This window comes from Caulobacter sp. FG7, from assembly GCF_057808875.1.
Genome location: NZ_JBMDIW010000013.1, coordinates 109,565 through 151,930, shown reverse-complemented (window position 1 = coordinate 151,930; position 42,366 = coordinate 109,565). Strand labels below are relative to the sequence as shown.

Genomic DNA, 42,366 nt, shown 5'->3' with positions numbered 1-42,366 from the left:
GCTGACTCTTAATCAGCGGGTCCAAGGTTCGAATCCTTGTACACCCACCATTCTCCTCAATACTTGATCCGATAAGAACTTCCCCTCGCGGGGAGGCGCTTTCGCGTATCTGCGTTTCGTCCGGGTGCGACGAATATATCCACACCTTCTTGTCTAAATTGGATTGCGCTCCCCGCGTCTTGGGGTATGTATCGCGCCTCGCCGTCGGGGACGCGCAAGCGACTTCGAAACGCGAACGGGTGTATAGCTCAGTTGGTAGAGCAGCTGACTCTTAATCAGCGGGTCCAAGGTTCGAATCCTTGTACACCCACCATTCTCTCTTCAAGTTGTTGATCTGAAGCCGGATGGCCGCGAAAGCGGCCGGCGCCGTTGCTTCGTGCAGCCGCACCAGATCTCAATCGACGATTGTCCGACTGTCGGGCGCCGTCATGGGCGGCCGCTTGCGGTGACGTTTCACGCCTAGCGTCGCTGATCCTTCGCAATGGATCCGCGCCATGACCGTCGCCAAACCGCCCTCGCCTCACCGCCTGCCCCTGCTCGTCCACGCCGGCTATGGCGCGGGCCAGATCGCCGGCCAGGTGTTCCGCGACGCGCCCTCACTACTGCTGCTGTTCTTCATGACCAATGCACTGGGCGTAGAACCCGCGCTGGCCGGGGCGGCGATCTTCTTTCCCAAGCTGTTCTGGGGCCTGATCTCGGACCTGACCGTGGGCCTGGTCTCCGACCGCTGGAAGGCGAAGATCCCGCGCCGCCTGTGGCTGCTGGCCGGGGCCGTCCTGGCCCCGGTCGCCCTGATCCTGCTCTTTCACGTGCCCGGCGGTTCGCCCACCGCAAGCGCCGCCTACGTGGCAGGCGCCTTCAGCCTCTACATGATCGTGTTCGGCGCCTTCTCGGTGCCGTACCTGGCCATCGGCACGGAGCTGTCGGACGATCCCAAGGAGCGGACGGTGGTCATGGCCTGGCGGATGGGCTTTTCGGCCATCGGCCTCCTGGTGGGCAACGCCCTGGCGCCGGTGCTGGTGCAGACCTGGGGCGGCGGACGCCCGGCCTATTCGCAGATGTCCCTGGTGCTGGCCGGCGTCTGCGCGGTCAGCCTGCTGATCGCCTTCCTGGCCTCGCCGCGCCCCGTCGTGCAGGCCGCCACCCAGCCTGCCCTGCGCCTGAAGGCGATTCTCAGCGCCCTGACCGACAAGGCCTTCCGCCCCCTGCTGGGCGCCTATCTGCTGCAACTGGTCGGCTCGGGCCTCGGCTACGCGGCGATGATCTACTTCCTCAGCTACAACATGGGCCGCAAGGACGCCCTGACCCAGATCGGCCTGATCGTGCTGGCGATGAGCGCCGTGGTCATCGCGGCCCAGCCGCTGTGGATCAAGCTGTCGGCGACCTTCGGCCGCAAGCGGATCTACATCGCCGCCGCCCTGGGCCACGCGCTGGTGCAGGCCCTGTGGGGCGTGATGGCCGGCGCGCCCCTTGGCGCGATCTACGCCGTCGTCGTGCTGTTCGCCCTGTTCAATTCGGGCTGGAGCCTGATGGGCTACAGCCTGCTGTCGGACGTCATCGCCCAGGACGAGGCCGAGCACGGCGAAAGCCGGGCCGGCGTGTTCTCGGCGCTGTGGACCGGGGCCGACAAGATCGGCTTTGCCCTGGGTGGCACCCTGCTGACGGGCCTTGTGCTGTCGGCCTTCGGCTTCTCCAGCGCCCTGGCGGTGACCGGCGCAGCCCAGCCGGGCTCGGCCCTGGTCGGCGTGGCCATGGCCTTCGCCTACGCCCCGGCGGCGTTCAACCTGGCGGCGGCGGCGCTGTACGCGAAGTTCGGGCGGGCCTGAGGCTGCTCCCAAAGCAAAGGGGCCGGCGCGATGCGCCGGCCCCAGGGTCCCGGATAGCCGCTGCGCGGCTTCCGGGATGACGAACGGGGTGGTTACTCGCCCACCTTCACCAGCGTCTTCCCGGTGTTGGCGCCCTTCATCAGGCGCTCGAACTGGGCCGGGGCCGACTCGATCCCCTCGCCCAGGTCCTCGACCTGCACGAGGCGGCCTTCCTTCAGCCAGGGCTCGGCGGTCTTCACCCACTCGTTCCAGCGCGGATAGAAGTCGTAGACCACCAGGCCCATGACGCTGGCGCGCTTGCCGACGATGGGGCCCAGGCCGAACTGGGGCGGCGGGCCGTCGGCGTGGTAGTGGGCCGACAGGCCGCAGATCACCACGCGGCCATAGGTCTTCAGCAGGCCGAACACCGGATTGAGGATCGGCAGGCCGACATTCTCGAAGTGGACGGTGGGGCCGCCGTCGGTCAGGGCCTTCAGCTCGTCGACCCAGCCTTCGTTGCGATAGTCGACCGCGGCGTCGAAGCCGTAGCGCTCGACCACTTGGGCCACCTTGTCGGCCCCGCCGGCGATGCCGACCGCCTTGGCGCCGAGGATCCTGGCGATCTGGCCGGCCGTACCGCCCACGCTGCCGGCGGCCGCATCCACCGTGAACACGTCGCCGGCGCCGACCTTGGCCAGTTGAGTCACCCCCGCCCAGGCGGTCAGGCCCGGCATGCCCAGCACGCCCAGGTGATTGGAGACGCCCAACGACGGATCGACCTTGCGGGCGTACTTGGCGTCCATCAGGCCCACCTGGGCCCAGCCGGCCTCGCCGATCACGTGGTCGCCCGGCGCGAAGTCCGGATGGCCCGAGGCGATGACCTCGGCCACGGCCGAGCCCGGCAGGGTCTCGCCCGGCGCCGGGCGCGGCTCGCCCATGTGCCGGCCGCGCAGGCGCGAGCCCAGATAGGGGTCGAGCGACAGATACAGCACCCGCACCAGCAGTTGGCCGGCAGGCGCCGTGGGCGGCGCGGCGCGCTCCACCACCTCGAAATCGGCGGCGACGGGCACGTCCTCGATCACGCGCTTGAGAACGACTTCCAGGGTTTTGCTCATTACGCAGCTCGCTTCGGCGGGGGCGCGGCGGGCGGCTACAGCAAGCCCACGGCCCCAGGGGTGGGACTCGCGGTCGACCCTAGTCAGCCAGCGCAGCACGCGGCCCTTCGATTTGGAACCATCCGCCAGCCGAACTTCGACACCGGACGGTGGGCGCCGGGCCAGAGAGCTGTAAAGCTAGGCCGCGCCAGCCTGGAGAGAGCCTTGGTCGTCCGCCTACTTGCCTTGTCGGCGCTTGTCGTCGTGCTCGCCGCCTGCACGCCGGGCCCCGCCGGAGACCTCTCGCCGCAGGTGGCCGAAGTCATCGCCCGCGCCGATGCGAACCGTTCGACCTATGCCGCCTACGGATGGAACGACCGTCTCTTCAGTAAGCTCGACGTGTCGCGATGGAACGCGCGATTCAGCCACGGCGCCCTGCGGCGCGACGAGACCGCCAGCTCGGTGCTGATCGCCGATTGCGACGCCGGCATGGGCTTTGGCCTGTTTGAGGGCGACGAGCAGATCATCAAGGGCAAGGGGATCGCACGCGCGCTGTGCGGCGTCGACGCGCCTGACGTCACGCTGGCCTCGATCCACGAAGGCGGGGTCCAATCAACCCAAGGCCACGCCGACAAGATCCGCCTCAGGAGCCGGTATTACGGCGACCTCGCCGAAAGCACCTATACCGTCGGCGCTGATGGCGTCGTGCTTAGCCGTTCGCTCACCATCGCCGCTAGGAAGCTCCGGATGGAGACGCGCGCCGTGGTGATGACGCCCGACCTGCCGCCCGGCGACCTGTTCGACACGTCGACCCTGAACCGTCGCTTTACGCCGGAGCGCTATCGCTACGCGTCCGCCCCCGAGACCTAGTGCGGCTCCTCGCCGCCCGAGACGTTCATGCTCTCGGCGGTGACGTACTTGGCCTCGTCCGAGCACAGGAAGGCCACCGCGTCGGCTGTGTCCTCGGGCCTGCCGGGGCGGCCCAGCGGGATGCGGGCGGCCATGGCGGCGAGGTAGGCCTCGACCGAAGCCGCGCCGGTGACCTTGGCGAAATACTCGTTCTGCCAGGCGCCCAGCCCCGTGGTCACGTGGTTGGGGCAGACGTTGTTGACGGTGATCTGGTGCGCGCCCAGCTCGATGGCGGCCGAGCGCGTGAGGCCGACAAGGCCGTGCTTGGAGGCGGTGTAGGCCTGGGCGTGCGGGAAGCCCGACTTGGCCGCCTGGCTGGCGATATTGACGATGCGGCCGCCCTTGCCTTGCGGGATCATCACTTCGGCCGCCGCCTTCAGGCCGTAGAAACAGCCCGTCAGGTTGACGTCGATGACCGCCGACCAGTCCTCCGGGCGAACCTCCATCAGCGGCTTCATGATGTAGCCGATGCCGGCGTTGTTGACCCAGATGTCGAGCGAGCCGTGGGTTTGCACGGCATGGTCGGCCAGCGCCCGGACCTCGTCCCAGCGACGAACGTCGCAGGGTCGGATGCTGGCCGACCCGCCGTACTGGCGCAGATCGGCGGCGATCGCCTCCATCTCCTCGGTCCCGCCGATCATGCCGGCAGGCATAGAAGGATCGACGGAGCGACCGATGTCGGAAACGACTACCGCCGCTCCCTCCTGCGCCAGGCGTCGAGCGATGGCCTCCCCCAGGCCTCCGCGCCGACCGGACCCGGTGACGACCGCCGTCTTGCCTTCAAACCGTCCCGCCATGCTCAACCCACCTTCTCGGTGACGATGAAGGTGGTGTCGGCCAGGGCCTGGAACTCGGCGGCGATCGCCTGCATCGTTTCCGTCGCGACGTCGGCGCCGAAGGCGTCCATGTCGGCGACGTCGATGATCTCCACATACTGATAGGGCGGCGGCGCGTCGGTCCCGAGCAGGGCGGCCGAGCGGAAGACCTCGAACTTGTCGATCGACTTCAGGCCGTTGACGGTCGGCAGGTCGCGCTCCTTGGCCCAGGCCTCGTAGTCGGCGACCAAGACGCCGGGCTTCAGGTTGAACAGGGCGACAATCCGCGTGACGGCCATCGGGCGCTCCCTCCGTTGCGGCTCCCATGCCGCCGTGAAGATTTGGAGGCCGCACGCTGGAGCGCCGCACCGAAAGGCGCGAGCGCCGCGAGCGAAGTGACCGCCTACTGGAGAAAGCCCCATGCCCGCACCTGACGACTTCCGCTGGCCGGACGGTTCGCGCCTTGCACTGTCGATCGTCGTCAATGTCGAGGAAGGCGCCGAGCACAACATCCGCGACGGCGACAAGGGGCCTGAGCCGGTCGACGAGCTGGGTGCGGTTCCCAAGAAGCCGATGCGGATGCACGGCAGCGAGAGCAACTATCTGTATGGGATCAAGGCCGGCGCGCCGCGCATCCTGCGGCTCCTCGACCAGCACGGGATCGAGGCCACCTGGACGGCCGCAGCCCTCGCGCTGGAGCGCGCGCCTGAGCTGGCCGCCGCCATCCGCGCCCGCGGCGACGAGGTGGCCGCCCACGGCTATCGCTGGACCCATCAGTTCTGGATGGACGAAGCCAAGGAGCGCGAGTTCATCACCAAGGCCGCCGACTCGATCGAGCGGACGATCGGCACGCGCCCGTCGGGCTGGCTGTCGCGCTACCTGCACACCGACAACACCCGCCGCCTGATCACCGAGGCGGGGTTCAGCTATCACATGGACGACTATTCCGACGATTTCCCGTTCTGGGACCGCGTCGAGACGGCGGACGGGCAATCGAAGCCGATGGTCATCCTGCCCTACGCCATGGACTCCAACGACATGAAGTTCTGGCTGGCCCCGTCGCTGACCGCCAAGGACTGGCTTGACTACGCCGTGGCCACCTTCGACGAGCTGCACGCCGAGAGCCAGGAGGTCGGGGCGCGGATGATGAGCCTGGGACTGCACCTGCGTATCATCGGTCGTCCGGGCCGCATCGGCGCCTTCCGCAAGTTCCTGGACCACGTGACCGCCAAGGAGGGCGTTTGGATCGCCTGTCGGAGAAAAATCGCCCAGGCGTTCGCTGAGGCCGTGCCGATAGGCGATTGACGCCTATGACCTTTCGCTCGCTGCTTTTCGTACCCGGGACGCGCCCGGATCGCTTCGGCAAGGCGCTGGACGCGCAGGCCGACGCCGTCTGCATCGACCTGGAGGACGCCGTGCCGCCGGCCGGCAAGGGCGAGGCGCGCGCCTCCGCCCTCGCCTTCCTCGGCGCACCGCGCACCGCCGTCGTCGGCCTACGGATCAACGGCGTGCGCACCCTGGAGGGCCTGAAGGACCTGGTCGCCCTGGCTGATAGCCAGGCGCGGCCCGACTTCCTGATGATCCCCAAGGTCGCCGCGCCGGAAGACCTGCTGACCGCCGGCGACGTGCTGCCGGGTCTGCCCCTTTGGCCGGTGGTCGAGTCGGCCGAGGGCCTGCGTCGGGCCTTCGAAATCTGCGCCGCCCCTGGCGTGGCCGGCGCCCTGTTCGGCGGCGCGGACCTGTCTGTCGACCTGGGCTCGACCATGGACTGGGACGCCCTGCTCTTGGGCCGCGGCACGCTGATCGCCGCCTGCGGTCGTGCAGGGATAGCCTCGCTGGACGTGCCGCACCTGAACATCGCCGATCCGGACGACCTGACCGCCTCGACCCTGCGGGCCAAGGCCCTGGGCTTCACCGGCCGGTCCTGCATCCACCCGGCCCAGGTGGCCGCGGTGAACGCCGCCTACACCCCCTCGCCCGCCGAGATCGAGCGCGCCCGGCGCGTGATCGAGGCCTTCGACGCCGCCGGCGGGGCCGCCGCCCTGCTGGACGGCAAGCTGATCGAACTGCCGGTCATCCGCGCCGCACGGCGCGTCCTCGACCGCGCTCAGAACTAGGAGACTCCCCCATGTCGCAGAACTGGAAAGAGGTCGGTCCTCAGCGCTATCGCGAGACCTTCGGCCGCTATTTCGAGGACTTCATCGTCGGCGACGTCTACGAGCACCGCCCCGGCAAGACGGTGACCGAGTACGACAACCACCTGTTCACGCTGCTGACGCTGAACACCCACCCGATGCACTTCGACGCCGAGTTCGCCAAGGCCTCGGAGTTCAAGAAGAACCTGGTGGTCAGCCCCTACACCCTGGCCCTGCTGATCGGCATGAGCGTGACCGACGTCTCGCAGAAGGCCATCGCCAACCTCGGCATGGACGAGGTCAAGTTCAGCGCCCCGGTGTTCGCCGGCGACACGATCTATGGCGAGAGCGAAGTGCTGGCCAAGCGCGAGAGCAAGTCGCGCCCCGGCCAGGGCATCGTCACGATCCTGACCACGGGCATCAACCAGGACGGCACGGTCGTCTGCACCTTCAAGCGCAACATGCTGATCCCGGCGCGCGGCCACGCCGTCGAGGACAAGGTCGGGAACTACTAGGATGAGCGAGATCTCGGAAGCCGACGAACGCGCCATCCTCGACGCCATCGACAAGTGGCTGGAGAAGAAGGTCGCCCCCGTGGCGATGCAGCTCGAGCACGACGACGAGTATCCCCATGCCCTGGTCGAGGACATGAAGGAACTGGGCCTGTTCGGGGCCCTGATCGACCCGGAATACGGCGGCCTGGGCCTGTCGGCCCTGACCTATTCGCGGATCGTCACCAAGATCAGCGCCGAGTGGATGAGCCTGACGGGCGTGTTCAACTCGCACCTGATGATGGCCATGGTCGTGCAGAAGTTCGGCACGCAGAAGCAGAAGGACTTCTGGCTGCCCCGTTTCGCCAGCGGCGAGATGCGCGGCTGTCTGGGCCTGACCGAGCCTGACGCCGGCACCGACCTGCAGGGCATCCGCACCGTCGCCAAGCGCGACGGCGGCGACTACGTCGTCAACGGGACCAAGACCTGGATCACCAACGCCATCGAGGGCCATGTCTCGGCCCTGCTGGTGAAGACCGATCCGGAAGCCCAGCCCCGCCACAAGGGGATGAGCATGCTCATCACCCCGAAGATCGATCCGCAGACCCGCGACCCGATCCCCGGCGTCAACAACGGCCGCAAGCTGGAGAAGCTGGGTTACAAGGGCATCGACAGCGGCGAGTTCATCTTCGAGGACTATCGCTGCGACGCCGAGCTGTGCCTGGTGGGCGGCGAGGAAGGCCAGGGCTTCGTGATGGCCACTGGCGGCCTGGAGATCGGCCGCATCAACGTGGCCGCCCGCTCGATCGGCATCGCCAAGCGCGCGCTGCTGGAAAGCGTCAAGTACGCCCAGGTCCGCAAGACCATGGGCAAGCCGATCGCCCAGCACCAGGCCATCCAGCTGAAGCTCGGCGAGATGGGTGCCAAGACACGCGCCTCCGAGCTGCTCGTGGAAGACGCCGCCAAGGCCTACGACCGCGGGGAACGCGTCGACATGGAAGCAGGCATGGCCAAATACTTCGCGTCGGAGACGGCGCTGGAAGTGGCCACCGAAGCCATGCGCATCCACGGCGCCTACGGCTATTCGAAGGAGTATCCGATCGAGCGGCTGTTCCGCGACGCCCCGCTGATGTGCATCGGCGAAGGCACCAACGAGATGCAGCGGATCATCATCGCCCGCCAGCTCGTGGCTCGGAACCCGGTCTGATGAGCGTGCGTCGCCCCCTGGAAGGGATCAAGGTGCTGGCCGTCGAGCAGTACGGCGCTGGCCCCTACGCCACCCAGCTGATGGCCGAGCTGGGCGCCGAGGTCGTCAAGATCGAGGCCCCGGCCATGGGCGGCGACGTCAGCCGCGCCACCGGCCCGTTCTTTCTGGGAACGGCCGACAGCCAGTTCTTCCAGACCTTCTCACGGTCGAAGAAGTCCATCGCCGTGGACATCAAGACGCCCGAGGGCCGAGCGGCCTTCGAGCGTCTGGTGGCGGCCGCCGACATGGTGGTCGACAACCTGCGCGGCGATCAGCCTGGAAAGATGCGGCTGACCTATGACGACCTGAAGGGGGTGAACCCCGCCATCGTCTGCGGCCATCTTTCCGCTTACGGGCGCGGCAACAGCCGGGCCGGCTGGCCGGGCTACGACTATCTGATGCAGGCCGAGGCCGGGCTGATGAGCCTGACCGGCGAACCCGATGCGCCACCGGCCCGGCTGGGCGTGTCGATGGTCGATTTCATGACCGGAACCATGCTGGCCTTCGGCGTGGTCAGCGCCCTGCTGTCGGCCCGGACGACGGGACAAGGCTGCGACGTCGACGTCTCGCTGTTCGACGTGGCTTTGCACCAGCTGTCCTATCCCGCCGTCTGGGCAATGAACGAGGGCTACAAGGTCCAGCGCCTGCCGCGCGGCGCCCACCCGTCGATCGCGCCGTCGCAGGCGGTGAAGACGGCCGACGGCTGGGGCCTGGTGATGTGCCAGACCCCGAAGTTCTGGGAGGCGCTGTGCGACCTGGCCGGCGCGGAACACCTGAAGTCGGATCCGAGGTTCATCGATATTCCAAGCCGCCACGCCAATCTGCCAGCTCTCAGCGAAGCGATGGACGCTCTTTTCGAGACCCGCACGACGGCTGAGTGGACCGCGCTGCTCGGCGGCAAGGCGCCCTTCGCGCCGATCCTGGAGATGATGGACGCCCTGGACAATCCGTTCGTGGCCGAGGTCGGCATGCGCGACGTCGTCGACCATCCTGACCGAGCGGAAGGCTTGGCGATGCTCGCCTGCCCCGTGAAGATCGACGGCGAGCGGATGCCCGGCGTCCGCGCGCCGAAACTCGGTGAACACACGCAAGACGTTCTGGGAGCCGTTTCGTGAAGCTGGAAGGCGTCCGCGTTCTCGACCTGTCGTTCTTCCTGCCGGGGCCGATGCTGACCCTGATGATGGCCGACCACGGCGCGGACGTGCTGAAGATCGAGCCGCCCGGCGAAGGCGATCCGGCCCGCGAGATCGGCTATCGCAAGAACGGGACAAGCGTCTGGTTCCGCAACACCAGCCGCGGCAAGCGCAGCCTGCAGGTGGACCTCAAGTCCGCCGAGGGCCGCGCATTGCTGCTCGACCTGGCCGCCGAGGCCGACGTGGTGGTCGAGGCCTTCCGGCCCGGCGTCATCCAGCGGCTGGGCTTCGACTACGAAGCGGTGAAGGCGCGCAATCCGGGGATCGTCTATGTGGCGATCTCGGCTTTCGGGCAAACTGGGCCCTATCGCAACAGGCCGGCCCACGACATCGCGGTGCAGGCCCTGGCCGGCATGGTGAGCCTGAGCGAAGGCTTCGACGGCAAGCCGACCCCGCCCAACATGCCGGTCGCCGACGCCCTGGCCTCGCTCACGGCGCTGTCGGGCGTGCTGATGGCCCTGCTGCGGCGGGAGAAGACCGGCCAGGGCGACTACCTGGATGTCGCCATGTACGACAGCGTGCTGGCCTGGACGCCCAACGTCACCGGCAAGATCTTCGCCACGGGCGAGGCGCACGTTCCCAAGGACGAGCGCTCGTGGGGCGGCAACGCCATGTACGGCCTCTATGAGTGCGCCGACGGCCAATGGATCTGCCTGGGCGGCTCGGAGGTGAAGTTCGCCCGCAACCTGCTGGCGGGCCTGGATCGCCTGGACTTGCTGGCCTATGCCGAACTGCAGCCCGGCCCAGGCCAGGAGCCGCTGCGCGCCTTCCTCCGCGAGGCCTTCATCACCAAGACCCGGGCCGAATGGGAAACCTGGTTCGAGGGGCGCGACGTCTGCTTCGCGCCGGTGCGCACCTTGAAAGAAGCCTTCGAGGATCCGGCCATGGCCGCGCGGGGCATGCTGTCGCGCGACGCCGACGGCAACGAGATCGTCGGCACGCCGATCCTGTTCAGCCGTGAACCGGCGGTCATCGACCCGGTCCCGCCTGTCCTCGGCGCAGGCCCAGCGGGGTGGCGGGCGCGGTAGGCGGGGAAAGCCGTCCAAGCCTTGCGTGGTCCTCGTCCTTCGACAAGCTCAGGATGAGGACCATTTACAGGCTCGGGCAGGAGAAAACCTCATACTGAGCTTGTCGAAGGACGAGGTTTTCGCCCCGGAAGCCCCCGGAAACCAAGTCTCCCCGCCAAAAGCTCGTCGTCCCAGCCAGAGCGCCGGGACGACAAGCAAGTTGGAAGAGGAAGACGTCAGGAATCCGTCCGCTCGCGCTCCATCTGGGCCAGCAACATTGGCCCAGCCTCCATCAGCAGGAACGCGCTGGTCAGCAACAACAGAACACGCATCAGCATGGCGGCTCTCCTGCATCGCGGACCGTCCCCCCGGAAGGTCCGCGAACGGAAGGCTGAACGCGTCTCGTCCCGCCGTGACGGGGATTTCGCGTTTGCTCGACTGGCGAACAGCGACGCCGTTGTCCGCTGTGCGCGCAAACCCGAAGGCCGAGACGAAGAGCGGCCGGCGCCGCTGCTAGCGTCCCCGCATGATCGCCGCGCAAGCCCTTGTCGACCACGCCCTTTCCCTGCGCTGGGACACCCTGCCAGGCGCCGTGCAGGCCGACGCCCGCCGGCTGTTGCACGATGCGGCGGCTGTGGGCGCGGCCGGCGCCGGGGCGGCCTATTCTGACGCCATTCTCGCGGCCGCGCGCGGCTGGGGTGGAGACGTCGGAACAGGCCTGGTGCTGGGACGTCCCGGCGTGCGCCTGCCGCCGGCCCAGGCCGCCTTCGTCAACGCCTTCCAACTGCACGGCCAGGAGTACGACTCCGTCCACGAGAAGGCCGTGCTGCACCCGCTGCCGACGATCGTGCCGGCCCTGATCGCCGAGCTGGACCGTTCGGGTCCCTATTCCGGCGAAGAGGTGCTGGCGGCCATGATCGCCGGGGTCGACGTCGCCATCGCGCTGGGGGTCGCTGCAACGACGCCCCTGCGCTTCTTCCGCCCGGCCACGGCGGGGGTGTTCGGCGCGACGGCGGCGCTTGCTCGCCTGAAGCGGCTGCCGCGCGTAACGGCGATGGACGCCATGGGCTATGCCCTGGCCTTCAGCAGCGGCACGATGCAGGCCCACACCGAGGGCAAGCCCGCCCTGCCCGTCCAGGTCGCCGCCGCCGCCCGCTCCGCCCTGCAGGCGATCGACGTCGCGCAGGCCGGCCTGCCGGGACCGCGCGACTGGCTGGAGGGACCGTTCGGCTACCTGCCGCTGTTCGAGGCTGGGTTCGATCTCGGGCCGGCGCTGGCGGACCTCAAGGACCGCCGCCGCATCGCCGAGGTCGCCTGCAAGCCCTTCCCCACGGGGCGCGCCTGCCACGGCGGGCTGGTGGCGGTGCGTAAACTCAAGACCGACCACGACGTGACGCCCGGCGATCTCGACAGCCTGACCTATTCGGCGCCGCCGCTGATCCACCACCTGGTGGGCCGCCTCGCCAAGCCGGAGATGGACACGGCCTACGCCCGCCTGTGCCTGCCCTATCTGGCCGCCGTCATGCTGACCCGCGGCTGCGTGGGCCTGAACGACTACACGCCCGAGCGCTTGAACGAGCCGAACGTGCTGGCCCTGGCCGCGCGCATCGTGGTCGAGAGCGACGGCAATCCCGATCCCGCCGCCTTCGTGCCGGCCCGCGCCGTGGCCCGCCTGAAGGACGGCCGCGAGATCGTGCTCGACGTCACCGCCCAGCTCGGCTCGCCCGACTTCCCGATGAGCCGCGACGAGCACCTGGAAAAGGCCCGCTCGTGCCTGGCCTTCGTCGGCATGGAAGCCGCCCACGGGCCGCTGACCGACCTCTTCGACCGCTTCGACACCCTGGCCGACGCCCGCGAGGCCTTCCTCCTCGCCAGCGGCGGCTGAGCTCCCCAAGGTTACCCATGTCCCACCAGACCTACTGGCAGTCGCTCGACTATCCCGCCATCGTCGCCGATCACCCGATCGGCGATGACTTCACGCGCTTCGCCACCCAGACCAGCCGCGACGCTCTGCGCGCCCAGCAGAACCGACTGTTCCTGCGCTGCGTGGACCGGGCCTGGAAGACGCCCTTCTACCAGCGCCTGTGGGGCGCCGCCGGCATCCAGCCCGGCGACATCCGCTCGCTCGACGACCTGCCGCGCCTGCCCAGCTTCGACAAGTCCGACATCATGGCCTCGCTGGAGCGCAATCCGCCCTTCGGCGACTTCGCCGGCTTCGAGGGCTATCCGGACGGCCAGCGGCCGCCGGTGATGCTGCACACTACCTCGGGCACCACCGGATCGCCCCAGGTGCTGCTGTTCGGCCCCAAGAGCCGCGAGGTGCAGAACCTGCTCTTGGCCCGCAACTATCAATTCCAAGGTTTGGCTCCAGACGACGTGGTCCACTCGGTCTACGGCCACGGCATGATCAACGGCGGCCACTATGTGCGCGAGGCCGTGACCCGCTGGACCAGCGCAACCTTCCTGTCGGCCGGCACCGGGGTCGAGACCCGCTCGGCCCAGCAGGTCGAGGTGATGAAGCGCTTCGGGGCCACCGTGCTGGTGGGCTTTGGCGACTATCTGAAGAAGCTGGCCGACACGGCGCTGGAGATGGGCATCGAGCCGGGACGCGACATCCCCGTGCGGCTGATCTCGGCGCATCTGGGCCGCGAGGACCGTGCGGCGATGGAGAAGGCCTGGGGCGGCGCCAAGTGCTTCGACTGGTACGGCGTGGGCGACACCGGCCTGATCGCCGGCGAAGGCCCCGACCGCGACGGCCTCTACGTCCACGAGGACGCCCACTACCTGGAGATCTGCGACATCGACACCGGCGCGGCCGTGGCCCCGGGCGAGCTGGGCGACATGGTGGTCACCTGCCTGTTCAAGGACGACCTTTACCCGCTGATCCGCTTCAACACCCACGACGTGACGCGCGCGATCCCAAAGCCCTCGTCGATCGACGTGGTGTTCCAGCGCATCGAGGGCTTCCTCGGGCGCTCGGACAACATGGTCAAGATCCGCGGGATCAACATCTTCCCGCAGGGCGTCGGCGCCATGCTGGAGCATGCGCCGGCCTTCGCGGGCGAGTTCATCTGCCGCGCGCGCCGCGACGCCACCGGCCGCGACAGCTTCGCCGTGACCGCCGAGACCACGGCGCCGACCGAGGAATGGCGCGACATCGCAAGCTTCTACGGCGAGGTGCTGAAGCGGAAGATCGGCATCGAGGTCGAGGTCGAGCTGGCGCCGAAGGGCGCGACGGCGGGCCTGACCCAGATCGACGTGCGCCAGAAACCGATCCGCCTGATCGACGAGCGCTACTGAGGTGAGCGGCTTTTCCGACCCCATCGTCGCGGCGGGCGTCGCGGGCCTGCCCGGGCTCTATGCGGCCGGAGCCAGCCCGATCGACGTGACCGAGGTCTACCTGGCTCGGATCGAACGGCTCAACCCGGCCATCAACGCCGTGGTCGAGCTCGATGCGGCCGGCGCCCGCGCCGAGGCCCGGGCCAGCGCCCGGCGCTGGGCGGCGGGCCAGCCGCTGTCGCCGATCGACGGCGCGCCGATCGCGGTGAAGGCCAACATAGCCGTCGAGGGCCTGGCGCATACCGCCGGCATCAAGGCCTACGCCCGCAACGTCGCCCCGGCCGACGCGGCCTGCGTGGCCCGGCTGCGAGCCGCCGGCGCGGTGATCCTGGGCGCGCTGAACATGCACGAGGCCGCGCTGGGCGCGACCAACGACAACGCCTTCCTCGGTCGCTGCGAAAACCCGCATCGCGCCGGCTTCACGCCCGGCGGCTCGTCGGGCGGCTCGGCGGCGGCCGTGGCGGCGGGACTATGCGCCGCGGCGCTGGGCACAGACACCATGGGCAGCGTCCGGCTGCCGTCGTCCTACTGCGGGGTGGTCGGCTACAAGCCGGCGCTAGGCGCGATCCCGACCGACGGTGTCACGGCCCTGTCCTGGACCCTGGATCACGTCGGCGTCCACGCCCGCTCGGTGGCGGACGCCGGCCTGGTCGCGCGCGCCTGCGGCGTCGAGGAAGGGTCCACGAGCGACGAACAACCGCTGGCGGTGCTCGACCTCGACGGTCTGGTGACGCTGGAACCGGCGGTGGCGGCTAACTTCGCCCGCACCCTCGACACCCTGACGACCGCCGGCTGGCGGCTGGCGCGGCTGCGGATCGACGACCTGGACCTTGGCGCGCTGCGCCGCGCCGGCCTGCTGATCAGCGAGGTCGAGGGCGGTATCGAGCATCGCCGCGCCCTGGCCCTGGATCCGGAAGGCTTCACGCCGGAGCTGCGCTCGCTGCTGGCCTGGGGAGCGCGACAGGCGCCGACCCGGCTGGCAGAAGCCTATCGCCTGCTGGCTGAGACAAGGCGAAAAATCCTGGAACTAACAAGCCCATATGCCGGGATTCTGATCCCGACGACGCCGCAGCCGGCCTTCGCCTTCAGCGCCCCGGCGCCTGCCAGCCAAGCCGACCTGACGGCCCTGGGCAACGTGCTGGGCGCCCCGGCGTTCGCCCTTCCCGCCGGCGAGGTCGACGGCCTGCCGCTGTCGCTACAGGTGATCGGCCGAAGCGATGGCGCGACCCAGGCCCTGGCCGCGCGGCTGTCGCAAGCCCTGCCCCCGGCCACCGTTCCCGAGGCCTTCCGATGACCGCTTTCGCCGAGGGGGCGCTGACCCTGACGTTCGAGGGCGAGGTCGCGACCCTGGCCTTCGACCGGCCGGCCAAGCGCAACGCCATCTCCCTGGCGGTGTGGCGCGCCCTGCCCGACGCGTGCGCGGCCTTCGCCGCTTCCGACGCCAAGGTGCTGGTCGTGACCGGACGAGGCGGGCACTTCGCGGCCGGCGCCGACATCAGCGAGTTCGAGGCGGTCTATGCGACGCCGCAGAGCGCCGCCGACTACAACGCCGCCATCGGGGCCGGGATCGGCGCGATCGCGGCGCTGGATAAGCCGGTGCTAGCCGCCATCGAAGGCGCCTGCGTCGGCGGCGGCCTGGCGGTCGCCCTGGCCTGCGACCTGCGGATCGCCGCGCCGGACGCGCGCCTGGCCATCACCCCGGCGAAACTCGGCCTGACCTACAGCCTGGAAGACACCAAGCGGCTGGTCGACGCCGTCGGCGCCTCGGCGGCCAGGGACATACTGTTCACGGGACGGCTGTTGGGTTCGGACGAAGCGCTGCGGCTCGGGCTGATCGATGCGGTGGAGGCCGACGTCCCGGCGGCCGCGGCCGCCAAGGCGGCTGATATCGCGGCGGCGTCCCAGGTCACGGTCCGGGCCATCAAGGCGACGATCCGGGCGATCCTGGCCGGCGCCGTCGAGGATGACGCGGCGACGCGGGCGGCGTTCGTGGCGTCGGTTTCGGGAGCGGACTTCATCGAGGGACGCACGGCGTTTCTGGAGAAGCGCAAGGCCGTCTTTCCGGAACGGTGAGCGCTGCTGCCGATCTCAAGATGAGGCGCTAATCCACTGCGCGCCAACTATAATGCTCGTCATCCCGGCCGAAGCGAATCGTAGAGCCGGGACCCAGGGGCCACCGCAATGCGTGGGCGACCGCTCGAGCGGTGGAGCCGCCACTGCACCCAGTCCCCCTGGCTCCCGGATAGCCGCTTCGCGGCTTCCGGGATGACGAAACTTGCGGAATTGAAGCAGCAGGAATTACCGCTGCAATTCCACCAGCTCGTACCAGGTCTGCATGTAGCCGCCGACGCCGCCCTTCACGAACAGGGAGTCCTCATCGGCCGTCACCCACATGTCGTAGGTAGGGTGCTCGCCGTCCTTGCTGACCATGCCGCCGTCCTCGCCGAGGAAGCGGAAGCGGCGGCAGGCGAAGGTCCCGGCCGGAGTCGTGGTCTCTTCCTCGCCGACATATTCCAGCGTGATGCTGCTCTCGACGATCTGCGGCGGGGTGGCGCCCCGGTGGTCGACGGACGGCAGGAAGATGCGCAGCTTGCGCTTGTGCGGCCCCTTGGCCACGTCCATCACCTTGCAGATGTAGGCGTCGCCGATGATCGGGTGGGTGCCGAAGCCGTCGAAGAAGCCATTGGTCGGCATCTTCTGCGACAGGCGGCCGATCGACGGGCCGTAGCTCTCGCACTCGATGAAGTCGTCGGTGAACCGGAACCAGCCTGAGCCCATGAACCGGTCGCCGACCGTCAGGCGCAGGTGCAGGTCCATCGGCCGGCCATGCTCGTCCAGCGAGTAGATCGCATCGCGCAGCACGGTGGGATCGGGCTCGTCGATCTCGCACTGGGCGCGGATCGTCACCTTGCCGTCGGTGTGTCGGGTCATGGCGAAGTGCTCGCGGCCCCGCTCCTGGCCTTCGCGGCCCGGCTTGCGCGAGGTGTAGAGGATCTTGCCGCGGATAGTCTGGTGCTTCATGGCGGTCTCGACTGTGGAACCGCCCTCGTCCTTCGACAGGCTCAGGATGAGGGCTACGGAAACGGCGGTTCAGTCGAGATCCTCACGCTGAGCTTGTCGAAGCGCGAGGATCTCGCTCGATCAGAAAGCGGCGATGCCGGTGATCGCCCGGCCCAGGATCAGGGCGTGGACATCGGCCGCGCCTTCGTAGGTGTTGACCGTCTCGAGGTTGGCGGCGTGGCGCATCACGTGGCTGGCGCCGGAGATGCCCGCCCCGCCATGGATGTCGCGAGCCTCGCGGGCGATGACCAGGGCCTTGCCGCAGTTGTTGCGCTTCATCAGGCTGATGGCCTCGGGCACCCAGTCGCCGGCGTCGAGCCTCCGCCCAAGAGCGAGCGCGCTCTCGAAGCCCAGGGCGATCTCGGTCTGCATGTCGGCCAGCTTCTTCTGGATCAGCTGGCGCGCGGCCAGCGGACGGCCGAAGACGACGCGATCGGCCACATAGGCCGCGCTGGTTTCCAGGCAGAAGCGAGCCGCGCCCATCGCGCCCCAGGCAATCCCGTAGCGGGCCTTGTTCAGGCACGAGAACGGACCGCGCAGGCCCTTCACGTTCGGCAGCATGGCGTCTTCCGGCACCAGCACGTCCTGCAGGACGATCTCGCCGGTGATCGAGGCGCGCAAGCTGAGCTTGTCGTCGATCTTCGGGGTCGAGAAGCCCTCGGCCCCGCGCTCGACCAGGAAGCCGCGGATCTCACCGTCGAGCTTGGCCCAGACCAGGGCGACGTCCGAGATCGGGCTGTTGGTGATCCACATCTTGGCGCCGTTGAGCACATAGCCGCCGTCGACCTTGCGGGCCACGGTGCGCATCGAGCCCGGATCCGAACCGCCATCGGCCTCGGTGAGGCCAAAGCAGCCGATCAGGTCGCCGCGGGCCATGCCGGGCAGCCACTTGCGTTTCTGCGCCTCCGACCCGAAGGCGTAGATCGGGTACATCACCAGCGACGACTGCACGCTCATGGCCGAGCGGTAGCCGCTGTCGACGGCCTCGATCTCGGCGGCGATCAGGCCGTAGGCCACGTGGCTGACGGCCGCGCCGCCGTACTCTTCGGGCAGGGTCGAGCCAAGCAGGCCCAGTTCGCCCATCTCCTTCATGATCTCGCGATCGAAGCGACCGTCGGCATAGGCGGAGACCACGCGGGGCAGAAGTTGCTCCTGCGCATAGGCGCGGGCGGCGTCGCGGATCAGGCGCTCGTCCTCGGTCAGGCGGGCGTCGAGAGCGAGCGGGTCTTTCCAGTCAAAACCGGCGGTTTGAGGAGCGGCGTCGAGGGGCATGGAAGGCAAGTCCTCCGGCGGCCGGAAATGACCGCACAGCAATTGATCTGAACTTCCGCCTTTCTAGCCGGGGGTCCCGCGCCTACCCCGGTCGCCGCTGGATTTGACCGGGAGGCGACTAGGTTGGGTGCCCAAGGGAGCGGAAGGACGCTCGTCGAGAAGGTGATCGCCAAGGCCGCGGGCCTGCCGGACGTACGCGCCGGCGACCTCGTGACGGCCAAGGTGGATCTGGCCTTCGCGCACGACAGCAGCGGCCCGCGCCGCTGGCGTCCGCTGCTCGAAGATCTGGGCGTGGGCCTGTGGGACCCGTCCAAGGTGGCCATCGTCTCCGACCACTACGTCCCGGCCGTCGACGCGGAATCGGCGGCTATCCTGAAGGCCACGCGCGACTTCGCCCGCGACTATGGCGTCGGCGCCTTCTTCGACATGGTCGGCATCTGCCACCTCGTTTTGCCCGAGCACGGGCTGATCCGCCCAGGCGCCTTCATCGCGGGCGGCGACAGCCACACGCCGACGGCTGGCGCCTTCGGGGCCTATGCGGCCGGCTACGGCGCCACCGACATGGCCGCCATCGCCGCCACCGGCGAGACCTGGCTGGCCGTGCCGGAGACGATCCGCGTCGAGTGGACCGGCAGCTTCGCGCCAGGCGTGACCGCCAAGGACGTCATGCTGTTCCTGTGCCGGGAACTGGGCATGGACAACGCCTTCAAGGCGGTGGAATTCGCAGGCCCCTTGGTCGAGGCCATGCCGATGGCCGAGCGCATGGTGCTGGCCAACATGGCCGCCGAGCTGGGCGCAGAGACCGGCGTGGTGGCGCCCGACGCCGTGACCTTCGCCTATCTGGCCGCCCGCGGCGCACCGGTGACCAACGAGGCCGCGGCCCTGGCTCTGCATTCGGATCCCGACGCGACCTACGCCGCCGTCCACCGCTTCGACGCCTCGAACCTGGCGCCGCAGATCGCCGCGCCGCACTCGCCGGCCAATACCCGTGATGCGACCGAGTTTTCCGAGGTCCGCATCGACCAGGCCTATATCGGCGCCTGCGTCGGGGCCAAGATCGAGGACTTGAGGATGGCCGCCGACGTTCTGAAGGGCCGCCGCGTGGCGCCGGGCGTGCGCCTGCTGGTGGCCCCAGGCTCGGCCCGCACCGCAGAGCTCGCCGCCCGAGAAGGCGTGATGGAGACCCTGCTGGCGGCCGGCGCGGTGCTGATGCCGTCGGGCTGCGGCGCCTGCGCCGGCATGGGCGCAGGGATCCTGGCGCAGGGCGAGACCTGCATCTCGTCGACCAACCGCAACTTCCAGGGCCGGATGGGGCATGCGGGAGCCAACGTCTATCTCGGCTCGCCCTACGCCGTGGCTGCCGCGGCCGCGACGGGGCGCATCGTCGACCCCCGCCCCTTCCTGACGGGAGCCGCCTGATGTCCCGCGCCTTCGTCTTCGGCGACGCTGTCGACACCGACCTCTTGGCCCCCGGCAACCTGATGAAGCTGCCGCCGGCGGAACTCGCGCAGCACTGCCTGCGGGCCATCGCGCCAGACTTTTCTTCCACGGTTCAGGCCGGCGACGTGGTGTTCGCCGGCGCCAATTTCGGCCTCGGCTCGTCGCGCGAGCAGGCGGCCGTCTCCCTTCGACTTTTAGGCGTCTCAGCGGTGCTGGCGACTTCGTTCGCCCGCATCTTCTACCGAAACGCCATCAACCTCGGCTTGCCGGCCTTCGTGTTTCCCCAGGTCGGCGAGGTGAGCGACGGCGATCGGATCTCTTTGGATCCGGTCGCCGGACGTCTCGAGAACATCACCACGGGCAAGGTCTACGCCCTGACGCCGATCCCGCCGCACCTGATGGCGATGATCGAGGACGGCGGCCTGATCCCCCACCTGAAACGCCGCCTGAAGGGAGCCGCCGCATGAGCCTGCGCGACCGCCTCGCCCAAGATACGCCGCTGCTGGCCCCCGGCGCCTATGACGCCCTGTCGGCCCTGCTGATCGAGCAGGCCGGCTTCGAGGCCATCTATCTCTCCGGCGCTTCGATCGCCTACACCCAGCTTGGCCGGCCAGACATCGGCCTGGTGTCGTTCGATCACGTCGCCGACGTGGTTGGGCGCGTCGCCGAGCGCGTGAAACTGCCGCTGATCGTCGATGGCGACACGGGTTTCGGCAACGCCGTCAACGTGCAGCGGACGGTGCGGATCTTCGAGCGCATGGGCGCCTGCGCGATCCAGCTGGAAGACCAGACCTTCCCCAAGAAGTGCGGCCACCTGGCCGACAAGAGCCTTGTTTCGACCGCCGAAATGGCCGGCAAGATCAGGGCGGCGCTAGACGCCAGGGCCAGCGACCAGACCCTGATCATCGCCCGCACGGATGCGATCGGGGTGGAAGGCTTCGAGGCCGCGCTCGACCGCGCCCACGCCTATGTCGAGGCCGGCGCCGATGTGCTGTTCGTCGAGGCCCCGCGCACCATCGGCGAGATGAGCGCCATCGCTCACGCCTTCGCCGGACGTGTTCCGCTGCTGGCCAACATGGTCGAGGGCGGCAAGACCCCGCTGCTGGACGCCAATGAACTGGGCCGCATCGGCTTCAAGCTGGTGATCTCGCCCGGTGCCCTGGTGCGCGCCCTGGTGCCGACGGCCGAGGCCTTCCTCGCCAGCCTGAAGGCCAACGGCGCCACCCGTCCGTTCGCAGAGCGGATGATCGACATGGGCGGCGTGAACGACCGCATCGGCCTTGCTGATATGGCCGCGACCGGCGCGGCCTACGCCGCGAGCTAGCGTGGAGCGTCAGATGCAGGCCGATCCCAACCTCTACGACCACTGGCCCTATCGCGACCGGCCCAAGATCGTCTGGCCGGGCGGCAAGAAGCTGGCCTTCTGGATCGCGCCGAACATCGAATACTACGAGTTCGATCCGCCCAAGAACCCGCAGCGGCCCGGCTGGCCCAAGCCTTCGCCCGACGTGGTCGGCTACTCGCAGCGCGACTGGGGCAACCGGGTCGGCCACTGGCGGCTGATGGAGCTGCTCGACAAGTATGGCATGCGCGGCTCGATCTCGCTGTCGGTGGGCCTGCTGGACCACCATCCGGAGATCATCGAGGCCTGCGTGGCGCGGAACTGGGAGTTCTTCAGCCACGGGATCTACAACACCCGTTATTCCTACGGCATGGACGAGGCCCAGGAGCGGGCGGTGATCGAAGACTCGATCCGCTCGGTCGAGGCCGCCACCGGCCAACGGATCCGCGGCTACCTGGCCCCGGCCCTGACCCACACCGAAAAGACCTTCGACCTGCTGGCCGAAAACGACTTCTGGTACACCTGCGACCTCTTCCAGGACGACCAGCCCCAGCCGGTGAAGACCAAGACCGGCAAGCTGATCTCGATGCCCTATTCGCTCGAGGTCAACGACGTCATCACCTATGGCGCGCTGTCGATGAGCCCCTGGCGCTATGCCGACGTGCTCAAGCGCCACTTCGACCAACTGCTGGAAGAGGGCGAAAAGTCCGGCACGGTGATGTGCATCCCGCTGCACGCCTATCTGGTCAGCCAGCCGCACCGCATCCGGCCGTTCGAGGACGCCCTGCGCCACATCGCCGGCCACGACGAGGTTTGGATCACCACGGCCCGCGAGATCGCGCAGCACTATCGCGACAACTACTTCGACCAGACCGTGGCCGACATCGCCGCGCGCGGGCTGGCCATGCCGGGAACGGGGTTCGACAATGCCGCTGCCTGACGAACACCTGATCTATCCGCATCGGTCCTACGGCATGGACCAGGAACGCTACGCCTGGCGGCCGGTCACGCAGCGCGCACCGGTCGCGCTTCCGGGCGGCGCGGCGGTGACGGCGATGATCGTCGTGCCAATCGAGCACCATCCGCTCAATCCACCGGGCAAGCCGTTCAAGCACCCCGGCGCCATGGTCACCCCCTATCCGGACCTGCGCCACTACACGACACGCGACTACGGCAACCGGGTGGGCGTCTACCGCATCCTCGACGCCCTGAAGACGGCGGGGATGAAGGCGACCTTCCCGATCAACGCCGATCAACTCACGCGCCTGAAGCCTCTGATCGAGGCGATCCTGGCCGACGGCCACGAGATCGCCGCCTATGGCCTGTCGACTACCCACATCCACTGGGGCGGGCTGGAGCGCGAGACGGAAGCCGCCTGGGTCGCCGAGGTTCGCGCACGCTTCGACGCGGCGGGTCTGGCGCCCCGCGTGTGGCTGAGCCCGGCCCGGCAGCAGTCGTTCGCCACGCTCGACCTGATCCGCGCCGCCGGCTTCGACGTCTGCCTCGACTGGGAGCAGGACGAGGTTCCCGTGGCGATGAAGACCGGCGCCGGCGAGGTGATCGGCCTGCCGCTGTCCAACGAACTCGACGACCGCGCGCTGATGATCGACCGCCGCCAGAGCGAGGACGAGTGGGCGATCCAGGTGCTGGAGGCCGCCGACTACCTGACCCAGGACGCCGATCGGTTCGGTAGCCGGGTGCTGGGCTTCACCCTGACGCCGTACGTGACGGGTCAGCCGTTCCGGATCTCGGCCTTGCGGCGGTTGCTGACGGGGTTGGGGGAGATGGGCGTCAAGGCGATGACGGCGAGCGAGATCGCGGCGTAGATCCTCCCCCTGAAGGGGGAGGTGTCGGCGAAGCCGACGGAGGGGGACGTGGCTGCTCCCTCTGGCGACTTCATCGAACTCAGCAGGGGCTTCCCCCTCCGGCCCTTTGGGCCACCTCCCCCTTCAGGGGGAGGATCAGAGGATCAGCCCCATCGCGATGTCGTCCTCGAAGGTGCCGTCCGGGAAGCGGCCGCGCTTCTCCAGCCGTCCCTCCACGAGAAACCCCAGCCGCTCATAGAGCCGCAACGCCCCCGCGTTCCCCGCCCCAGCGTTGAGTTCCACGCGCACGATCGGCGGATCCATCGCCCGCGCCGCCGCGAACAGCGCCTCAAACAGGGCCGAGCCGACGGCCCTGCCCCGCCAGTCCGGATGCACGGCCACCGTCAGGTCCGAAAGTACGTGCGAGAACAGCTGCACCGGAATGCGCACGGCGTGGATCTCGCCGATGACGAGGCCGCCTTCATCCACCGCGACGAGGCCGACGCCATCAGCCAGGGCGGCGGTCAGCACGCGTGCGATATAGGCGTCGGTGATCTCCTCGGGCCTCCGGGCGATGCCGCCCGGGATCGAGGCCGTTGCGCGGTGGACGGCGGCGACTGCCGTGACGTCGTCCATGGTCGTGGAGCGGATCGAAAAGCTCATCCGTCCCTCTGGAACGGATAGAAGCCGCCGCCGAGGTCGAGGATGGCCGTCAGTTCGTCCAGCGCCTCGCGGCTTTCGACCAGCAAAGCCGGGTCGGCCAGATCAGCGGGCGCCAGGCGGTCGCGATAGCACCGCGCGCCCCAGTCTGCCAGGCGCTCGTGCAACGCCGCGTCGAAGCGCTGAGCCGGGTTGGCGGCGGCCAATTCGTCCTCGGTCAGCACCACCCGCAACCGCAGGCAGGCCGGACCGCCGCCGTTGCGCATGCTCTGGCGGACATCCGCGTACTCCACGCGGCCGATCGGACCGTTGGAAACGACCAGCCCCTCGGCCACGGCGCGAGCGCGGGGATTGTCGCGGGTCTCGCCGGGGGCCAGCAGAACCAGCCGGTCCTCGCCGGGCAGAACCAGAAGCTGGGAGTTGAAGAGGTAGCTCTTCACCAGGTCTTCGATCGGCAGGTCGCCCTGCGAGACCTCGACGAACACCGGCTCGAACAGGCCCTCGGCGGCGCGGCGGACCTCGTCCTCCATGCCGGCGCGATCCTCGAACGCGGCCTCGTGGAAGAACAGGGTCTCGCGCGTGCCCACGCACACCACGTCGTTATGGAAGGCCCCGCCGGCGATGGCTCGGCGGCCCTGGCGGGGGAAGACGGCGCGGGCGGCGGCGTGGCGGCGCTGGATCGCCTCGAAGGCCTCGCGGGTCTGGCGGGCCGGATAGGCCCCGCTCCAATGCTCCCAGGCCTCGCGGCCCCAGACGAAGAGGTTGACGCCCCCCGCGCCGTGCTCGGCGCAGAGCCGCACGTGGTTGGCCGCGCCCTCGTCGGCGAAGTGCGGCTGGCCTGGCAGAGGATCGTGGACGGCGAAGCGAGCCTCGTCCGGGAACAACCGGCGCAGAGCCCGCGTGGTCTGCGGCCCCTCCAGGCTGCGGTGCAGGTTGGTCAGCAGGTTGGCGGGCGTGAAGTGGACGCGGCCATCGGCGGTGTCGGCGCTGGGCGTGACGGTGGCCGCGTTGGCGGCCCACATCGGCGAGGCCGAGCAGGCCGCCGCAGCCAGGGCCGGCGCGGTCTTCCAGGCGCTCTCGATGACGGCGGCGTCGGGGCCGGCGAACCCGATCGACTTCAGGAAGCCCACGGCCGGCCGCTCGTGCGGCGGCAGCACGAACTGGGGCACGCCCCAGTCGGCCAGGCGCCGCATCTTGGCCAGCCCCTCCAGCACGGCCGCGCGGGGGTCCGACACCTGCCCGGCGTTGACCTGGCTGGCGATGTTGCCGGGCGACAGGCCGACATAGGAGTGGGTCGGGCCGACCAGGCCGTCGCAATTGGCTTCGACGGCCTTCACGGACGAAGGCCCTTGATGTCGCCCGTCGTGTCGAGCACCGCCCCAGCCTCGAAGCTGGCCACCGGATAGGCGCAATAGTCGGCGGCGTAGTAGGCGCTGGGCCGATGGTTGCCGGAGGCCCCGAGGCCGCCGAACGGCATGGTCCCGGCCGCGCCGGTGGTCGGGCGGTTGAGGTTGACGACGCCGGCCCGGATGCGGGCCACGAACCGATCCCACAGGGCCGGGTTCTCGCTGACCAGGCCGGCCGACAGGCCGTAGCGGGTGGCGTTGGCGGCGGCCAGCGCCTCGTCGAACGAGGCTACGCGGCGCACCTGCAGGATCGGGGCGAAGATCTCGTCGTCCGGAACTTCAACGCCGGTGACGTCGATCAGTCCCGGCGAGACGAAGGCCCCCGACAGCCCCTCGACGCGACCCGGTTCCAGCAGGCGCTTGCCCTCGATACGCCCGGCGGCGGCCAGGGCGTGGCCGGCGGCGCGTTCTGAGATCAGCGGTCCCATGAACGGCTCCTCGCCGTTCCAGGGACCGATCGAGAGGCGCGGCGCGAGGCCGAGCACGGCGTCGATGATCGCCTGCCCCTCAGCGCCGTCGGGCACGATCAGGCGGCGGGCGCAGGAACAGCGCTGGCCGGTGGTGATGAAGGCCGATTGCGCCACCAGGGCGGCGACGGCGGCCGGATCGCCGGCCTGCCAGGCGACCAGCGGATTGTTGCCGCCCAGCTCCAGGGCCAGGATCACGTCGGGCCGATCGGCGAAATGGCGGCGGAAGAAGGTCCCCGCCTGGGCCGAGCCGGTGAACAACAGGCCGTCGATCTCCTGGTCGATCAAAGCTTGGCCGACCTCGCGCCCGCCTTGCACCAGATTGACGACTCCGGCGGGCACACCCGCCGCCTCCAGCGCCTCGACCAGCAGCTGGCCGGCCAGGGGCGTCTCTTCCGAGGGCTTGAAGACCACGGTGTCGCCGGCCAGCAGCGCCGGCACGATGTGGCCGTTGGGCAGATGGCCCGGGAAGTTGAAAGGTCCCAGCACCGCCATCACGCCATGCGGCCGGTGGCGCAGCACGGCACGGCCGAAGGGCATGGCGTTCTCGGCGACGCCCGTCCGCTCATCGTAAGCCTTGATCGAGGCGTCCACCTTGCCGGCCATGGAGCCAATCTCGGCCTTGGTCTCCCACAGCGCCTTGCCGGTCTCGCGGCTCAGGGCCTCGGCGTAAGGTGCGGCGCGCTCGACCAGAACCTCCTTGTAGCGGCGCAGGATCGCGATCCGCGCCTCGCGCGGCAGGTCGGCCCAGGGATGGAAAGCCTTGCGCGCGGCGACGACGGCGGCCTCGACATCGACCGACGAGGCCGTCGCCGCGCGCCAGACCACTTCGCCGGTCGCCGGGTCGGTGGAAACGGCCTCGGGCCCCTGCCCGCTCTTCCACACACCGTCGATGAACACGCCGCTCATGCCTTCACCCGCACGCTGTCGCCTTCGACCACACCGAGCGCCTCGGCCGTCGCGCGATCCAGGATCGCCGCCTCGCCGTCGATCAGCGCCGCCGCGCGCACGGCGCGGAACCGCGAGACCTCGGTGGTCGACATCAGGGCCTCTTCGCCGAACGCATCCTCGCCGATCTTCACCCGCAGGCGCCTGGCGTCGCGCACCGTGCGGATGTCGTCGCGCGGGGCGGCCACCGTCGGGCCGGCGTCGAACAGATCAACGAGCCCCTGGTAGCGGAAACCTTCGCGCTCCAGCATGGCCCGGGCGGCCTCGCCGTCGCGGTGCACCTTGCCGATCACGTCGCGGGCGGCCGGCGCCAGGAGCTCGGTATAGATCGGATGGCGTGGCGCCAGGTCGAGGATGAACTGTCCGTTGGTCGATGCGCTCATCAGGTCGGCCTGGTCGAAGTCCAGCCGGAAGAACTTGCTTGCCAGATGCTCCCAGAACGGACAGCTGCCGTCCTGGTCGAACCAGCCGCGCAGCTCGGCCAGCACCATCTCGGAAAAACGCTGCGGCTCGATGCCGATCAGCATGTAGCGCGACTGGGCCAGCAGCCGCCCCGCCCCGCCCTTGCGCTTCTCGGGGCGCAGGAACAGCGAGCCGACCTCCGACCAGCCGGCGCACTCGTTCACCAGCACCAGGGCCTTGTGGTCGAAGCGCATCTCCAGCACCGGCGACGACTGGGCCAGGGTCACGACGCGAAACGAGAAGAACGGCCGCTTGATGCCGACCGCGGCCTTGACCCCCGCGACGCCGTCGACGACCCCGGTCTCCAGGTCTTCCAGCATCAGGGTGTACCAGGCCTCCAGCGGCGCGACGCCGGCCTGGAAGCTGGCCTCGGACAAGGCCAGGCGCTCTCGGAGCGTCGGCTCGTCCTCGGGCAGGCTGGTGAAGCCCCGTCCCGACAGCACGGCCAGTTCCATCAGGGAGTCGAAATCCGCCGATCCGGCGGGACGCACGACGAGCATTCAGAGGGTCTCCGGCATGGCGGCCATGGCCGCGCGGATGGCGTGGGCGTCGATGTCGCCGTTCGCGAGCTTCATCAGGGTCAGGGCCGACAGTTGCGCGCGCTCGACGAAGCTGGCCGGCCAGGCGTGTTCGGCCTCGCTGTGGATGTCGCCGCCGCGCACGCCCAGGCTGTCGATATTGGGCAGGCCCGAGGCGAAGAGGTTGTTGCCTTCGCAGACGCCGCCCGACGGCTTCCAGGCGATGTCCTGGCCCAGCAGTGCGCCGATCTCCTTCACCGCGCCGAACAGCTTCTCCTGCGCGGCGTTGAAGGGCTTGGCGCCGCGCGTGATGCGGCCGTGCAGGTGCGCGTGCAGCCCCTCGGCCGTGGTGGTGGCCACGATGGCGGCGATCTCGCCCTCCAGCCAGGCAGCATCGGCAGCCGAGGGAAAGCGGACGTTGAACCGCAGCACCGCCACGTCCGGCACCATGTTCAGCGGCGAGCCGCCGTCGATCTTGGCGACGTTGAGGGTGACGCCCTCGCGTCGGCCGTTGAGCCCATGCAGCGCCTGGGCCAGCCGGGCGGCCTCCATCACCGCGTTTCGGCCCGAGGCGAAGTCGCGGCCGGCGTGGGCGGCGCGGCCATGGACGACGACATGGAAGTTGCCCGAGCCCTTGCGCACGCTGGCCAGGGCGCCGTCGGCCAGGGCCGGCTCGTAGGTCAGGCCCACATGGCCCAGGCGCGCAAAATCGGCCAGGACCGGAGCCGAGGCGATCGAACCGATCTCCTCGTCCGGCGAAATCAGCACGCGATAGCCAAGATTGCCGGCCTTGGGATGCCGTTCGAACGCCTCCAGCGCGCCGAGCATCACGGAGAGACCGCCTTTCATGTCGGCGATGCCCGGGCCGTGCAGGGCGCCGTCCGGGCGGGTGCTGACGGTCTGGAAGCTGGAGGTCTCGGGATAGACGGTGTCGTAGTGGCCGGTCAGCACGACCTGCACCGGCGCCTCGGGCCGCACGACGACGGCGATGGCCGGCGGATGCAACTGCTCGACCTGCCGACCATCGGCGGCGATCTCCGGCGAGGCGGTCAGCGGGACCTCGGCCGGCGCGGCCGGCAGGGCCGAGAAGGCCTCAACCAGAACCTGCCTCTGCCGTTCCAGGCCCGCGATATTGCGGCTGCCTGAGTTGATGGCGCACCAGGCGACGGCCCGGTCGATCATCCGGGGCCCGTCAGCGGCCAAACTCCCCAGGACAGCCCGATCTTCGTCGTCGATCCGCATGGATTCGCTGTCTCCCTTGGCCAAAGCCTAGTCCAGGGAGCGCGGGCAAAACGTTGTTTCCTTTGGCGAGGAAACCGCGCGCCGACGCAAAAGCCTTGCTCTACTTATAGTCCTTTCGCCATTTCACCGACAGCTTGGCGTCGCCGTCGCCGCCGAGGCGCGAAACCAGCGACAGCGCCCGGCGAATGCGCCATTCGACCTGGGCCGCGGGCCCTTCACGGCCGCCGCCGATGATCTCCACATAGACGTCGTCGGTGACGTACTTGCCGCCCGCCACGGTCATGCCGGTGCTGCTCTCGGCGAAGGCCAGGCGGTCCAGCCGCGCGAAGCTGCGCAGGTTGCCGATCACGTCGAAGCCGCCGCCGCCGGCCAGAGACGCCAGGGCCGAGGCCAGCTGCGCAGCCTCGATCGGCGACAACTGGGCGGCCGACGATCCGAACAGCACCTGCGACAACACCTCGTCCTGCGGCAGTTCGGGTTTCGAAGTCAGGGTGATCTCCGGTTTGGCCGCCGTACCCTTGACCTGGATGATCGCCGTCAGGGCGTCGTCCTCGCGGGTGGCGGTCAGGTCGAGGCGGATGCGTTCCAGCTGGGTGGCCAGACGCACGACGCCGTCGTCGTCGAACTCGAACCGCTTGCCCGCGAAGTCGTATTCGCCGCGCACCACGCGGGCCACGCCGTCCAGCACCGGGCTGGCCGTGGTGCCGCCGACATGGGCGTCCAGCGACAGCTCGACGTCCAGGCCCCTGCCCTTGACGAAGATCCGGCGCGGAGCCTTGAGGGTGACGTCCAGCGCCATGCCCGAATTGGGCTTGCGCGGCTGGATCTCGACGCCCTGAACCAGGTCCTGCGGCCGGTTGCGCTCGATGACGTCCATGGAGACGACGCCGGCCGGGGTCTTGGATTGGGCCGAGACGTCGGCGCGATCGATGGTAAGGGCGCCCGACAGCTTCACCTTGCCGTCGGCGGCGCGGTTGATCGTCGTCTGGCCCGTGGCCTGGGCCTTGGCCAGCTCGTTGTCGATGACCTGGAAGTTCTTCATGTCCAGGCGGAAGCTGCCGACGCCGTCGCGCGCCAGGCTGATCCGACCCGCGGCCGTGGCCGTGCCGCCCCGGCCGTCGCCGGCCTGGGCCTGGCTGACGTCGATGGCGTTGTCGGCGAGGTTCGCGGTGATCGCCACGTCCTGCAGGCGCAAGCCGGTCTGGCCGTCCTCAAAGCGACCACCCGCCAGCGAAGCGCGGCCCACGAGGCGCGGATCGGCCAGGGTGCCGGCCAGCGTGCCCTCGGCGTCGATCTTGCCCGAAAGCCCCCGCTCGGGGCCAATCAGCAGGTCCCACAGCGGCTTGATCTCGCCCTGGGCCAGGAACCGGCCCTGAACCGCCCGACGGCGATCGATCGCCAGCCGGAAGGGCTTGGCCGAGGCTTCGGTGGGCAGGGTCAGGTCCGCCTCGGCCTTCAGCCCCTGAGGATTGCTGCCGTTGGCCCGGATGGTCATGACCTTGTCGCGCAGGTCGCCGTGGATGGTGGCGTCCAGCGACTGCTCGGCCTTGGCTCCGCGCTCGCGGGCGCCCGAGAGGTTGGCGTCCAACTCGCCGTCCAGCGCCTCGCCCTGGCCGCGCATCGAGACACGCGCGTCGATGCGGCCGGTCAGGTCAGGATTGAGCGCGGTCAGGCTGACCCCGACAAGGTCGGCGCGCAGATTGGCCTGCTCGCCGCCGACATCAAGGTCGAGATCGGCGCGGCCATCGCCGACGTTCAGGCGCAGGCGCCCCGATGTGCGCGGGCCGCCGAAGCGGATCTGGGCGGCCTCGCGGGTGGAAACCTCGGTGCGGGCCATTCGCCCCTGGGCGTCGAGGGTCAGGAGGTAGTCGTCGGCCTGCTGCGCCAGCACGCCGCTGCCGCCCAACCGCCAGCGCCCCGAAGGCCCCTCGCCGCGCGCATCGAGCGTCAGCGGCAGGCGGCTCATCGGCCCCGAGGCCTTGATGGCGGCGTTGCGGACCTTCCAGGCGCCGCCGGTGACGTCCTGGGCGGCCAGATCGAGCGTCGCGGTCGGCCCGCCGGCGGCGTCGACGATCTTCACCGAACCTCGCACCGAGCCCTGGGCCAGGAAGGCGCCGGGCCCAACGGCCACGGTCAGGTCGGCCGTCGCCGGACGCCCGTCACGCAGCGAGGCCGCACCGCCGGCCTTCAGCCCCCCGGCGTCGATGTCGAGGTCGGAAAGCTCCAGCCCGCCGGGCGCGAAGCTGAAGGCGGTCTTGCCGCGCGCCGGTCCGTACTGGCTGGTCGCCTCCAGAGCGGCGGTACCATCGGCGCCGTCGGCGCGCTTGGCGAAGGTCACCGCCAGCTTGGCGTCCTTAAGCGGCAGGCGCGGCAGGTCGATGCTGTCGAAAGCCGCATGGAGATCGGCGCGCGGCGCACTCAGCGTGCCGGTGATCGCCCCCGTCCCCGAGGCCTTGCCGCTGACCTCGACAGGGCCCGCGCCGAACGGCCCTTCGGCCGACCAGTCGAGCTTGAAGGCCAAGGCTCCACCGGGGTTCATGACCCCGGACGCCTTCGCACGGGCAGCCGAGCCGTCCAGCTTGCCGTCGGCCACCGAGAGCTTGCCGTTGTCCCAGGCCGCGCGGGCCGAGACCCGCGGCGCGGCGCCGAGCAAGCGATCCAGTTCGGCCAGGCCGCTGGCGAAGCCCGCGCCCCGCGCTTCGGCGTTGAAGTTCCAAGGCTTGTCGCGAGCCTGGCTGGCTGACCACTTGATAGCGGCCGAACCCTTCATGCCAGGGCGGATCGGCGCCAGGGAAGCCACCTTGGCCGTGCCGTCGAACGACAGGCCGCCCAGCAGGCCGCGCTGCCCCTCGCCCTCGACGACGATGTTGGGCGCGACGATCTTGGCGCGCTTGATCAGGAAGCGGCCATCCTTCAGGCGCGCCCCCTCGAAGTCAGCCTTCGGCGACCGGCCCAGCGGCGCCAGCAGGCCCTCGCCCGCCCCCCCCTCGCCCGCCGCCGAGGCGCGGATGGTCAGCTCGCCCTTGCTCCAGCCGACGAAGACCGGCCCCTTGGCCCGCGCCAGACGGTAGCCGAACAGTTCGAGGTTGGAGACGTCGCCCGGCCCCTCGACCGAGAAACCGCCATCGCCGAACTTGAATACGCCCTGGGCCCTAGCCGCGCCCATCTTGGGCATCGGGGTGATCTTGGAGAGATCCTTGACCGCCGCCGAGAAGGTAACGCCTTCCGGCGCGGTGCGGCGCTTGGCCAGGTCGGCCGGCCCGGTGGCGTCCAGCGACAGGTTGGGCGCGCGGAGCTTCAGCGACAGGTCGGTCAGCGTCCCAGCCTTGCGGCCGACGACATCGACATCCACCGCCGCGCCGAACATGCGCTCGTAGAGGTCGGTGTGGCTGGAGGCCGAAAGATCCACGTGGCCGCTGGCCGAACCGCCCTGGGCGTTCCAGGCTCCGCCGGCGCGGAGCGGGATCTCTTCCCCGCTCTGCGCCTTCACCGTGAAGGCGCCGGCCTCAGTCGTGCCGTTGGCCTTGGCGTCGAGCATGAAGGGCCGGTCGGCCGGCAGGCCCAGGCTCCCGGCCAGGGCGCCGCCCTTGGCCTCGCGGCCCACGGCCGTCAGCAGCATGGTCTTGTCGCGCCCAAGGTCGAAGACGAGGTCGAGGTGGTCGCCCGGATGCAGCCGGCTGGCCGCCGACAGCCGCCCGGCCTGGCCGCCCATCCGCGCCATCTCATAGGCGCCCGACAGGTCGAAGTCGCCGGCGACGTTGCTGAACGCCGGCCGCGTGACCAGCCGCAGCTTGAAGGCGTCGAGATCGGCCGATATCGGCGCGGCGCCAGACTTGCCCTTCGGACCCAAGGTCGGGCGGCGCACCAACGTGACTTGCCGCGCCTCGATGCTTTCGGCGTGGAAGCGCCGCCACCACAGCTCGCGCGGCTTCCAGACCACGCGCAGGTCCGCGCCCTCCAGCCACACGCCCTTCTCGTCGGAAATCGTCAACCGGCGCACACCGAAGTCACGCCAGATGTCGCCGGACAGGCCTTCGATCTTCAGCGTGCCGATGCGGCCAAGTTTCAGGCCGCTGGTGCGAGCTTCGAGGAAAGCCCGGCCCTGCGGAGTGATCACGCCGTAGCGCACGACGCCCAGGACGAGCGCCACGACGGCGACCAGGGTCACCGAGATGATGATCAGCCAGCCGGGCCCGCCAATGCGGCGCGCGACCTTGGCCGCGGCTTCGGCGACTTGTTCGACAGGTTCTGGCGGCGGCGCGGCGTCGGTCAAAAGCTCTGCCCGATGCTGAGATAGATCTGGAATGCCGAGTCGCCCTCGCGCTTCTCGAGCGGAAAGGCGATGTCGGCGCGGATCGGCCCGAAGCCGAGGTCGTAGCGGACGCCGAAGCCGGCGCCGACGCTGAAGTCGCGGGTGTTGGGGGTCGGCTCGGTTCCCACCGCGCCGGCGTCGATGAAGACCACCCCGCCCCACTGCTGGGTGAAGCGGTGGCGCAGCTCGATGGAGCCCTCGAACAGCGACAGGCCGCCTTGCGGCGTGTTGTCCGACAGGCGCGGGCCGATGGCCTGGTAGGAATAGCCGCGCACCGAACCACCGCCGCCGGAATAGAAACGCCGCGACGCCGGCACCTCGGGCATCGTGCCGCCCAGCATGGCGCCGAGCTTCAGCCGTCCCGCCAGTACGGTGTCGGCCTCCTTGCCGAACGGGATGTAGGCCGAGCCCTGGGCCTGGGTCCGGATATAGACAAGGCTGGTCTCGCCGGTGATGGCGGTCGGCTCGGCCCGCGCCTCCACCCGCCAGCCGCGCCGGGGATCCAGGATGTTGTCCGAATAGTCCCAGGCATAGGCGCCCAGCGCCGTGAAGGTCGCCAGGTTCAGCCGCTGCCCGACCGGCAAACCGTTGGCGGTTGTCCGTTCCTGGGTCTGCGACAGGTCTACCGAGAGCCCGTAGGTGCGATAGCGGGTCGTCTGCAGGCGACGCGTCAGATCCGCGCTCAATGTGGCGCCGGTTTCGTCATAGGCGTCGGTGGTGTCGGCGAACACGCGGCTGGTCAGCTTCAGCGTCTGCTGCGGACGCCCCCAGTGCGGCAGCGCCACCGAGCCCTCCAGGCTCTTCTCCAGCTTGGCGACGCGAGTGGTGATCGTCGTGGTGTCGGCGCGACGCAGGCGGTTGTAGCGGATCCACTTGGCGTCGACGCCAGGCCCTTCGCTGGTCGAGTAGCCGGCCCCGAGTTCCAGGGTTCGCGAGGCGCGATCAGACAGGGTCACCTGGATCGGGCGAAGGCCTTCGGGCGTAGCCTTGTCCTTGGACGCCAGGGCCACCGAAACCGTGTCGTAGACGCCGGTGTCGCGCAGGCGGCGCTCGAGCTCGGCGATGTCCTCGGGGTCGTAGACGTCGCCTTCCTTCCAGGGGGCGAGACGCTGGAGCCAATCGATCCGCGTGCGGCCCTTGGTCGACAGTTCCACGCCGTCGACCTTCACCAGCTCGCCGGCGGCGATGACGAAGGTCGGGCGCACGGTGTGGTCGGCATGGTCGACGATCACCTGGCGCGGATCGGCCATGGCGTCGGCATAGCCCAGCTTCTGGACCTGGGCGACGGCTCGGCCCTCGGCGCCCAATATCTCGGCGGCGCGACCGGCCGCGCCCTCGGTGAGGCCGAGCACGGAGAAGGCGCGCTCGCGCACGCCCTCGTCAGGCGGTTCTCCGGACCAGTCGATACGGGGATCGGCGATGACGAAGAGCTGGCCGGGCGTGACCTTCACCGTGCCGCGCGGCGGGTCGGTCTCGGTGACGTCCGGATCGACGACATAGGCGTAGTAGCCCTCGGCGCGCAGCACGGCCACGGCGTCGTCGGCGGCGTCACGGGCGCGGCGGCGCGCCTCGGACCGGCTGGCCGGCGGACCATCAGATGGGGTCAGGGCGCGCTGGATGGCTTCGCGCAGGGCGCGATCCTCGACGCCGGTGATGGTCGCCGATGGTTCGTCCGCTTTAGCCTGAGCCGCCACGGCCGCAATCGCGGCCGCCAAGCCCAGGACAGTCGTCTTACGCACCAAGCCAAGTCCCCGCACGGAGCGCCCCCACGACCTCGTGTAGTCGGGCGCTTCACGGCTGTCACCCGACGAAATGCTGCGGGAGCGAACGATCTCGACTTCTCAGGCCCGGCAATCGGCGCCCAAATGCTAGGCAGTCATGCGCAACCGCGCGGCGAGGGTCGAAATCCGCCGCGAACCTTTTCGAGGCGTTCTAGGTTTCCATCGACCAGCGCCGCTTCGGCGCGGGTCCAAGAGACGGACAATCAACGTGGACACCGGCGTGGCGGCAAAATTACAGAGCCTGGACGAGGCCCCAACCCTGCCGATGACGGGCGCGGCCTATCTGCCAGGCATAGCTTACGACGAGATGTTCGCCGCCGGCGGCGACGTGCGGGCCCACTACGCCCCGTTGCAGTCGCGGATGGCGACCCTGGGCGCCTCGGCCCTGGCTGACCGGCAGAAGACGCTGGAGCGCTCGTTCCTGCTGCAAGGCATTACCTTCACGGTGTACGGCGCGGGCAGCGCCACCGAGCGGATCATCCCCACCGACCTCTTTCCGAGAATCATCCCGGCCGCCGAGTGGGCGCGCATCGAATCGGGCCTGACCCAGCGCCTGCAGGCGCTGAACATGTTCCTCGCCGACATCTACGGCGAACAGAAGATCCTGATGGACGGCGTGGTGCCGCGCGAGCTGGTGCTGGGCGCGCCCTCGTATCGCCGCGAGATGCAGAACCTCTACGTGCCGCACAAGTCGTACGCCAATGTCTGCGGCAGCGACCTGATCCGTGGCCAGGACGGCGAGTTCGCGGTGCTGGAGGACAACCTGCGCGTCCCCTCGGGCGTGTCATACATGCTGGCCAACCGCGACGCGGCCAAGCGCACCTTCCCGGGCACCTATCGCGAGGCCGGCGTGCGGCCGGTCGAGCGCTATCCCGACCTGCTGCTGGCCACGCTCAAGAGCATGAGCGCCGATTGGCGGTCGGACCCGCAGGTCGTGGTGCTGACCCCCGGCGTCTACAACAGCGCCTATTACGAACACGCCTATCTGGCCCGCCTGATGGGCGTGCCGCTGGTCGAGGGCCGCGACCTCGTGGTCCACGACAACATGGTCTACATGCGCACCACCACCGGCCTGCGCCGGGTGGACGTCATCTATCGCCGCGTCGACGACGACTTCATCGACCCCCTCACCTTCCGCCGGGATTCGTCGCTGGGGGCGGCAGGCCTCTTCAACGCCTATCGCGCCGGCAACGTGGTGATCTGCAACGCCCCGGGCACGGGCGTCGCCGACGACAAGGCCGTCTACGCCTTCGTGCCGGACATCATCCGCTACTACCTGGGCGAAGACCCGATCCTGCCCAACATCGAGACCTATCTCTGCCGCGAGAAGAGCCAGCTCAGCCACGTGCTCGACAATCTCGACAAGCTGGTGGTCAAGGCCGTCGGCGCCTCGGGCGGCTACGGCATGCTGGTCGGCCCGCACGCCAGCGCCCAGGAACGCGCCGACTTCGCCGACGCCCTGAAGGCCGACCCCGCCAACTATATCGCCCAGCCGACCATCCAGCTGTCGACCGCGCCCTGCCTCGTGGACGGCCGCATCGAACCGCGCCACGTCGACCTGCGCCCGTTCATCCTGTGCGGCGAGAAGACCATCGTCACGCCCGGCGCCCTCACCCGCGTGGCGCTCAAGCGCGGCTCGCTGGTCGTGAACTCCAGCCAGGGCGGCGGCTCCAAGGACACCTGGGTGCTGGCCGAGGAGAACGGTCACCACAACGGCAATGGCCACGGCAAGGGAGGCCCGCAATGATGCTGGCTCGGGTCGCCGACAGCCTCTACTGGCTGGGCCGCTATATCGAACGCGCCGAACACCTGTCGCGCCTGTCGAGCGTGATGCTGAACGCCACGCTGGACCAGACCGATTCCGGCATGCAGGCGGTGTGGATCGCCCTGTCGGCCGTCGGCGACGACGGGGCCGGCAAGGTCTCGCCGTTCGAGGCGGCCCGCGCGCTGGTGCTGGACCGCTCGGACCCCAACTCGGTGGTCTCGTCCCTGACCATGGCCCGCGAAAACGCCCGCCAGGTGCGCGACCAGATCACCACCGAGACCTGGGAGCGGCTCAACGTCCTCTATCTGCGGGTCACCGATCCGGGGGCGGAGGCCGAGTTCGCCGACAACTCGGTGTCGTACCTGCACGACGTGATCGCCGACGTGCACCTGTTCAAGGGCGCGGCCGACGCCACCATGAGCCATGGCGAAAGCTGGCGGTTCATGATGCTGGGCATGTACCTGGAGCGGGCCCAGCTGGTCTCAAGCCTGCTGGAGGTGTGCTTCGCCCAGGCCCCCAGCCGCGAGATCCACGACCATCTGGCGCTGGTCAGCCTGCTGCGCATGGCCTGCGCCCTGGAACCCTACCTGCGGGTCTACACTGCCGAGATCGAGCCCCGGCACATCCTGGAGTTCCTGGTCTTCGACGAAGACTTCCCGCGCTCGATCCGCTTCGCCACCTCGCGCATCGAGGAGCACCTGACGGCCCTGGCCCGCCACGTCGAGGCCGCCGGCCGCGCAGCCCCCGAACGGCTGGCCGGCAAGCTCAAAGCTCGCCTGCAATACGCCGATGTCGACGAACTGGAGACCATCGGCGCCGGGGCGCTGCTGACCACCGTGGTCAACGAGTGCGCCCGCATCCACGAAGCGATCTACGAGACCTTCGTCTCCTATCCCCTCGAACTGCGACTGCCGGCCTGACACCATGCTGCTCGAAATCCGCCACGTCACCCAATACCACTACGAGCGTCCCGTCCGCGAGAGCCTGATGGAGCTTTGGATGCAGCCTCAGAAGGGCGCGCGCCAGCGGCTGGTCAGCTTCGAGCTCGACGTCGAGCCGGCCGCCCAGCTGTTCTCCTATCCCGACAGCTTCGGCAACGCCGTCTATCACTTCGACGTGCCCCACCCGCACGATCGGCTGACCATCATAGCCCGCTCGGCGGTGGAGACCGAACACGCCGCCGAACTGCCCGACAAGCTCGACATCGGCGAATGGGACCGCCTGCGCAGCGAATTCGTGCGCGGGGAATGCTTCGACTTCCTGCGCCCGCACGGCTTCGTGCAGACGACCGAGCGCCTTTCGGCCTTCATCGCCCAGCACGACCTGGAGGCCCTGCGTCGCCAGGATCCGCTGACGGCGCTGCGACGCCTGAACGAGACGCTCTACCAGTCGTTCGGCTACCAGCCCGGGCTCACCGACGCCGACAGCCCCATCGACCTGGCCCTGGAGGCCGGCAGCGGCGTCTGCCAGGACTTCGCCCACATCATGCTGGCCATCTGCCGCAGCTGGGGCCTGCCGGCGCGCTACGTGTCGGGCTACCTGTTCACCGACCGTGACGCGGGCGACCGCTCGGATCCCGACGCCACCCACGCCTGGATCGAGGTGTTCCTGCCCAGCCTGCGCTGGGTGGGTTTCGACCCGACCAACAACTGCCTGACGGGCGAACGCCACGTGGCCGTGGCCGTGGGTCGCGACTACGCCGACGTCACGCCGTCGCGCGGGGTCTACAAGGGCGACGCCGAGAGCCATCTGGCCGTCGGCGTGACCGTGCGCCGGGCCCGCGCGGCCCTGGCCGAGCCGGAATTCCTGCGCCTGTCAAAACCGGCCTCGTTCGGCGCGCGCCGGCGTAATGGCGACGCCGCGGTTCACCAGGACCAGCAGCGCCAGCAACAGCAACAGCAGCAGCAATGAAAAACGGCCCCGGCGGACATACGCCGGGGCCGAACTTCATCAGTCGATCTTCACCAGCGGGGTTGCGCCCCTGGTGACCTCAGGCCGCGTAGACGTGGCTCTTGCCGACGGCGAGCTTCACCGAACCGGCAAAACGATCGGCATCGGCGCGCGAGGCGGCGATTTCGATCCGCGCGCCGTTGGCCAGCACGGCGTCGACCCGCGCCAGGGCGCCCTGGGCGTTGACGCGTTCGACCCTGGCTTCCACGCCGACGTCGGCCAGAGCGAAGTCATGCGGACGCACGAAGGCCACGGCCGCGCCGTCGGCGACGCCGGAAGCCGGCAAGGCCAAAGGGCCGGCCACGAACTTGCCGCCCTCGACCTTGCCCTCGAAGCGATTGGACTCGCCCACGAAGCCGCAGACGAAGGCCGAGGCCGGAGTGTCGTGCACCTCGCGCGGGGTGCCGATCTGCTCGATCTGGCCCTTGTTGAGGATGGCCACGCGGTCGGCCAGTTCCAGGGCTTCTTCCTGGTCGTGGGTGACGAAGATGGTGGTCACGCCCGTGGCGTCGTGCACGCGGCGCAGTTCCTTGCGCAGCGACTTGCGCACCGTGGCGTCCAGCGCGCCGAACGGCTCGTCCAGCAGCAGCACGCTGGGCTGCACGGCCAGGGCGCGCGACAGGGCCACGCGCTGGCGTTGGCCGCCCGACAGTTGCGAGGGATAGCGGCCGCCCAGGCCGTCCAGCTCGACCAGCTTCAGGAGCTCGTCGACGCGCTTGGCGATCTCGGCCTTCGGAGGCTTGTCCTTGCCCTTACGGACGTCGAGGCCGAACGCGATGTTCTTGGCCACGGTCATGTGCTTGAACAGCGCATATTGCTGGAAGACGAAGCCAACCCGGCGTGCGGCGGCCGAGGCGTAGGTGACGTCCTTGTCGTGGAACAGCACCTGGCCGGCGTCGGGGAACTCCAGCCCCGCGATGGCGCGCAGCAAGGTGGTCTTGCCCGAGCCCGACGGCCCCAGCAGCGCTAGCAGTTCGCCGTCGGCGATCTCGAGGTCAACATTGTTCAGCGCCGGATAGCGGCCAAACTGCTTCTGGACGGAACGGATGGAGATGGTCATGAGGCGTTCCGTTTAGTGGCCGCCCCGGCGCACGGCCGGTTGAGCGACTTCGAGGGCGGTCTTCAGCACGAGGGTGACGATGGCGAGCAGGCACAGCAGGGCCGCCACCGCGAACGCCCCCACGAAGTCGTACTCGTTGTAGAGGATCTCGACGTGCAGCGGCATGGTGTTGGTCAGGCCGCGGATGTGGCCGCTGACCACCGATACGGCGCCGAACTCGCCCATGGCCCGGGCGTTGCACAGCAGGACGCCGTACAGCAGGCCCCAGCGCACGTTGGGCGTGGTCACCCGCCAGAAGGTGTAGAGGCCCGAGGCGCCCATGGAGATGGCCGCTTCTTCCTCGCTGGTGCCCTGCTCCTGCATCAGCGGGATCAGCTCGCGGGCGACGAACGGGAAGGTGACGAACACGGTGGCCAGCACGATGCCGGGCACGGCGAAGATGACCTTCAGATCGTTGTCGAGCAGCCATTCGCCCAGCCAGCCCTGCATGCCGAACACCAGTACGTAGATCAGGCCCGCCACGACCGGCGAGACCGAGAACGGCAGGTCGATCAGAGTGATCAGGAACGACTTGCCCGGGAAGTCGTGCTTGGCCACGGCCCAGGAGGCGCAGAGGCCGAAGATGGCGTTGAACGGCACGGCGATGGCCGCCGTCAGCAGAGTCAGCTTCACCGCCGCCAGGGCGTCTTCGTGCAGGACGGCTTCAACGGCCGCCGGCACGCCCTTGCGCAGGGCCTCGGCGAAGACAGCGACCAGCGGCAGGATCAGCACCAGCGCCAGAAAGACCATGACGACGCCGATGACCAGCGCCTTGACCCAGGTCGGATCCTCGGTGGGGTGACGGGCGCGCGCCATCAGACGAACCTCCGCGAAAAGGCCTGGATGGCGTTGATGACGAACAGCATCACGAACGAGACCACCAGCATGACCACCGCGATCGAGGCGGCCTGGGCATACTGGAACTGCTCCAGCTGGATGATGATCAGCAGCGGCGCGATCTCGGACTTGTAGGGCATGTTGCCGGCGATGAAGATCACCGAGCCGTACTCGCCCACCCCTCTGGCGAAGGCCATGGCGAAGCCGGTCAGCCAGGCCGGCCCCAGCGCCGGCAGGATCACCCGCCAGATGGTCTGCAGGCGGCCCGCGCCCAGGCTTGCCGAAGCCTCCTCGACGTCGGCCGACAGGTCGCGCATCACCGGCTCGATGGTGCGGACCACGAACGGCAGGCCGATGAAGATCAGGGCGATGGTCACCCCGGCCGGATTGTAGGCGGCCTTGATGCCCAGCGGGGTCAGGAACTGACCGATCCAGCCGTTGGGCGCGTAGAGGGTGGCCAGGGCGATGCCAGCCACCGCCGTCGGCAGGGCGAACGGCAGGTCGACCAGGGCGTTGATGATGGTCTTGCCTGGAAACTCGTAGCGAACCAGCGCCCAGGTGGTCAGCACGCCGAATACGCCGTTGGCGATGGCGGCGACCAGGGCCGCGCCGAAGGTCAGGCGATAGGCGGCCAGGGCGCGCTCGGAAAAGGCGGCGGCCACGAATTCGGACGGCGACAGCTCCGCCGCTTTCAGCGCCACGGCCGACAGCGGAATCAGCACGACCAGCGACAGGATCGACAGCGTGACGCCCAGGGTCAGGCCAAAGCCGGGAATCGCGGACCGACGGCGAAACAGCGGACGACGCGCCACGGCGGGACGTTGCGCGGCAAGGGATTCGGCGGTCATGTCCTGATCGTCGTCCTGGTTCCGGCTGCGGCTCGCGGCCTCAAAGTGAACAAACGCGCGGGCTGCGCCTCGACGTCGAAGCGGCGCCAAGTTGGTGCGCTTAAATCTCCACTGCGCCGATGGGGTCAATTGAGATTTCTCGGGCGAGGCCCGTAGAAAAACTGTCCCTTCCGCAACCTGCCTCGCGCAAGTCAAACCACGAAGCGAAATCGGAGCTCAAACTCAACCCGCAAAGCAGAAGTTTCATTATATGAAACAACGCCGCAATTTATGGGAAACTTGTTGCGACTTTCGGTCGGCGTGCGAAGATCGCGGCAACAACGCGCATAATCCCTCGGGGGGAAGCCCAATGCCTCTTCGCCTTCACAAGGCCGCCATGCTGGCCTCGGCCGCCGCTTCGTTGCTGGCCCTGCCCGCCCTCGCCGCTCCGCGTCAGGTCGAACATCTCGATCGCGGCCTCGTCGCCGCCCCGGCCATCGACGGCGGCGTGCTGGTCTCCTGGCGCTATACCGGTGAGGACGCCCTTGGCCTGGCCTTCAACGTCTATCGCGACGGCAAGAAGCTGAACGCCAAGCCGCTCGCCTTCGCCACCAACTTCGTCGACAAGGCCGGCGTCGCCGGCGCGCGCTACACGCTCAAGACGGTGACCAAGGGCAAGGAAGGCCCGGTCGAGGGCGAGACCACCGCGCTGAAGGACGGCTTCCTGACCATCCCGCTCGACAAGCCGAAGGGCGGCGTGACCCCGGACGGCGTCGCCTATGAATACACCGCCAACGACGCCAGCGTCGGCGACCTCGATGGCGACGGCCGCTACGAGATCGTCCTGAAGTGGGATCCGACCAACTCCAAGGACAACGCCTTCTCGGGCTACACCGGGCCGGTGCTGCTGGACGCCTACACCCTGGACGGCAAGCGCCTTTGGCGCATCGACCTGGGCCGCAACATCCGCGCCGGCGCCCATTACACCCAGTTCCAGGTCTTCGACTTCGACGGCGACGGCCGCGCCGAGATCGCCGTGCGCACCGCGGACGGCACGATCGACGGCGCGGGCAAGGTGCTGGGCGACGCCAACGCCGACTGGCGCGAGGGGCCTGAAGAGCGCCCGACCAACGACAAGA

36 protein-coding genes and 1 tRNA gene (1 of these 37 running past the window's edge) are annotated in these 42,366 nt (G+C 69.2%); 22 read left to right on the top strand and 15 right to left on the bottom strand.

The genetic code is table 11. The features are described from left to right. The first annotated feature begins 237 nt into the window (after window positions 1-237). A tRNA-Lys gene (locus ACODR1_RS12905) sits at window positions 238-313 on the top strand. A gap of 181 nt (window positions 314-494) precedes the next feature. Beyond that, entirely contained in the window at window positions 495-1,826 is a 1,332-nt protein-coding gene (locus tag ACODR1_RS12900) for an MFS transporter (protein WP_488880804.1), read from the top strand. A gap of 92 nt (window positions 1,827-1,918) precedes the next feature. On the opposite strand, the gene ACODR1_RS12895 is transcribed toward ACODR1_RS12900, so the two are convergent. Further along, window positions 1,919-2,920 (bottom strand): zinc-binding dehydrogenase, encoded by a 1,002-nt coding sequence (locus ACODR1_RS12895; RefSeq protein WP_488880803.1) that lies wholly within the window; start codon window positions 2,918-2,920, stop codon window positions 1,919-1,921. 204 nt (window positions 2,921-3,124) lie between these two features. Between ACODR1_RS12895 and ACODR1_RS12890 the strand changes: the two genes are divergently transcribed. Next, a complete protein-coding gene (locus ACODR1_RS12890; RefSeq protein WP_488880802.1) occupies window positions 3,125-3,769 on the top strand; it encodes a hypothetical protein in 645 nt (214 codons plus the stop codon). Here the strand turns inward: ACODR1_RS12890 and ACODR1_RS12885 are convergent. Further along, complete coding sequence (locus ACODR1_RS12885; protein ID WP_488880801.1) at window positions 3,766-4,605, bottom strand: SDR family NAD(P)-dependent oxidoreductase; 840 nt, start codon at window positions 4,603-4,605, stop codon at window positions 3,766-3,768. The genes ACODR1_RS12890 and ACODR1_RS12885 overlap by 4 nt on opposite strands. A gap of 2 nt (window positions 4,606-4,607) precedes the next feature. Then, window positions 4,608-4,922 carry a hypothetical protein gene (locus ACODR1_RS12880; RefSeq protein ID WP_488880800.1) on the bottom strand — a complete coding sequence of 105 codons (315 nt, stop codon included), beginning with the start codon at window positions 4,920-4,922 and terminating at the stop codon, window positions 4,608-4,610. Between the two features lie 121 nt (window positions 4,923-5,043). On the opposite strand from ACODR1_RS12880, the gene ACODR1_RS12875 reads away from it, so the two are divergent. The 10 genes from ACODR1_RS12875 (at window position 5,044) to ACODR1_RS12830 (ending at window position 16,107) form a co-directional block, all read left to right on the top strand. Further along, entirely contained in the window at window positions 5,044-5,928 is an 885-nt protein-coding gene (locus ACODR1_RS12875; protein WP_488880799.1) for a polysaccharide deacetylase family protein, read from the top strand. Window positions 5,929-5,933: 5 nt separating this feature from the next. Beyond that, window positions 5,934-6,740 carry an HpcH/HpaI aldolase/citrate lyase family protein gene (locus ACODR1_RS12870; RefSeq protein ID WP_488880798.1) on the top strand — a complete coding sequence of 269 codons (807 nt, stop codon included), beginning with the start codon at window positions 5,934-5,936 and terminating at the stop codon, window positions 6,738-6,740. Between the two features lie 11 nt (window positions 6,741-6,751). Then, entirely contained in the window at window positions 6,752-7,273 is a 522-nt protein-coding gene (locus ACODR1_RS12865; RefSeq protein ID WP_101715660.1) for a MaoC family dehydratase, read from the top strand. Between the two features lies 1 nt (window position 7,274). After that, window positions 7,275-8,456: an acyl-CoA dehydrogenase family protein gene (locus ACODR1_RS12860; protein WP_488880797.1), complete on the top strand. Its 1,182-nt coding sequence runs from the start codon at window positions 7,275-7,277 to the stop codon at window positions 8,454-8,456. Then, window positions 8,456-9,610: a CaiB/BaiF CoA transferase family protein gene (locus ACODR1_RS12855; RefSeq protein ID WP_488880796.1), complete on the top strand. Its 1,155-nt coding sequence runs from the start codon at window positions 8,456-8,458 to the stop codon at window positions 9,608-9,610. The genes ACODR1_RS12860 and ACODR1_RS12855 overlap by 1 nt, the downstream gene beginning before the upstream one ends. After that, window positions 9,607-10,716 carry a CaiB/BaiF CoA transferase family protein gene (locus ACODR1_RS12850; protein ID WP_488880795.1) on the top strand — a complete coding sequence of 370 codons (1,110 nt, stop codon included), beginning with the start codon at window positions 9,607-9,609 and terminating at the stop codon, window positions 10,714-10,716. Before ACODR1_RS12855 ends, ACODR1_RS12850 begins: the two co-directional genes overlap by 4 nt. Before the next feature lie 505 nt (window positions 10,717-11,221). Next, on the top strand, window positions 11,222-12,580 hold the full coding sequence (locus ACODR1_RS12845; protein ID WP_488880794.1) for an MmgE/PrpD family protein: 1,359 nt from the start codon (window positions 11,222-11,224) through the stop codon (window positions 12,578-12,580). A gap of 17 nt (window positions 12,581-12,597) precedes the next feature. After that, on the top strand, window positions 12,598-13,995 hold the full coding sequence (locus ACODR1_RS12840; RefSeq protein ID WP_488880793.1) for a phenylacetate--CoA ligase family protein: 1,398 nt from the start codon (window positions 12,598-12,600) through the stop codon (window positions 13,993-13,995). A gap of 1 nt (window position 13,996) precedes the next feature. Then, window positions 13,997-15,328, top strand: a complete 1,332-nt coding sequence (locus ACODR1_RS12835; RefSeq protein WP_488880792.1) for an amidase — start codon at window positions 13,997-13,999, stop codon at window positions 15,326-15,328. After that, window positions 15,325-16,107: an enoyl-CoA hydratase-related protein gene (locus tag ACODR1_RS12830; protein ID WP_488880791.1), complete on the top strand. Its 783-nt coding sequence runs from the start codon at window positions 15,325-15,327 to the stop codon at window positions 16,105-16,107. The genes ACODR1_RS12835 and ACODR1_RS12830 overlap by 4 nt, the downstream gene beginning before the upstream one ends. Before the next feature lie 225 nt (window positions 16,108-16,332). Here ACODR1_RS12830 and ACODR1_RS12825 read toward each other — a convergent pair whose 3' ends face one another. Both ACODR1_RS12825 and ACODR1_RS12820 read right to left on the bottom strand, forming a co-directional pair. Continuing rightward, window positions 16,333-17,055: a hypothetical protein gene (locus ACODR1_RS12825; RefSeq protein ID WP_488880790.1), complete on the bottom strand. Its 723-nt coding sequence runs from the start codon at window positions 17,053-17,055 to the stop codon at window positions 16,333-16,335. 120 nt (window positions 17,056-17,175) lie between these two features. Then, the gene (locus tag ACODR1_RS12820) at window positions 17,176-18,366 is read right to left on the bottom strand and encodes an acyl-CoA dehydrogenase (protein ID WP_488880789.1); all 1,191 of its coding nucleotides are present in this window, start codon (window positions 18,364-18,366) and stop codon (window positions 17,176-17,178) included. A 123-nt stretch (window positions 18,367-18,489) separates the two neighbouring features. Between ACODR1_RS12820 and ACODR1_RS12815 the strand changes: the two genes are divergently transcribed. Genes ACODR1_RS12815 through ACODR1_RS12795 form a run of 5 tightly spaced genes read left to right on the top strand, consistent with a single transcriptional unit; the run spans window position 18,490 to window position 22,974 of the window. Continuing rightward, complete coding sequence (locus ACODR1_RS12815; protein ID WP_488880788.1) at window positions 18,490-19,785, top strand: aconitase/3-isopropylmalate dehydratase large subunit family protein; 1,296 nt, start codon at window positions 18,490-18,492, stop codon at window positions 19,783-19,785. Continuing rightward, the gene (locus tag ACODR1_RS12810; RefSeq protein ID WP_488880787.1) at window positions 19,785-20,273 is read left to right on the top strand and encodes a LeuD/DmdB family oxidoreductase small subunit; all 489 of its coding nucleotides are present in this window, start codon (window positions 19,785-19,787) and stop codon (window positions 20,271-20,273) included. The genes ACODR1_RS12815 and ACODR1_RS12810 overlap by 1 nt, the downstream gene beginning before the upstream one ends. Continuing rightward, complete coding sequence (locus ACODR1_RS12805; protein WP_488880786.1) at window positions 20,270-21,130, top strand: isocitrate lyase/PEP mutase family protein; 861 nt, start codon at window positions 20,270-20,272, stop codon at window positions 21,128-21,130. Before ACODR1_RS12810 ends, ACODR1_RS12805 begins: the two co-directional genes overlap by 4 nt. 13 nt (window positions 21,131-21,143) lie before the next feature. Beyond that, a complete protein-coding gene (locus ACODR1_RS12800) occupies window positions 21,144-22,088 on the top strand; it encodes a polysaccharide deacetylase family protein (protein WP_488880785.1) in 945 nt (314 codons plus the stop codon). Beyond that, a complete protein-coding gene (locus tag ACODR1_RS12795) occupies window positions 22,075-22,974 on the top strand; it encodes a polysaccharide deacetylase family protein (protein ID WP_488880784.1) in 900 nt (299 codons plus the stop codon). Before ACODR1_RS12800 ends, ACODR1_RS12795 begins: the two co-directional genes overlap by 14 nt. A gap of 135 nt (window positions 22,975-23,109) precedes the next feature. On the opposite strand, the gene ACODR1_RS12790 is transcribed toward ACODR1_RS12795, so the two are convergent. The 7 genes from ACODR1_RS12790 to ACODR1_RS12760 form a co-directional block, all read right to left on the bottom strand. Next, entirely contained in the window at window positions 23,110-23,616 is a 507-nt protein-coding gene (locus ACODR1_RS12790; RefSeq protein ID WP_488880783.1) for a GNAT family N-acetyltransferase, read from the bottom strand. Next, a complete protein-coding gene (locus tag ACODR1_RS12785) occupies window positions 23,613-24,950 on the bottom strand; it encodes an N-succinylarginine dihydrolase (RefSeq protein ID WP_488880782.1) in 1,338 nt (445 codons plus the stop codon). Before ACODR1_RS12785 ends, ACODR1_RS12790 begins: the two co-directional genes overlap by 4 nt. Then, window positions 24,947-26,395, bottom strand: a complete 1,449-nt coding sequence (gene astD / locus ACODR1_RS12780) for a succinylglutamate-semialdehyde dehydrogenase (RefSeq protein ID WP_488880781.1) — start codon at window positions 26,393-26,395, stop codon at window positions 24,947-24,949. The genes ACODR1_RS12785 and astD overlap by 4 nt, the downstream gene beginning before the upstream one ends. Further along, the gene (locus ACODR1_RS12775; protein WP_488880780.1) at window positions 26,392-27,396 is read right to left on the bottom strand and encodes an arginine N-succinyltransferase; all 1,005 of its coding nucleotides are present in this window, start codon (window positions 27,394-27,396) and stop codon (window positions 26,392-26,394) included. The genes astD and ACODR1_RS12775 overlap by 4 nt, the downstream gene beginning before the upstream one ends. Next, complete coding sequence (locus ACODR1_RS12770; protein WP_488880779.1) at window positions 27,397-28,656, bottom strand: hydrolase; 1,260 nt, start codon at window positions 28,654-28,656, stop codon at window positions 27,397-27,399. A 100-nt stretch (window positions 28,657-28,756) separates the two neighbouring features. After that, window positions 28,757-32,929 carry a translocation/assembly module TamB domain-containing protein gene (locus ACODR1_RS12765; protein ID WP_488880778.1) on the bottom strand — a complete coding sequence of 1,391 codons (4,173 nt, stop codon included), beginning with the start codon at window positions 32,927-32,929 and terminating at the stop codon, window positions 28,757-28,759. Then, window positions 32,926-34,707, bottom strand: a complete 1,782-nt coding sequence (locus tag ACODR1_RS12760) for an autotransporter assembly complex protein TamA (RefSeq protein ID WP_488880777.1) — start codon at window positions 34,705-34,707, stop codon at window positions 32,926-32,928. The genes ACODR1_RS12765 and ACODR1_RS12760 overlap by 4 nt, the downstream gene beginning before the upstream one ends. A gap of 262 nt (window positions 34,708-34,969) precedes the next feature. On the opposite strand from ACODR1_RS12760, the gene ACODR1_RS12755 reads away from it, so the two are divergent. The 3 genes from ACODR1_RS12755 to ACODR1_RS12745 are packed head-to-tail and all read left to right on the top strand — an operon-like array spanning window position 34,970 to window position 38,425. Next, a complete protein-coding gene (locus ACODR1_RS12755) occupies window positions 34,970-36,496 on the top strand; it encodes a circularly permuted type 2 ATP-grasp protein (protein ID WP_488880811.1) in 1,527 nt (508 codons plus the stop codon). Then, the gene (locus ACODR1_RS12750) at window positions 36,493-37,434 is read left to right on the top strand and encodes an alpha-E domain-containing protein (RefSeq protein WP_101717749.1); all 942 of its coding nucleotides are present in this window, start codon (window positions 36,493-36,495) and stop codon (window positions 37,432-37,434) included. Before ACODR1_RS12755 ends, ACODR1_RS12750 begins: the two co-directional genes overlap by 4 nt. A 4-nt stretch (window positions 37,435-37,438) precedes the next feature. Continuing rightward, on the top strand, window positions 37,439-38,425 hold the full coding sequence (locus ACODR1_RS12745; protein WP_488880776.1) for a transglutaminase family protein: 987 nt from the start codon (window positions 37,439-37,441) through the stop codon (window positions 38,423-38,425). Window positions 38,426-38,504: 79 nt separating this feature from the next. Here ACODR1_RS12745 and ACODR1_RS12740 read toward each other — a convergent pair whose 3' ends face one another. Genes ACODR1_RS12740 through cysT form a run of 3 tightly spaced genes read right to left on the bottom strand, consistent with a single transcriptional unit; the run spans window position 38,505 to window position 41,248 of the window. Next, window positions 38,505-39,524: a sulfate/molybdate ABC transporter ATP-binding protein gene (locus ACODR1_RS12740; protein ID WP_488880775.1), complete on the bottom strand. Its 1,020-nt coding sequence runs from the start codon at window positions 39,522-39,524 to the stop codon at window positions 38,505-38,507. A 12-nt stretch (window positions 39,525-39,536) separates the two neighbouring features. Beyond that, window positions 39,537-40,379: a sulfate ABC transporter permease subunit CysW gene (gene cysW, locus ACODR1_RS12735; RefSeq protein ID WP_488880774.1), complete on the bottom strand. Its 843-nt coding sequence runs from the start codon at window positions 40,377-40,379 to the stop codon at window positions 39,537-39,539. Beyond that, on the bottom strand, window positions 40,379-41,248 hold the full coding sequence (gene cysT / locus ACODR1_RS12730) for a sulfate ABC transporter permease subunit CysT (RefSeq protein ID WP_488880773.1): 870 nt from the start codon (window positions 41,246-41,248) through the stop codon (window positions 40,379-40,381). The genes cysW and cysT overlap by 1 nt, the downstream gene beginning before the upstream one ends. Window positions 41,249-41,597: 349 nt before the next feature. Between cysT and ACODR1_RS12725 the strand changes: the two genes are divergently transcribed. After that, window positions 41,598-42,366: the start of a rhamnogalacturonan lyase gene (locus tag ACODR1_RS12725; RefSeq protein ID WP_488880772.1), read on the top strand. It continues 1,196 nt past the right edge of the window; the window shows 769 of its 1,965 coding nt (coding positions 1-769); its start codon is at window positions 41,598-41,600; the stop codon falls past the right edge of the window.

Coding starts and splice junctions, on each gene's coding strand:
- ACODR1_RS12900 (WP_488880804.1), top strand. CDS start 495: ATGACCGTCGCCAAACCGCCCTCGCCTCACCGCCTGCCCCTGCTCGTC.
- ACODR1_RS12895 (WP_488880803.1), bottom strand. CDS start 2,920: ATGAGCAAAACCCTGGAAGTCGTTCTCAAGCGCGTGATCGAGGACGTG.
- ACODR1_RS12885 (WP_488880801.1), bottom strand. CDS start 4,605: ATGGCGGGACGGTTTGAAGGCAAGACGGCGGTCGTCACCGGGTCCGGT.
- ACODR1_RS12880 (WP_488880800.1), bottom strand. CDS start 4,922: ATGGCCGTCACGCGGATTGTCGCCCTGTTCAACCTGAAGCCCGGCGTC.
- ACODR1_RS12875 (WP_488880799.1), top strand. CDS start 5,044: ATGCCCGCACCTGACGACTTCCGCTGGCCGGACGGTTCGCGCCTTGCA.
- ACODR1_RS12870 (WP_488880798.1), top strand. CDS start 5,934: ATGACCTTTCGCTCGCTGCTTTTCGTACCCGGGACGCGCCCGGATCGC.
- ACODR1_RS12865 (WP_101715660.1), top strand. CDS start 6,752: ATGTCGCAGAACTGGAAAGAGGTCGGTCCTCAGCGCTATCGCGAGACC.
- ACODR1_RS12860 (WP_488880797.1), top strand. CDS start 7,275: ATGAGCGAGATCTCGGAAGCCGACGAACGCGCCATCCTCGACGCCATC.
- ACODR1_RS12855 (WP_488880796.1), top strand. CDS start 8,456: ATGAGCGTGCGTCGCCCCCTGGAAGGGATCAAGGTGCTGGCCGTCGAG.
- ACODR1_RS12845 (WP_488880794.1), top strand. CDS start 11,222: ATGATCGCCGCGCAAGCCCTTGTCGACCACGCCCTTTCCCTGCGCTGG.
- ACODR1_RS12840 (WP_488880793.1), top strand. CDS start 12,598: ATGTCCCACCAGACCTACTGGCAGTCGCTCGACTATCCCGCCATCGTC.
- ACODR1_RS12830 (WP_488880791.1), top strand. CDS start 15,325: ATGACCGCTTTCGCCGAGGGGGCGCTGACCCTGACGTTCGAGGGCGAG.
- ACODR1_RS12825 (WP_488880790.1), bottom strand. CDS start 17,055: ATGAAGCACCAGACTATCCGCGGCAAGATCCTCTACACCTCGCGCAAG.
- ACODR1_RS12820 (WP_488880789.1), bottom strand. CDS start 18,366: ATGCCCCTCGACGCCGCTCCTCAAACCGCCGGTTTTGACTGGAAAGAC.
- ACODR1_RS12810 (WP_488880787.1), top strand. CDS start 19,785: ATGTCCCGCGCCTTCGTCTTCGGCGACGCTGTCGACACCGACCTCTTG.
- ACODR1_RS12805 (WP_488880786.1), top strand. CDS start 20,270: ATGAGCCTGCGCGACCGCCTCGCCCAAGATACGCCGCTGCTGGCCCCC.
- ACODR1_RS12800 (WP_488880785.1), top strand. CDS start 21,144: ATGCAGGCCGATCCCAACCTCTACGACCACTGGCCCTATCGCGACCGG.
- ACODR1_RS12795 (WP_488880784.1), top strand. CDS start 22,075: ATGCCGCTGCCTGACGAACACCTGATCTATCCGCATCGGTCCTACGGC.
- ACODR1_RS12790 (WP_488880783.1), bottom strand. CDS start 23,616: ATGAGCTTTTCGATCCGCTCCACGACCATGGACGACGTCACGGCAGTC.
- astD (WP_488880781.1), bottom strand. CDS start 26,395: ATGAGCGGCGTGTTCATCGACGGTGTGTGGAAGAGCGGGCAGGGGCCC.
- ACODR1_RS12775 (WP_488880780.1), bottom strand. CDS start 27,396: ATGCTCGTCGTGCGTCCCGCCGGATCGGCGGATTTCGACTCCCTGATG.
- ACODR1_RS12770 (WP_488880779.1), bottom strand. CDS start 28,656: ATGCGGATCGACGACGAAGATCGGGCTGTCCTGGGGAGTTTGGCCGCT.
- ACODR1_RS12750 (WP_101717749.1), top strand. CDS start 36,493: ATGATGCTGGCTCGGGTCGCCGACAGCCTCTACTGGCTGGGCCGCTAT.
- ACODR1_RS12745 (WP_488880776.1), top strand. CDS start 37,439: ATGCTGCTCGAAATCCGCCACGTCACCCAATACCACTACGAGCGTCCC.
- ACODR1_RS12740 (WP_488880775.1), bottom strand. CDS start 39,524: ATGACCATCTCCATCCGTTCCGTCCAGAAGCAGTTTGGCCGCTATCCG.
- cysW (WP_488880774.1), bottom strand. CDS start 40,379: ATGGCGCGCGCCCGTCACCCCACCGAGGATCCGACCTGGGTCAAGGCG.
- cysT (WP_488880773.1), bottom strand. CDS start 41,248: ATGACCGCCGAATCCCTTGCCGCGCAACGTCCCGCCGTGGCGCGTCGT.